52 protein-coding genes, 12 pseudogenes and 1 other annotated feature (2 of these 65 cut by a window edge) are annotated in these 57,671 nt (G+C 37.3%); of the genes and pseudogenes, 8 read left to right on the top strand and 56 right to left on the bottom strand.

The annotated features are described in order from the left end of the window. The 8 genes and pseudogenes from NSQ85_RS06750 to NSQ85_RS06715 all read right to left on the bottom strand — a co-directional run. Positions 1–584 carry the 5' portion of an SGNH/GDSL hydrolase family protein gene (locus NSQ85_RS06750; RefSeq protein WP_179973752.1) on the bottom strand. 37 nt of this gene lie to the left of the window's left edge, so only the first 584 of its 621 coding nucleotides appear in the window; the start codon lies at positions 582–584; its stop codon lies beyond the left edge, outside the window. Between the two features lie 3 nt (positions 585–587). Beyond that, entirely contained in the window at positions 588–2,165 is a 1,578-nt protein-coding gene (locus NSQ85_RS06745; protein ID WP_179973753.1) for an ABC1 kinase family protein, read from the bottom strand. Positions 2,166–2,182: 17 nt separating this feature from the next. Continuing rightward, positions 2,183–2,461 (bottom strand): phasin family protein, encoded by a 279-nt coding sequence (locus NSQ85_RS06740; RefSeq protein WP_002950837.1) that lies wholly within the window; start codon positions 2,459–2,461, stop codon positions 2,183–2,185. A gap of 254 nt (positions 2,462–2,715) precedes the next feature. Next, positions 2,716–4,084: pseudogene (locus NSQ85_RS06735) on the bottom strand (glycoside hydrolase family 1 protein); the annotation flags it as partial. Positions 4,085–4,229: 145 nt separating this feature from the next. Beyond that, positions 4,230–5,366 carry an AI-2E family transporter gene (locus NSQ85_RS06730; protein ID WP_179973755.1) on the bottom strand — a complete coding sequence of 379 codons (1,137 nt, stop codon included), beginning with the start codon at positions 5,364–5,366 and terminating at the stop codon, positions 4,230–4,232. Between the two features lie 78 nt (positions 5,367–5,444). After that, positions 5,445–6,037, bottom strand: a pseudogene (locus NSQ85_RS06725) (histidine phosphatase family protein). 17 nt (positions 6,038–6,054) lie between these two features. After that, complete coding sequence (locus NSQ85_RS06720; protein WP_232087307.1) at positions 6,055–6,222, bottom strand: hypothetical protein; 168 nt, start codon at positions 6,220–6,222, stop codon at positions 6,055–6,057. After that, a complete protein-coding gene (locus NSQ85_RS06715; RefSeq protein ID WP_232087308.1) occupies positions 6,219–6,398 on the bottom strand; it encodes a hypothetical protein in 180 nt (59 codons plus the stop codon). The genes NSQ85_RS06720 and NSQ85_RS06715 overlap by 4 nt, the downstream gene beginning before the upstream one ends. A 76-nt stretch (positions 6,399–6,474) precedes the next feature. On the opposite strand from NSQ85_RS06715, the pseudogene NSQ85_RS06710 reads away from it, so the two are divergent. The 3 genes and pseudogenes from NSQ85_RS06710 to NSQ85_RS06700 form a co-directional block, all read left to right on the top strand. Next, positions 6,475–6,615, top strand: a pseudogene (locus NSQ85_RS06710) (IS6 family transposase); the annotation flags it as partial. Positions 6,616–6,849: 234 nt separating this feature from the next. Next, positions 6,850–7,425 (top strand): VanZ family protein, encoded by a 576-nt coding sequence (locus NSQ85_RS06705; RefSeq protein ID WP_179973756.1) that lies wholly within the window; start codon positions 6,850–6,852, stop codon positions 7,423–7,425. A gap of 162 nt (positions 7,426–7,587) precedes the next feature. Next, positions 7,588–8,835, top strand: a pseudogene (locus tag NSQ85_RS06700) (ISL3 family transposase). 41 nt (positions 8,836–8,876) lie between these two features. On the opposite strand, the gene NSQ85_RS06695 reads toward NSQ85_RS06700, so the two are convergent. From NSQ85_RS06695 to pepV, 27 genes and pseudogenes are all read right to left on the bottom strand, one after another. Further along, positions 8,877–9,929: a galactofuranosyltransferase gene (locus NSQ85_RS06695; protein ID WP_179973757.1), complete on the bottom strand. Its 1,053-nt coding sequence runs from the start codon at positions 9,927–9,929 to the stop codon at positions 8,877–8,879. A gap of 10 nt (positions 9,930–9,939) precedes the next feature. Further along, a pseudogene (locus NSQ85_RS06690) lies at positions 9,940–10,873 on the bottom strand (capsular biosynthesis protein). A 67-nt stretch (positions 10,874–10,940) separates the two neighbouring features. After that, positions 10,941–12,041, bottom strand: coding sequence for a UDP-galactopyranose mutase (glf, locus tag NSQ85_RS06685; RefSeq protein ID WP_179973758.1), 1,101 nt, complete (start codon positions 12,039–12,041; stop codon positions 10,941–10,943). A gap of 10 nt (positions 12,042–12,051) precedes the next feature. Then, positions 12,052–13,467 carry a flippase gene (locus NSQ85_RS06680; RefSeq protein WP_179973759.1) on the bottom strand — a complete coding sequence of 472 codons (1,416 nt, stop codon included), beginning with the start codon at positions 13,465–13,467 and terminating at the stop codon, positions 12,052–12,054. Positions 13,468–13,516: 49 nt separating this feature from the next. Next, the gene (locus NSQ85_RS06675; RefSeq protein WP_179973760.1) at positions 13,517–14,683 is read right to left on the bottom strand and encodes a polymerase; all 1,167 of its coding nucleotides are present in this window, start codon (positions 14,681–14,683) and stop codon (positions 13,517–13,519) included. A gap of 28 nt (positions 14,684–14,711) precedes the next feature. Further along, a complete protein-coding gene (locus tag NSQ85_RS06670; protein ID WP_179973761.1) occupies positions 14,712–15,704 on the bottom strand; it encodes a glycosyltransferase family 2 protein in 993 nt (330 codons plus the stop codon). Positions 15,705–15,713: 9 nt separating this feature from the next. Further along, positions 15,714–16,694: a glycosyltransferase gene (locus NSQ85_RS06665; protein ID WP_179973762.1), complete on the bottom strand. Its 981-nt coding sequence runs from the start codon at positions 16,692–16,694 to the stop codon at positions 15,714–15,716. 24 nt (positions 16,695–16,718) lie between these two features. After that, positions 16,719–17,351: a DUF1919 domain-containing protein gene (locus tag NSQ85_RS06660; protein ID WP_232087309.1), complete on the bottom strand. Its 633-nt coding sequence runs from the start codon at positions 17,349–17,351 to the stop codon at positions 16,719–16,721. Positions 17,352–17,359: 8 nt separating this feature from the next. Continuing rightward, a complete protein-coding gene (locus tag NSQ85_RS06655) occupies positions 17,360–18,508 on the bottom strand; it encodes a glycosyltransferase family 4 protein (protein WP_179973763.1) in 1,149 nt (382 codons plus the stop codon). Between the two features lie 2 nt (positions 18,509–18,510). Continuing rightward, a complete protein-coding gene (cps2T, locus tag NSQ85_RS06650) occupies positions 18,511–19,683 on the bottom strand; it encodes a beta 1-4 rhamnosyltransferase Cps2T (RefSeq protein ID WP_064355935.1) in 1,173 nt (390 codons plus the stop codon). Between the two features lie 32 nt (positions 19,684–19,715). Further along, complete coding sequence (locus NSQ85_RS06645; protein ID WP_340781460.1) at positions 19,716–21,083, bottom strand: sugar transferase; 1,368 nt, start codon at positions 21,081–21,083, stop codon at positions 19,716–19,718. Between the two features lie 55 nt (positions 21,084–21,138). Beyond that, positions 21,139–21,879, bottom strand: a complete 741-nt coding sequence (locus NSQ85_RS06640; RefSeq protein ID WP_176243115.1) for a tyrosine-protein kinase — start codon at positions 21,877–21,879, stop codon at positions 21,139–21,141. Between the two features lie 9 nt (positions 21,880–21,888). Beyond that, complete coding sequence (locus NSQ85_RS06635) at positions 21,889–22,581, bottom strand: capsular polysaccharide biosynthesis protein (protein ID WP_179973765.1); 693 nt, start codon at positions 22,579–22,581, stop codon at positions 21,889–21,891. 8 nt (positions 22,582–22,589) lie between these two features. Then, entirely contained in the window at positions 22,590–23,321 is a 732-nt protein-coding gene (gene cps4B / locus NSQ85_RS06630; RefSeq protein ID WP_179973766.1) for a capsular polysaccharide biosynthesis protein Cps4B, read from the bottom strand. Next, complete coding sequence (cpsA, locus tag NSQ85_RS06625; protein ID WP_179973767.1) at positions 23,322–24,782, bottom strand: LCP family glycopolymer transferase CpsA; 1,461 nt, start codon at positions 24,780–24,782, stop codon at positions 23,322–23,324. Between the two features lie 340 nt (positions 24,783–25,122). After that, positions 25,123–25,833 carry a purine-nucleoside phosphorylase gene (gene deoD / locus NSQ85_RS06620; RefSeq protein WP_011227250.1) on the bottom strand — a complete coding sequence of 237 codons (711 nt, stop codon included), beginning with the start codon at positions 25,831–25,833 and terminating at the stop codon, positions 25,123–25,125. A 335-nt stretch (positions 25,834–26,168) separates the two neighbouring features. Beyond that, a pseudogene (locus NSQ85_RS06615) lies at positions 26,169–26,882 on the bottom strand (glutamine amidotransferase-related protein). 11 nt (positions 26,883–26,893) lie between these two features. Continuing rightward, a pseudogene (locus NSQ85_RS10725) lies at positions 26,894–28,124 on the bottom strand (chloride channel protein). Positions 28,125–28,127: 3 nt separating this feature from the next. Beyond that, on the bottom strand, positions 28,128–28,937 hold the full coding sequence (locus NSQ85_RS06600) for a purine-nucleoside phosphorylase (RefSeq protein ID WP_023909683.1): 810 nt from the start codon (positions 28,935–28,937) through the stop codon (positions 28,128–28,130). Positions 28,938–28,957: 20 nt separating this feature from the next. Continuing rightward, positions 28,958–29,500: pseudogene (locus NSQ85_RS06595) on the bottom strand (DUF1697 domain-containing protein). 1 nt (position 29,501) lies between these two features. Then, positions 29,502–30,713, bottom strand: coding sequence for a phosphopentomutase (locus tag NSQ85_RS06590; protein ID WP_340781452.1), 1,212 nt, complete (start codon positions 30,711–30,713; stop codon positions 29,502–29,504). A gap of 125 nt (positions 30,714–30,838) precedes the next feature. Beyond that, a complete protein-coding gene (gene rpiA / locus NSQ85_RS06585; protein WP_179973769.1) occupies positions 30,839–31,519 on the bottom strand; it encodes a ribose-5-phosphate isomerase RpiA in 681 nt (226 codons plus the stop codon). Positions 31,520–31,747: 228 nt separating this feature from the next. Continuing rightward, positions 31,748–31,955: pseudogene (locus NSQ85_RS10720) on the bottom strand (hypothetical protein); the annotation flags it as partial. A 190-nt stretch (positions 31,956–32,145) separates the two neighbouring features. Continuing rightward, positions 32,146–32,304: a hypothetical protein gene (locus NSQ85_RS06575; RefSeq protein ID WP_157795367.1), complete on the bottom strand. Its 159-nt coding sequence runs from the start codon at positions 32,302–32,304 to the stop codon at positions 32,146–32,148. 560 nt (positions 32,305–32,864) lie between these two features. Then, a complete protein-coding gene (locus NSQ85_RS06570; RefSeq protein ID WP_340781450.1) occupies positions 32,865–33,164 on the bottom strand; it encodes a YSIRK-type signal peptide-containing protein in 300 nt (99 codons plus the stop codon). A gap of 372 nt (positions 33,165–33,536) precedes the next feature. After that, entirely contained in the window at positions 33,537–34,121 is a 585-nt protein-coding gene (locus tag NSQ85_RS06565) for a uracil-DNA glycosylase family protein (protein WP_011681184.1), read from the bottom strand. 37 nt (positions 34,122–34,158) lie between these two features. Next, positions 34,159–35,565 carry a dipeptidase PepV gene (gene pepV, locus NSQ85_RS06560; RefSeq protein WP_340781449.1) on the bottom strand — a complete coding sequence of 469 codons (1,407 nt, stop codon included), beginning with the start codon at positions 35,563–35,565 and terminating at the stop codon, positions 34,159–34,161. Positions 35,566–35,794: 229 nt separating this feature from the next. On the opposite strand from pepV, the gene NSQ85_RS06555 reads away from it, so the two are divergent. Continuing rightward, positions 35,795–35,980, top strand: a complete 186-nt coding sequence (locus NSQ85_RS06555) for a 4-oxalocrotonate tautomerase (protein ID WP_002950885.1) — start codon at positions 35,795–35,797, stop codon at positions 35,978–35,980. Positions 35,981–36,055: 75 nt separating this feature from the next. Here NSQ85_RS06555 and NSQ85_RS06550 read toward each other — a convergent pair. The 6 genes and pseudogenes from NSQ85_RS06550 to NSQ85_RS06525 all read right to left on the bottom strand — a co-directional run bounded on the left by NSQ85_RS06550 (position 36,056) and on the right by NSQ85_RS06525 (position 39,241). Continuing rightward, positions 36,056–36,528: pseudogene (locus NSQ85_RS06550) on the bottom strand (GNAT family N-acetyltransferase). A 43-nt stretch (positions 36,529–36,571) separates the two neighbouring features. Next, entirely contained in the window at positions 36,572–36,931 is a 360-nt protein-coding gene (rplT, locus tag NSQ85_RS06545) for a 50S ribosomal protein L20 (RefSeq protein ID WP_179971917.1), read from the bottom strand. A 56-nt stretch (positions 36,932–36,987) separates the two neighbouring features. Continuing rightward, positions 36,988–37,188 carry a 50S ribosomal protein L35 gene (gene rpmI, locus NSQ85_RS06540; RefSeq protein WP_179971918.1) on the bottom strand — a complete coding sequence of 67 codons (201 nt, stop codon included), beginning with the start codon at positions 37,186–37,188 and terminating at the stop codon, positions 36,988–36,990. 38 nt (positions 37,189–37,226) lie between these two features. Further along, positions 37,227–37,757, bottom strand: a complete 531-nt coding sequence (gene infC, locus NSQ85_RS06535; protein ID WP_179971919.1) for a translation initiation factor IF-3 — start codon at positions 37,755–37,757, stop codon at positions 37,227–37,229. Between the two features lie 13 nt (positions 37,758–37,770). Next, positions 37,771–37,893: a sequence feature (ribosomal protein L20 leader region), on the bottom strand. 23 nt (positions 37,894–37,916) lie between these two features. Further along, positions 37,917–38,597 (bottom strand): (d)CMP kinase, encoded by a 681-nt coding sequence (gene cmk / locus NSQ85_RS06530; RefSeq protein WP_340781445.1) that lies wholly within the window; start codon positions 38,595–38,597, stop codon positions 37,917–37,919. Between the two features lie 20 nt (positions 38,598–38,617). Continuing rightward, complete coding sequence (locus tag NSQ85_RS06525) at positions 38,618–39,241, bottom strand: SAG1386/EF1546 family surface-associated protein (protein ID WP_340781443.1); 624 nt, start codon at positions 39,239–39,241, stop codon at positions 38,618–38,620. 45 nt (positions 39,242–39,286) lie between these two features. Between NSQ85_RS06525 and NSQ85_RS06520 the strand changes: the two genes are divergently transcribed. Then, a complete protein-coding gene (locus tag NSQ85_RS06520; protein WP_011681189.1) occupies positions 39,287–39,484 on the top strand; it encodes a ferredoxin in 198 nt (65 codons plus the stop codon). On the opposite strand, the gene NSQ85_RS06515 is transcribed toward NSQ85_RS06520, so the two are convergent. The 10 genes from NSQ85_RS06515 to queG all read right to left on the bottom strand — a co-directional run bounded on the left by NSQ85_RS06515 (position 39,468) and on the right by queG (position 49,151). After that, the gene (locus NSQ85_RS06515) at positions 39,468–39,968 is read right to left on the bottom strand and encodes an EbsA family protein (RefSeq protein ID WP_179971922.1); all 501 of its coding nucleotides are present in this window, start codon (positions 39,966–39,968) and stop codon (positions 39,468–39,470) included. The genes NSQ85_RS06520 and NSQ85_RS06515 overlap by 17 nt on opposite strands. Positions 39,969–40,024: 56 nt before the next feature. After that, positions 40,025–41,248 carry a peptidase T gene (pepT, locus tag NSQ85_RS06510; protein ID WP_340781442.1) on the bottom strand — a complete coding sequence of 408 codons (1,224 nt, stop codon included), beginning with the start codon at positions 41,246–41,248 and terminating at the stop codon, positions 40,025–40,027. 207 nt (positions 41,249–41,455) lie between these two features. Then, complete coding sequence (lepB, locus tag NSQ85_RS06505) at positions 41,456–42,013, bottom strand: signal peptidase I (protein WP_340781441.1); 558 nt, start codon at positions 42,011–42,013, stop codon at positions 41,456–41,458. 122 nt (positions 42,014–42,135) lie between these two features. Next, entirely contained in the window at positions 42,136–43,365 is a 1,230-nt protein-coding gene (locus NSQ85_RS06500) for a tetratricopeptide repeat protein (protein WP_179973773.1), read from the bottom strand. After that, positions 43,355–44,533 (bottom strand): AI-2E family transporter, encoded by a 1,179-nt coding sequence (locus tag NSQ85_RS06495; protein WP_101415631.1) that lies wholly within the window; start codon positions 44,531–44,533, stop codon positions 43,355–43,357. Before NSQ85_RS06495 ends, NSQ85_RS06500 begins: the two co-directional genes overlap by 11 nt. Positions 44,534–44,543: 10 nt before the next feature. Then, on the bottom strand, positions 44,544–45,026 hold the full coding sequence (locus NSQ85_RS06490) for an NUDIX hydrolase (RefSeq protein ID WP_101415632.1): 483 nt from the start codon (positions 45,024–45,026) through the stop codon (positions 44,544–44,546). Positions 45,027–45,179: 153 nt separating this feature from the next. Further along, positions 45,180–46,109, bottom strand: a complete 930-nt coding sequence (gene ftsX / locus NSQ85_RS06485; protein ID WP_011681194.1) for a permease-like cell division protein FtsX — start codon at positions 46,107–46,109, stop codon at positions 45,180–45,182. After that, the gene (gene ftsE, locus NSQ85_RS06480; protein WP_179973007.1) at positions 46,102–46,794 is read right to left on the bottom strand and encodes a cell division ATP-binding protein FtsE; all 693 of its coding nucleotides are present in this window, start codon (positions 46,792–46,794) and stop codon (positions 46,102–46,104) included. The genes ftsX and ftsE overlap by 8 nt, the downstream gene beginning before the upstream one ends. An 87-nt stretch (positions 46,795–46,881) precedes the next feature. After that, positions 46,882–47,980, bottom strand: a protein-coding gene (gene prfB / locus NSQ85_RS06475; protein WP_179971927.1) for a peptide chain release factor 2 whose coding sequence is annotated in 2 segments (ribosomal slippage) — positions 46,882–47,907 and positions 47,909–47,980 — 1,098 coding nt in all. Because the reading frame shifts where the segments join, the coding sequence is not laid out codon by codon here. Between the two features lie 52 nt (positions 47,981–48,032). Continuing rightward, the gene (gene queG, locus NSQ85_RS06470; RefSeq protein ID WP_179973775.1) at positions 48,033–49,151 is read right to left on the bottom strand and encodes a tRNA epoxyqueuosine(34) reductase QueG; all 1,119 of its coding nucleotides are present in this window, start codon (positions 49,149–49,151) and stop codon (positions 48,033–48,035) included. Positions 49,152–49,244: 93 nt separating this feature from the next. Between queG and NSQ85_RS06465 the strand changes: the two genes are divergently transcribed. Next, the gene (locus NSQ85_RS06465) at positions 49,245–50,102 is read left to right on the top strand and encodes a metallophosphoesterase (RefSeq protein ID WP_023909690.1); all 858 of its coding nucleotides are present in this window, start codon (positions 49,245–49,247) and stop codon (positions 50,100–50,102) included. 23 nt (positions 50,103–50,125) lie between these two features. Here the strand turns inward: NSQ85_RS06465 and NSQ85_RS06460 are convergent, their stop codons facing one another. From NSQ85_RS06460 to NSQ85_RS06445, 4 genes and pseudogenes are all read right to left on the bottom strand, one after another. After that, complete coding sequence (locus tag NSQ85_RS06460; RefSeq protein ID WP_179971929.1) at positions 50,126–50,872, bottom strand: NADPH-dependent oxidoreductase; 747 nt, start codon at positions 50,870–50,872, stop codon at positions 50,126–50,128. A 104-nt stretch (positions 50,873–50,976) separates the two neighbouring features. Beyond that, positions 50,977–53,661: a calcium-translocating P-type ATPase, PMCA-type gene (locus NSQ85_RS06455; RefSeq protein WP_179973776.1), complete on the bottom strand. Its 2,685-nt coding sequence runs from the start codon at positions 53,659–53,661 to the stop codon at positions 50,977–50,979. A gap of 291 nt (positions 53,662–53,952) precedes the next feature. Next, the gene (locus NSQ85_RS06450; protein WP_002953113.1) at positions 53,953–54,339 is read right to left on the bottom strand and encodes a DUF1934 domain-containing protein; all 387 of its coding nucleotides are present in this window, start codon (positions 54,337–54,339) and stop codon (positions 53,953–53,955) included. Positions 54,340–54,430: 91 nt separating this feature from the next. Beyond that, positions 54,431–55,295 (bottom strand): annotated as a pseudogene (locus NSQ85_RS06445) (GNAT family N-acetyltransferase). 207 nt (positions 55,296–55,502) lie between these two features. On the opposite strand from NSQ85_RS06445, the gene yidA reads away from it, so the two are divergent. Then, a complete protein-coding gene (gene yidA, locus NSQ85_RS06440) occupies positions 55,503–56,312 on the top strand; it encodes a sugar-phosphatase (RefSeq protein WP_179971931.1) in 810 nt (269 codons plus the stop codon). A gap of 1 nt (position 56,313) precedes the next feature. Continuing rightward, a complete protein-coding gene (locus NSQ85_RS06435) occupies positions 56,314–57,528 on the top strand; it encodes an aminoacyltransferase (RefSeq protein WP_179973777.1) in 1,215 nt (404 codons plus the stop codon). Between the two features lie 52 nt (positions 57,529–57,580). Here the strand turns inward: NSQ85_RS06435 and NSQ85_RS06430 are convergent. After that, positions 57,581–57,671, bottom strand: a pseudogene (locus tag NSQ85_RS06430) (YbaN family protein) (it continues 271 nt past the right edge of the window).

Below are 57,671 nucleotides of genomic sequence, written 5' to 3'. Positions count from 1 at the left end.
ACCTGATAAGCTTGTGGATTCAAGTGCAAACCATCAGTTGTGTAGTTGGCATTTAACTGTCCTTGAGCATCTGTAAGGTAATCAAACAAATCAACATAAGTCACACCAGGTAGGACTGCTAGTTGTTGATTAAGTTCACCTACAGTAGCATTGTTTCGAATTTTAACATTCGAGGCATGTTCCAATCTTTCACTGACAGGAAAGATACTTAGCAAATAGATTTCTGTATATAGAGATTCTTGTCGAATTGTCATGATAATATCGGAAATACGATTGACAACATCTTGAACGGGGTAACCTCGTCCAATGTCATTAATTCCAATCAAGATAACCAATTTACTGGGTTCCAAATCTAAAATTTGCTCTTTAAGGTGTTCTAAAAGCCAAACCGAGTCTATTCCTGCAACTCCGCGGTTAACCAAAGGAAAGTCTCGACCTAAGTACTTTTTCAATGCAAAAAACTCCGTGATGGAGTCCCCTACAAAAACAATTTGGCCCTTGTCTAACTTTTGATTTTCACTTACAAATTTAGCTAAACGCTCTTTTTGATAGGCCACAAGCTCAGGCCTAGTTGTTTCAATCATACCTTATCCTTTTTTATTAAATATTATACGACCTACAGTAACTAAAGCTAGGACAGTTCCAAGTCCAAGAAAAAGCCAAGCAAGATTTTGAAAATCTGATTTATTGGACAAAAGAGCACCAGACAGAAGAAATGCTAATGTCAGCAAGGCTAAAACCATGTTATTTAAAACTTTCTCAAAGACTTTAACCCTACCTGAAAAGTTAATAAAATCATGGTTAAGCACGATTCGTCCGTTTAAAATCTGCTCCAAAAGCTGATGAAGATGGCGTGGAATATTTTTCCCATTGCGAAGCAGGTAAAAGAGCTCAATCAAGATAGTCTCTTTATTTAAGGCCTGCTTAAGCATATCCGGCCCCATATTCTCTAGGAAGTAATCCTTGGCCAGGGTCATAAGATCAATATTTGGTGCAAATTCTCGAAAAATACCTTCAATTTCAAGCGAAGCCTTCTCCAAAATAGTGATTTGAGAAGGGGCTTTAAGATGATTCTTCTGGAAAACAGTCAGCAAATCTTCAAGCAAATCTGTCATCGACAAACTTCCTATGTCTACACCAGAATAACGGCCCAGCATCTGCTCCACATCCTGACTTAGAACTGCACTATTTAGACCATTATCAAACTGGGTGATTGATAGGATTGCCTTGGTCATGCCGTCAACATCTTGTGCGGTAAAACTATATAGGATATCATTTAAGGACGAACGCATCCCTACTTCCAACTCACCCATAATCCCAAAATCAATGAAATAAATCTTGCCATCACGTACAAACAGATTTCCAGGATGAGGATCGCCATGAAAATAACCATCTTTAAAGACTTGCTTGATAAACGACAGCATAAGCTTCTTGCCTACATCTTCTAAGTCATAACCAGCTTCAAGCAGTTGACTATAATGATTAAGCGGAATCCCATTGATGTACTCTTCGACTATGAGATGAGGTGTCGTGAATTCATCATAAACCTCTGGAACACCCAGACAAACCACTCTCTTATTGTTAGCCCTAAAACGTTTCATGGCCTCTGCTTCATTCCTGAAATCAAGTTCCTTGATTAGGGTTTCACGCAGATTTTCCAAGACCTCTTGAACATCGACCATGGAGATAAAATGCTTGGGTATATGCCGTGCAAGCTTAATAAGAAGCTGGATATCTTCCTTTACGATATCATCAATACCTGGTCTCTGAATTTTTATAATCACTTCCTGACCAGACAACAACCTTGCTCGATGGGTCTGAGCGACAGACCCAGAGGCCAGAGGCTCTTTAGAAAAATCGACGAAAACCTCAGAAAGATCAGTTGGCAATTCTTGCCTAATGGCAGTCATGACCTCCTCTTTATTCAATGGAGGAACACTACTTTGGAGTTTTGATAATTCTCGGATATAGGCCTCTGGCAAAAGATCCGAGCGTGTCGATAGAATTTGCCCAATTTTAACAAAACTTGGTCCCAATTGCTCGAAAGCTTGACGGAGCTTGACAGGTGTTGTTTGTTGGTCTTGAGGAAGGTGTTTTTCACGATAAAAAAGGAGACCAACTGACGAGAAAACCTTCAACACATGTCTCAATCGTTTACTTGCCATTTTAGTCCCCTTACATTTTATTTATTCTGACTGAGCAAAGCATCAAGTTTTTCTTCAAGACGTCTCACATCATCTTTAGTCGCATACTCAACTGAAGTTTTCTTGGCGTCAAGTTTAGCTAAAAATTCTTGAGACCCTTCTTTACTTTGACGTTTTAGCTCTTGTTCTAATTCCTTACCTTCTTCGACAGTCAAACGGCCCTTTTCAACCAATTCTTGGACAAAACTATCAGCCTTATCTACTGTCATAGCAGTCAAACCAATACCAGCTAAAAGAACTTTTTTCAAATTATTCATGAACATTACCTCCATCTGAATAGGAAAAGCAAAGAAATAGTCTAGCTACTTCTTCAGAAAATATAAGAACGTTTTCACACTTTTATTCTACCACTTTTTCAAAAAATGTGTAAGTTATAGTGAATTAATCCTCTTAAAAGTTATAGTATCCTAATACTATAACTTTATTCAAATAGTTGGGATCTTTATTAATAAACATTGTATCGAAATACTAAAGATGAGTTGCAGGTATGTGCGGGATTCATCACAATTTTCTATTTACAAAGGGCGGCACCATTACTTTCGATAACAGACTTATACCAAGAAAATGAATTTTTCTTATAACGTGCCAAGCTACCACTACCATCATCATTTCGATCAACGTAGATGAAACCATAACGTTTACTAAGTTCTGCAGTCGAGGCTGAAACCAAATCAATTGGTCCCCAAGTCGTGTAGCCCAAAAGTTCTACTCCATCTTGAAGAGCTTTACCAACTTGAATCAAGTGTTTTTGAAGGTAATCATACGATAATCATCCTCAACTGTCGGACCATCAGGACCATTTTCGACAATAAACAATGGCAATTGATAACGATCATAAAAGTCATCTAAAACCAAACGAAGTCCAATTGGATCAATAGCCCAGCCCCATTCAGATTTCTCAAGGTATGGATTTTCGACACCACCTAAGATGTTGCCTTTACCAACCTTATAGTCTTCTGGGTTGTGTGCTGTTGCTCCAGACATAGAGCATAAGAGAATGAAATAAAATTAACGGTATTCTTCAAGATTTCATCGTCACCAGGGAGAAATTGTATTTCAATACCATTATCTTTGAAGTACTATTTAATATAGTTCGGATATTTTCCACGTGCATGAATATCAGATAAGAGATAGTTTTGATTTTCAAACTCAGGAACCGCCAACTGGTCCAATGGAGTAGCTGTCATCCCGTACGCAGGCATGGCAAGAACTATACAACCAATTTTAAACTCAGTCTTAATTTCATGGCCAATCTTAGTTGCTGAAGCTGAACCAACCAACTCGTGGTAAACAGCTTGGTAGAGTTCTTGTTTAGATAGCCCTTCCATAGAAGTTGCAATACCACCTAACATAAACGGTGCATGTAGAACAGAGTTCACTTCATTAAAGGTCAACCAATATTTGACCTTATCTTTATAGCGTTTAAAGACTGTACGAACATAATTCTCATAAAATCCAATTATTTTACGATTAGTCCATCCGTTGTACTCACGTGCCAAGTTTAGTGGCATTTCATAGTGAGACAAGGTGACCAGAGGTTCGATATTATACTTAGCCAATTCGTTAAAAACCTTATTGTAGAAGGCTACCCTGCTTCATTTGGCTCAGCATCATCACCGTTCAGGAAAATACGAGACCAAGCAATCGACATGCGAAAGACTTTGAAGCCCAGCTCTGCAAATAGCGCAATATCCTCTTTATAGCGGTGATAGAAATCTATACCTTCAAGCTTTAGATTATCTGGTGTTGCTTCTTCAGTAGTCAAAGGCTTCAAAAGGGACACCACCTTTGGGAGTCACATCTTGCACAGACAAGCCTTTGCCATCTAAGTTATAAGCACATTCGAACTGGTTGGCAGCTGTTGCTCCCCCCCAGAGAAATTATTTCAGAAATGTATAAGTCATCTTTTGTAACTTTTATTGTTCAAGTTACTCATAGTATGACACTTAGAAATCGATTACACTTATACTATATTATTGAAATCCGATACTATAACACGAAAAAACAGACCGAAGTCTGTTTGAATTAATCACTATTTTCTAAAGAAGCAACTGCTTTGGCTTTTTCTCGTGTAACCACATTATCCTTAACAATCTGATAAAGGGTTGCGGCTATTGGAACGGAAACCAGCATACCCAGGATTCCCCCTAAGGCAGACCCTATGGTAATAGCCAAGATAACCCAAACGACTGGAAGTCCGGTAGAACCACCAACTACATAAGGATAGATGAGATTCCCTTCAAACTGTTGCAAAACAACCACGTAGGCAACAAATAAAAGTGCCAAGGTCACGGAATGAGTCATAATCAAAATGGTACCAATAGTAACACCAATATAGGCACCCAAAACTGGTATCATTGCTGAAAAGCCAATCAGAATAGAAATGGTCGCAGCGTAAGGAAAATTAAAGATACGCATCCCAATATAACATAAGGTTCCCAAAATGCAGGCTTCAATCGACTGATAGACAAAGAAATTGTGGAAACGATTATTGAGAATTGCAACCACATAGTGGAAAGTCTTACCATAACGACCCAAATAAACATCGACTAAGCGATTAACCTGACTACCAAGTTTCTCCTTCCCAGCCAAGACATAGCAAGAAAAGACAATACTGATAAAGAGATTAATCAAAGTTGACGGTAGGCTAGTCAAAGAAGTCAAGAAATTCGTCAAGCCATTCATAATTTGTTGAAGCAACTGTGCACTGTAGCTATTGATTAGCTCTCTAACCTGTGTCACACCACCCAGGTCTTGGATGATCTTCTGCAAAGATTTATTCTTTAGCAACCAATTAATCAAATTATTAATAGCTGAGCGATCTTGGCTAATCAAGGTATTAATACTGTCAATCAAATCAGGAAGGACAGTGAATACTACCCAAGTAAAGATCAAGCCGATAGTTGCAAAAGCCAAGAGCAGAGAAACGGGACGTTTAATTTTAGTGATAAAACCAAATGGTATAAACTTGATCAGTATTTTTTCATAAAAAGACATTAGGATATTGACCACAAAGGCAATTCCCGCTCCAAATAAGAAGGGCTGACTAGCAACAAATATCTTGTTACAAATCGAAACAGCTGTTTCCCAATAGGTATATATCAAGAAACAGCTGAAAAACAGCACAACCAACCAAATGAACTGATTCTTCGTAAACTTCATAGGCACTCCAAAATTTAAAATACCCTTCCATTATACACTAAGAAAGGATTTATTACTATCTTTGATCATAGAAAGACACTAAAACTCCATGAATTCTTGATCAGTTAAAGGATTTATTAGTTTGACAAAATGAAAATCCGATCCATCATAATCAAAAACTAAGATGGCACAATTACCTGGACAAGACTGAAAGGCACGCTCCGGCTCCACAGCATGAAGAAAAGTCATCAAAGCTCCTGCGTGACTGACAGCCAAAATAGACTGATCAGGATGTTTATCTAAATCTCCCTAGCACAATTTACCACTCGATCTACAAACTGGGCTTGACTTTCCCCGCTAAACTGAACATAATGGTTACCGAAATGGCCCTGAATTTGAGTTTTAGGATGAAGATACTCCGGTTGCCCCTCAAAGATACCGAAGTTAAACTCTTAAGACCCTTAACACGTTTATAATCAGTAGGCCCTGTAGCCAATTAAAGGGTATCAGAAGCCCTTTCAGTTGTCGTGCAGTAATAATGATCAAAAGTCATATGATATTTATCAAAATAAGCACGTACCTGACGAGCTTGGTCTCTCCCTTTTTCAGTCAAGGGCGAGTCACACCACCCTTGAATCCGATTAAGTGTGTCAAAAAAGTGTTTGACCATGTCGCATTAAATAGAATTTCATTACTTTACCACCCTTTTTTAATATAAACCTAAAATGAAGTCAATAGCCCCAAAACCGCTTGGAACAGCGACAAGATTACCATCAAAATCACGATTAAGGGCTTGCGAAACCTGATTAGGCTCTTCAGGACACAGCAACATGGTAATTTTGATGAAATCATCATCTAAATCCTCCAGCCCATTCAAACGTTAATGGATGCTTCCATAGCGGATTGCTCTTCTTCTATTATCATCTCTTTACCAAAATGTAGTTTCGTTCCTGATAGCATATAAGCAGATTTAGCACCATTAAATATAGTCGGTTTATCTAACAAATCATAATTAAAATATCTTAGTAATTTTTCAACATCATTTGATGCCATAAACTCCTGACACAGAAGCTTGCCATAGCTAACCACCTGACCACCATTTGTTTTCGGCTACAAAATGCAGGCGGTCAAAAGTCTCCGTACAGCCTCTTCCACGATTAAGGGCATGGAGACCCTTCGAGGAATATATAAAAAGAACCGAAGAAATGGAACGCTCTTTGATTTTTCGGTGTCTACTGAAATTAAGGTATTAATGGGAATAACAGCCTAAGATATTTGGAGTTCAGAGAAGGCACGTTTGATTTTCAAACTTCGCAACAGAACCATGTCATCTGATATCCTCCTTGATATCTTACCTGATTCATACGTTCATGATTTTATTATACGTCTTTTTCCAAAATTTTCAAAAAATTTATTGAACTTTATTTTAAATTCATAAAACCATGACAGTTTTAAAATATGTTAAAATAGGGTTAATCTCATCAAGAAAAGGAGTTAGAAACAGTTGCGAAAATATATGATCTACCTCAGCAGTTTATTGGTCACATTTATCCTGAGTTATGCGACGATTACTTGGCTGATTATGCCCGTTCTCACTCGCTATCAAAGCCTGACTAGGTTGATTAACCACTTTGACTATACCACATTAACTTTAATACTCTTATTAACGCTGATTATCTGGTTGTTTGGCATCCAGTATCACCTCAAACATTTTTCAGTTATTTATCTCTATCTTGCTTTCAGTGTGTATTTATTACTGTTATTCATGGTGCTTTTTACTAAAACAACTGATTTTCAGGCGATATCACTGAATCCTTTTGACTTTATAAAAGCGGATACCAGAACGATTCAAGAGGCAGTGCTAAATATTATCTACTTCATTCCTTTAGGTGGCCTTTACTGTATCAATACTGATTTCAAACAGTTTGTCATTGTCAGTTTGGTCACTCTTTTAGGAATTGAAACCATTCAATTTATCTTTTATTTGGGCACATTTGCCATTAGTGATATTATCTTGAATTTTTTGGGTTGTTTGATTGGGTATTATTGTTGTTGGGAGATTAAAAGGCGGTTGAATTGAGCTAACCCAAAAGTAGCATAAAAATAGACAGGAGATATATTGGCTCTATAATTTCTGTAGTGGGTAAAACCACTGTAGAGATTATAGAGCTTTTTGAATGCAGACAAAAAGTCCCATAAGAACTATAATGAAAAGCGACGAAACTACCATTAGGAAGAACTTATGAGACCTATTAAGAATACCACAGAATTAATCGGAATTAAAGACCAAAATATCATTATTTCACTTGTTTTTGAAACCGACACTCATATCGAGATTCAAGCAAAACTTGATTACCCTGCACCATCATGTCCTCACTGCCAAGGAAAGATAATCAAATATGACTTTCAAAAAAAATCTAAAATTCCTCTTCTCGAGCAAGCGGGAACGCCAACTCTACTACGTCTGAAAAAACGTCGTTTCCAGTGTAAAAATTGTAGGAGAGTCACGGTAGCTGAGACATCTATCGTTGAGAAAAACTGCCAAATCTCCAATCTAGTCCGACAAAAAGTTACACAACTCCTAACTGAGAAGGTGTTACTAACTGATATTGCAAGAAGACTTCGCATGTCGGCGTCCACTGGCTATCGTAAGCTTGATCAATTTACTTTCAAGGAACATTATGACAAACTCCCTGCTGTTATGTCCTGGGATGAGTTTGGGTTCAAGAAAGGGGAGTTGGCTTTTGTGGCTCAAAACTATGAGACAAACCAACTCATAACCATCCTTGATAATCGCCGCCAAACTACTATACGAAACTACTTTTGAAGTATCCATTGAAAGTCCGATAACAGGTACAGTTTATCACGATGGATAAGTCTGGAGCTTATATCCCACTAGCCCGCAGACTCTTTCCAAACGCAAAAATCGTTCTTGATTGTTTCCACATTATCCAGCACCTTGGTAGAGCATTTTTAAACACTAGAATTGCAATCATGAACCAGTTCGATAAGAAGCCACTACCCTATCGAGCCTTGAAAAATCATTGGCGACTCTTCCAAAAGGACAGCCGTAAACTATCTCTCAACTCTTTTTATTCTAAGACTTTCCGTCAAACTTTAGCACCACATGAAGTCGTTGCGAAGACACTAGTCTTTTCAAAAGAGCTTACTGACTACTATACACTTTATCAGCTTTTGCTTTTTCACTTTCAGGAGAAGAGAGTAGATGAGTTCTTTGACCTGATAGAGGAAAATAGGAGCAAAGTCAATCATTATTTTCAAACTGTCTTTAGGACTTTTCTTAGACACAAGCAATACATCAAAAACGCACTAGAAACGGACTATTCAAACGCAAAACTTGAAGCGACTAATAAGTTGATCAAAGACATCAAACGTTTGGGCTTCGGTTTTAGAAACTTTATCAACTTTAAGAAGCGTGTCTTCATCACTCTGAACATGCATAAAAAAGGACCTATCCGGTCCTCTCTAGATGTTAGCTTTTCGTCACCCACTACAGTTGACAAAGAGTCCTTATTTTAAATTGTTCAATGCAGTAAGTAGGTAGTGACCATCAAGAATACCTTTACCGACACGCTTGGTATTTTCAACCAAATCTTGGTAATCAGTATCTGAAAGATTGTCAATGGTAGCCTTCAAATCCTGAAGAGAATCTACTGCAATTCCACAGCCGTTCTCAAGCACAAAATGAGATAAGGCTGACTGTTTCCAAACGACAAGCGGGAATCCTGAGGCCAAGTAAAGTGACGCCTTGTGAGAGTTGTTATAGCGAAGGTACTCGCCGAAAACACCACTACATGTCTCAGCACTGTCGCCATCCCAGACAAGCCCAAAACCACCCTCAAGAGCTGCAGGAAGCTCATCAGGTAGGAAGGAACCAAAGTAGTTCTCATTCTCAAGAGCTCTGCTTTCGTCGAAGCCGACACCATAAAGGTTATAAGCAGGTTCTGCAGGAAGAGAGTAAAGATAACCAGCTTTTTCTTGTGCCAAGTTACCAGCTACAATAATTGGCTGATTCTTCGTGAAACCTGTCTTCTCTTGGAAATTTGGAATCAAATAGTCGAAAATGCCAAGGCTAACAATCTTATCTGCCGAAATTCCTTTATCTACCAATACAGATTTCATAATTGGATTGTGGGCAATGATACCATCAGCTGCACCAAGAAGACCTGATTCTTGAATTTGAATGCGAATCTTATGCTTCAAAGGGAGATTCTCAACATTGATATAACGAAGAGCTTCTAAATCGTGGATAATAAAATTAACTTTTACGCCTTTTTTCTGTGCTTTCTTTATATGATGTGTTGTGAAAAAACTATGATGAAGCATTGGGAACTGAATAAGTAACTCATCATCTTGCTTTAGTTGATTCAAGGCCTGACCAATAGCCTTAGATTTATGAAGCTGTTTTTTAAGTGTACCCATCTCGTACCAATTATCAACTGAAAGAACCAAGGATTGATAACCTTCTCTCTTTACAATTTCTTCAACATCATTACGAGCCTTATTACCGGCATTTTTAACATCGTTATCGTGTAAAAATTCTTCTTTTAAATAGTATTTCATCTCTTATTTCTCATTTTTCAAAAGCTGATTTTTCAGGATAGTATTCATTCAAGATTTCCTTTAAACGAATGATATTCTCCTCTTTAAAGTCAACATCATCATTCACACAAAGTAGTTTTTTACGTCTATCTTTAAAGATAGATTCCAGCTTATCCACCTGATTCAAACCGATTGTCTCTCCGAAACTTTTAGACATAGGGTAAAACTGGTTACTTTCAATTTGCCAATGCTGACAGATGTATTGATTAACATCTACTCCATAGTCTCTAATTGGATTTCGCGATGTTTTATCTAAAATTTCACCTTCAATTTCCCATAAATGTGCCAAGGTACTCTTCTTCATCGGAACAGGTAAATGCTGGTTCACGTATCTCGTAGGACCCCAAGGCAAGAGTAACAAGTTTTTCAAAACCAAGGGACCATAACGGAAATTAAAGAATTTCCATGGCGAAGACTTCAAAGCCTTCTTATTAGGAAAATGGCGATAAATTAATTCAACATTATTGTGATAAGTATTAGTAAATTGGTGACCAAGGAACTAAGGCATCATAAACAGCTAAAAGCTTAAGCTGACCATTTTTATAAAAATCTGAAGGTTGACTGTCTCTAATCAAGTACGTATCATCATTGAAATACAAGTAGTTCTCCGACAACCCTTCAATACGATGAAGATTAAGCTCAATAGCTGCTGAATTATAGGTCGGTAGGTATTCTTTAGGCATAAATTCCCTATGAGTTACCAATTTGAGTTTTGGATGTTCCAAATTCAACCAGTCTGGCTTTTGCCCATTGGTGACTAAGTAAACATGATTTACCCAAGGAGCATGCTTTTCAATCATTAGGAACCAGTAATTAAAAATACCATAATCACGATAACGTTGCTCACCATCAATTTCTTGGTTCAAATCAGAAACATTCTCAGTAACTGCTTGTTTCTCACGGATAAACTCTGGGGTACTTCCATCTACCTAAAGAACAACGATATTAATTTTTTCTTGTGTCATTCTTGTGTCATATAGTAAATTCTTTCTCAACGACTTCTAGAGCACGCTCAATGACCACGTGCATGTCGTAGTATTTATAATCTGCAAGACGTCCACAGAAGATAACCTTGTCATTTTTCTCAGCTTCTTCTTGGTACTTAGCAAACATGGCATTGTTCTTTTCATCATTGATTGGGTAGTATGGTTCATCTCCACGTTTCCAATCAGCTGGGTATTCACGTGTGATAACTGTCTTAGGTTGTGTACCATACTCGAAGTGCTTGTGCTCAATGATACGAGTATAAGGAATCTCACGCTCTGTGTAGTTGACCACGGCATTTCCTTGATGATTTTCTTCATCCAAGACTTCGTGTTCAAAACGAAGACTGCGATACTCCAACTCACCATGTTTATAATCAAAGTACTGGTCAATCATTCCTGTAAAGACAACTTTTTCAGCTGAAGCTTCAAGCTCTTCACGATTGGCAAAGAAGTCAACTCCAAGCTCTACTTCTACATTTCCAAGCATATTTTCAATGATGACATTGTAACCACCAATCGGAATTCCTTGGTAACGGTCATTAAAATAGTTGTTATCAAAAGTCAGACGAACCGGAAGACGCTTGATGATGAAAGGAGGCAGGTCTGTGGCAGAACGTCCCCATTGTTTTTCAGTGTATCCCTTGATCAACTTTTCGTAGATATCTGGTCCAATCAACTTGATAGCTTGTTCTTCCAAGTTTTTAGGCTCAACATCTTTCATATCAGCCGTTTGCTCAGCAATCTTGTCCTTAACTTCTTGAGGAGTCTTAGTGCCCCACATAGCATAAAATGTATTCATGTTAAATGGAAGGTTATAAAGACTGCCCTTGTAGTTAGCAATTGGTGAGTTGATATAGTTATTAAATTCAGCAAATTGGTTGACATAATCCCAAACTTTTTTATTTGAGGTATGGAAAATGTGAGCACCATACTTGTGAACGTTAATACCTTCAACATCTTCACAGTAGATATTGCCACCAATGTGATCACGCTTGTCAATCACTTTTACTTTTTTGCCACGTTTTGTAGCTTCATGTGCGAAGATTGCTCCGGACAAACCAGCACCAACGATAAGATAATCGTACATATTTTTCTCCTTAGTTTTTCATTAACTGTTGCTTCAAGTCTTTCATATCAACGACACGTAAGACAATAATCAAGACAATATAAATGATAGCACCGACAAGACCATCTACTGCTACATTTAGCATTGGTTTCAATTGCACAAACATCTTAAAGACAAAGAGTCCAAGATACATGACAACTGATGCTAAGATAATTTTTGACATAGCTGGAAGGATTGACACATCTTTGATGAATATCCTTGAAAAATTCAATTGAATAACCCATACCAAAGCCTCTGTTAAAACTGATACAATTGAGGTACCAACAAAGCCAAATGGAGGAATTAACAAGAGATTAAGTCCAATACTGACAACAGCCGGAATAGTCGTAGAGAGCATAAACTCACGATGTTTATTGTGTGGAATCAAAATCTGGATTCCCATAATATTTGTCCAACCGATAAAGAACATCCTAAAGACCATAATAGCAATGGCAAGATAAGCCTCTTGGAAATCTTTCCCTAGGAAGAAACTAACAAAATCCTTATTAACAATCAAGAGACCTGCTATTATCGGAAAAATCACAAGATTATAAATCAAGAAAGACAACTCATGCATCTTGTTAACGGCCTTATGATCTCCGTTAGATAAAAGACCAGATACCCTTGGAAGCATTACACTTCCCAATGAAGTCACCAACGTCAACAAAATATTAATTATTTTCAAAGCCTGATCATAAATCCCTACATCATTTGTCGATGACAAGGCACCCAACATTGTACGATCCAAAGTCACGTATAGTGAAATGGCAACCTGAGGGAGAAACAGCAAAATAACAGGTTTAAGATGTTTCTTAGCATAGGATAAATCAAATTGTGGTTCTCCAATGTAAGGTCTCGCTGGTAACCACATACTTAATTGCCCAAGCAATTCAAAGAAGGTCAATAGGAAAACATAGAGATACAAATCACCAGGTGTTTTCACAAATAGGAAGATAGAAGTAACTCCTAAAACCTTTACCGTTGTATTCCTTGCGGTAATACGACGAAAATCCTCCAAACCTTGGAATAACCAAGAAATATCCATTCCTTTCGATATCAAGCTTAATCCTAAGATATAAGCCACCATATTTTGCATACCAGGAAAGAACAAACATAATGATGTATACAAGACAAGAGACAAAATAGTCGCAATCAATTGGAGGGTATAAATACCCCAGAAATTTTTACGAATATCCTTTCGATGTCCTGAAATCTCTTTAGTACCATAGTTTGCAACACCTAAAGTTGCCAAAAGAATAAAGTAGGTCACAATCGAATTAAAGTAACCATAAGTACCTAAATCCTTTGAACTAAAAATCCTAGTAACATAAGGTGTCGTAATGATTGGTAAAACAATGACCAGTAATTGATAGGAAAGATTGTAGGCATAATTTTTTAAAACTTTCATATGTATATGACTCTGTTTAGACTTTCTTGATGATATACCTCTGTTTCAATTACAAAAAATCTTTATCAGTCTTCATCACAAAGAGTCGACTAATCAATAAGATAAGAGGTGAGTAACGAAGAACAAGCATTTGCGGATCAAACATGCCATGAATAATCATAACACCTAAGCAAGCAAGGACAATATCTTTTCGATTAGTCACAAAATAATTCATGACACGTGTTAAAGCAAATAACATAAATGCACTAACAGCCAATCCATCAATTATGAGTAACTGCACAAATGAGCTATCAATAAAGTTATAGTTGCTTGAAAAATTACCGAAGATGTCCATGGTTGTAAATGAAATTGGTCGACCTAATAATGAAACACCAAAATTTCTGAACCCTTGAACACTCAGTCTTAGACGGTTATGGGTAAGCTGATCGACAAGGTGAAATAAATCACCAGTTGAATAGAAACATAAATAGAGAGTAATTGCTAATGCAAGAATGAAAGCATATTTGGCTATACTTGTCGTTATAACATTACTGTTTATGAAATCAAATTTAAATAGCTTAAGACTAAATAAAGCATAAGTCAATATTAAGAGACTAAGATAAAGAGGGTTTGTGGTCGAGGTCTGTTGATACATATAAATGGTAGACATCAATAAAACTAACAATTCAAGGTAAGAAATCTTCTTCCCTCTAAACATAAGATAACTACATAATGCAAAGAACATACGTTGAGAAGCAAAGGAAACATAGCTAAATCCTAAACTATAACGATATCCACTATCAGCACTCATCAACATATTAGAAATAATACCCATCTTACTAGCTAGAATAGTTACAAACAGCACTAAAAAGGTGGCGAAGGAGAAAGTCCCTAATAACTTTTTGAACTCTATATCCCTAGCTGAAAAAACCAACAGTAAAACGTTAATATCAGGAAGACCATCTCGATTTTTTGACACAATTAACATGGTCAAGGTAAATAATAGGAAAATTATTAATTCCTTCAAGTGATATCTAAAATAATTTATGGTATCAGGAAGATTAATGAGTTCCTTTATCGTAATCATAACTATTGTAAAATATAGCAAGATACGATAGAGGGACAAAAAACCACCCACCCTTACAAAATAAGTTGTAGTTACCAGAGATGCAAATAATACCCAAATAAAAAGAGTAAATAAATAGATTTTCTCTGAGATAAAGCGACTGCTATTCACAAGTACTTTCCATACCTTTCAATTATTCTTATAAATGTTGTAATAACATCTGTATTTTTTTAAGATAAATCAGAACAATATATATTCGACATTTCAATAACAGTTTTATGAGTGGATTCAATGCAGAAGAATCATTCTTTATAAAATCCTCTATCTCTTGTCTTTCACATGTATCTTTAACGAGCTTAACTTTATTTGTAACTGGTAATTTTTGCTTAGAAATATTGTAAATATTGCTCATCAATATTCTTGCCTTTACAGTATTATCAAGATTTGAACTATCTATATGCCAATCCTTTAATAAGCTATCAACCAACTTTAACTCTTGAAGCTGATACTGAAGACGCTTAGGGTTATATCCCGACATAGCAGAACCCTTCCTTCCAATGACATAAACATAGTAGGAATCTTGAGAAAGATAAATCTTGTTGACTTCACGATAAACATCAAGATTAAAGCGGACATCCTCACCTAACTCATACTGCTCAAAAGAAAAGTTATTTTCAAGAAGAAATTCTCTCCGATAAAACTTATTCCACACAGTATAAAGCATATCCGATAAGAGTAAGTCTGTAAATATCTTGATAAAATCATTTTTATCATATATCCCACTATGAGGAAGACTTTTTTTTGTACGATTCCTCTCAGTCATTTCCTGTTCAAAAGAATTATAGTAGCTAAATACAAGTAAATCTAAATCAGGCGCAAGCTTATCTTCAAACTCAGCAAAGAGATTACCAATAAGATAATCATCACTATCAACGAAGTAGATAAACTCTCCCCTGGCTTTGGACAAGCCAAAATTACGTGCCGAACCAACACCGTGGTTCTCAATATGATAGACTGAGATATTTGAATGCTCGTTAGCATAAGTATCGCAAATACTGCCACTACTATCCGTAGATCCATTGTCTACTACTATAATTTCCAAGTCATCATAGTTCTGAGAAATAATACTTTTTAAACAACGATCAATATATTTCTCAACATTATAAACTGGAATAATAACAGAGTATTTCAAATTAGACTCCTACTTTTTCAATATACGTTGTAGTTGAAATGCACCATTTAATAGACCCAATCGATACAAAAAATATTTTGTTCGATTAGGTAATTTAAGCTTCTGCTGAAATTTAAGTTTATTTATTTTTAATTCTTTCTTAACACATTTTGTTAGTTTAGGATAAGTTTTGTATAGGTTAGACTTAAATAAACTAGCCAAAATATGGGTCATACCATTGACAAAATATATCTTAGCAATTGCCAATTCACTAGAATCAAGTTTTGAGCGAACAGTATCCGAATAATATAATTCTTTATAGAAGCTAATCATATTTTCTAATTTTTGCTCATTCCATGATTTGGTAATTGCATCTGGATTATCGATTAGATAATGGTAGTACTTTTGATTCGTCGCGTAGACCTTCTTAGCAGAAAGAAAGAGTTTGTAATTGGTACCAAGGTCCTCATAATACTTGCCAACTGGAAACTGGATAGTATTCTTAGTGAACAATGCTTTTCGATATATCTTATCAGTGGCAAAACCAGTAATAAATCCATAAGAAAACATATCTATAAGAGCTTCTTTTCCAGTTAATCGTTTAGTCCGTTTTGAATCGGATTTTATAATATCATGTTCACTCTTTACAAATTCTTGATTGAAAGAAATAATATCATACTGATCTGATTCAATAACCTCAGCTAAATCACTAAAGGTATTCGGTTCAATCCAATCATCTGAATCTAGGAAATAAACATATTCTCCCTCAGCATTAGAAATACCTGTGTTACGAGCTTCAGAAAGCCCTCCATTTTCTTTATGAATTACTGAGATAAAGTCATAAGCTTTAACGTAATCATCACAGATTTGAGGAGAACTATCAGTACTTCCATCATCTACAAGTAAAATATCATAATTATTCCACTCTTGGACAAGAACGCTTTCTACACAACGTTTTAAATACTTTTCGACATTATAAACTGGAATTACAACAGTTAAAAGTGGTTTCATGGATTCTTCACCTAAATTTTTATTTTATGTTAAATCTTCCCCGCCCTTATTCAACCAAGTTACAGCATTAAAATAACGGTGGTAAGTTTTCAAATCAATTCCAACATGTCCTTGCTTCTCAGCTGATTTAAAGTGGACCAATGAAGGTAGACCACTGTAATTCTTCGAAGAGAAAATCACCTTACTCTTGTATGGATGCTCTTCAAACTCTTTCATCAACTCATACGTGCAGGCATCATTATCATTGAACTTGAAATATAGATCATCCCAATGCATTCTCTTCAATCGGCGTTCCCATTTTTGAGTAGCTTCTTCTTCATCTGCATAATGCAAAAAATGAAGTGCAATATCGTCAAGAAGTGCAAGTGGATAAGCATTATCAAAGTCTTTAATGTATTTCGATTTTTTAACAAATTTCAAGGGGATATTTCCACTCAAATAGTGTTTTAAATTCTTGAGCATCTTGATGTAATCAGGAGAGAAAACAAACATCCCTACAAATGGCGTTTGATAAGATAAGCCCAATTCCTGATAGACTTTTCCAGCCCAACAATTATCACAAATGATAGTAAAATTTTTATTCTTAAGTCTTCTTCTAGGAATAAAGTTAATAATTGGATAAACAATTAGTTTTAATTTATTCTTAATTTTTTTCAATATTCATCTTAGTATTTCTTATATAACTCTGAAAAATTACGAATATAACTTTGTAATGAGAAAAGTTCATTTTGACGTTTGACCGATGCCTTGCCAAATTGCTCTCTCTTCTCAGTCTTCTCAACTAATTCTTGAATGGCCTTCGATAATTCTGCAGGCTGATTTGGTGTGGCAAGAAGGCCGTTTTCGCCTTCTTTCACCATTTCACAGACACCACCATGACGGTAGCCGACTACAGGTTTGCCACAAGCCATTGATTCGAGAACTACAGTTGGTAGAGGATCTGGATTGGTACTTGGCAAGACAAAGATATCAAACATATTATAGAGCTCTGTTGTCTTACTATAATAATCGATACGCTTGATTTGTCCAGCTACTGGTGAGTCTGATATAGCCTTTTCCAACTCATCAACTCGCCATTCTTCACCTTCAAAAGCACTACCTGCCAGAAAGGCTACTGCTTTTGGATTAGCTTTTAAGATTGGAGTCACGGCTTCTAAGAAGTCGCCTTGACCTTTCCATGCATTCACTCGACCAACCATTCCGATAACCAAGGCATCCTGTGCTATAGCAAACTGGTCACGAACTGCACTAGCATCCATTTCATGATAGATGGCATTGTCAACACCATTATAGATGACTTGAACTTGGTCATTTTTTACAAAGCGAGACTGCTTGACGTGGTTGGCTACAGCATTTGATACCGTCACAATCGTATCAGCATAACACCCCATCAAAAAGTTGATGAAATCAGAGATTGCTTTTGGTTTGACGATAATCTCGTGAACATGCCAAATCAAAGGAAGTTTCAACTTACGTTTGAGATAAATTCCCTCAAGTACCGCAGTCGTATTATTGTGAATAAGAGTAATGCCATTATCCTTAGCATATTTAGCAATTTGCTTTGAATAACGATTATAAGAGCCAAAATACTCAAGAATTCCCTTAGGATTAAAATACTTCCGGCGCAATATTGGATAATTGATAACTTTTACCTTAGCACCAACCTTTTCCAATGCACCCACTAAGACGCCATCGTTGGGCAAGATGACATGAGCCTCAAAGGCTTCTTTATCCAGTCCTTTAATAAGCTCCAACAAAACCTTATCAGCACCATACATTTCGGCACCAGCGTGAAGATATAGAATTTTCTGCATTTCTACCCTTTAAATACTTTCTCGTAGTCTGTAACAATTTTTTCCCAAGTAAAGGCTTCTTCGATACGTTTACTTGATTTTTGATTGAGGTCTGCAATAGCTTGTTCATCCAATTGTTCAGCTTGATTAATGACACTTGCCAATTGGTCTTTTTTCCAATAGAGAGCACCATCTTCACCGACTTCACGGTTAAAGCCAACATCCAACAAGAGATTGAGCTTAGTTGACTCAAGTGCCTCAAGAAGTGATGGATTGGTTCCACCAACCTCATGACCATGGAAATAAGCAAAGGCATTCTCACGAATGTACTTGAGCAATTCTTGGTCATAAACAGTTCCGACAAACTTCACACGAGGATCCTTGTCAAAACCAGTTTCCTGACGCAACTTGTCGTAGAACTTATTTTCTTCAACATTAGTAACGAGAACAAAGTCCTTGTCAGAGTTAGACGCCATAAAGCCACGAATCATAGCCTCATAGTTATTTTCAGGCACGAAGCGTCCTACAACAAGGTAATAATTGTTTTCAATGACCCCCTTTTCAAAATACCATGTGCGTACCTTATCATCAACCTTAGTCAATCGAGATTTAGTTGTATCAGTTCCATAGGCGATATAGGTTGTTTGAGGTCGATATTTCGCATAATCATTTTGAATATAAGATTCAATGTTTTTACTATCACAAATCAAGAGATCTGCATGTTTAACCATGAGTTGCTCTGAAATTTTCCAATACTTACGAACCGGAAGACTCCACTTTGCACGAAGCCATTCATGACCATCCGGGTTAACCATAAGGGTACCACCGATAGCCTTAATTTTCTTTTTAATACCTGAGATAAATGGACCAATTCGGCAGGCCAAAACATAAAAGATCGGTGCTTGGTCATTATTTTCCTTAGCAATCTCAATGGCCTTATTAATAGCTGCGATATCATAAGCGATGGCACGTGCAGGCCCGATATTTGGGACATCAATATTGTAGCATTTAGCACCGTTATGTTCGAAAGTATCTGCTCTAATTCCTGATTTTGCAGAGTTTTCTCGCATACAAGCTACATAATACTGAATATCTTTGTCTTGTTGGAACTCTGTCAACTTCTCAACAAAGGTTTCAAATCCCCCATATTTTGCTGGAATTCCCTTAGAACCAACGATATAAACTGTTTTTGTCATTAAATCACCATCAAAAGAAATGGAGAAAGCCATCACTTTGCTCCATCCTTCATTACTACTACTTTAATTGTCTTCAATAAGATTCTGATATCGCGCAAGATTGTCCAACCGTCCATATATGCAACATCTAGTTTGACAACTTCATCAAAATCAGAAATATCACTACGGCCGCTTACTTGCCAAAGACCAGTAATACCTGGTTTAAAGCTAAGACGGCGCTTTTGTTCTGGCGTATAAGATTCGTATTCGTCCACTGTTGGAGGGCGTGTTCCAACTAAACTCATATCGCCTTTTAGAACATTCCAAAATTGTGGAAGTTCATCAAGACTCGTTTTACGAATGAAATGTCCGATTTTGGTAATCCGTGGATCATTGTCCATCTTAAACATACCGCCAGACATCTGATTTTGCGACATCAAATTCTTCTTAATTTCTTCAGCATCTACACGCATCGAACGAAATTTATAAAACTTGAAGATCCGTCCATTTTCACCTACGCGATCTTGAACAAAAATTGCTGGACCACCATCCCTACGGATAAGAGGGTAAAGAAAGATTCCAACTAAACCACATAGGAACAAACCAACTAAGGCCCCACAGATATCGAGAAAACGTTTAGCTAGAATATCACCGTAACTATAAAACTGCGTTGAAAATGTAACAACTTTAAAAGGACCTAACTGTTGGATACGTTTTTTACCTTGACTCATAAATTCTAGTGCATTTAAATTAATGGATACTGGAATTCCCATAAGCTCAAAAGGTGAGGCATAGTCCCAAATTTTGTACTGTTCACTTGGTAGATTTATGAACACTTGGTCTACTACTGAGTGTGTAGCATATTCGACAAGGTTTTCAGGTTTCACACTCTTAATAAAAGGATTTGTGAAATAAGGATTATCCAAAACACAGACCGCAGTAATCTTACCATCCATATTGTCCTTCATACGAGTCAAGACATTTTCCAGACGTGCTTGATCGGAAATTAAGAGGATATTTTTATTCCCTTTACGGCGTGTATAAATAGATGAGCGAAAATACTTAAGAACAGTATTTGTAACGTATAAGAGAACACCTGAAATCATGGTGACGTAAAGAAGTCCGCGACGTGAGATTGAAAAACTTCCATCTGCAAAAAACGAGAGAAATGTTGCAATTAGAGCAAATATAAAACCATACTTAACTGTTGCAATAAGCTCATCTAAATAGCCCCTATATTTAAGATTTTCATAATAACTACTGATATAGTATGTGACAACATGGACCACACCTAGAATGACCATACTTCCTTTCGTTATCTCAGTGTAAGGTAATTTACTAGCTAACCAGGCTGCAAACAAAACCACAACTAACTGTATGATTGCAATTTCAATGCGACGAATTTCTTGTTTTTCTTTCACTCGCAACTCCTCTTAAAATATTAATGTATAAGGAACCGCATCATCCCCATTAATGCTATCCTTTTCTACGACGATGTGCTCTTGAATGACCTTCTTTTTGTTCTGCTTTTTTTCCATACTCACCATATGATCCATACGAGCCGTATGACCCATATTTATCTACTGTCATATCAACTTTATTAAGAACAACACCTAAAAATTGAGAACTAGTTTGTTCCAATTGTTCAACAGCCTTGGCAACGAAGCGACGTTTAATTCTTCCAGCTGCTGTAACTAAGAGACTTGCATCGGCCTGATGGGCAATAATAACAGCATCAATTACCAAACCAATTGGTGGGGTATCAATGATGACGTAATCATAACGACTTCGAGCAACATCCATCAAATGTCTAAAATTGTCATTTTGCAAAAGACTTGTTGGATTAGGTGGAACTGGACCAGATGTAATGACGTCCAAACCAGAAACGTTAGTTTGACAAATAGTTTCATTTAAATCAGCATTTCCTGAAAGGAAATTTGAAAGACCTTTATAAGGCTCATTTGATTTAAATGTACCCGACAAAACAGAATTACGCGTATCAGCATCAATAAGAAGTGTTCGGAGCCCAACACTAGCAAATGAAATCGCCAAGTTAACAGATGTCGTTGATTTTCCTTCACCAGCTTCAACAGAGCTAATCGCAATCACTTTCATCTGAGCACCAGAAAATTGAATATTTGTGCGAATAGCGTTATAATACTCTTCCGTCTTTTTAGCAAAGTCTACTTTTGATTTAACTAACTTTAATAAAGGCATTTCTTCTCCTTAAATTTTATCTGTATCAGGAATAATTCCAAGAAGTGTTATTCCAAGCACATCTTCAACATCTTCAGGGCGACGAATACGATCATCTAAAACTTCACGAACCAACACAGCCACAATTGCTACAAAACCACCCAGAATAGCACCGAGTAACACGTTCCGTTTAATATTTGGTGAAGATGGTGACTCTGGTAATTTAGCTTCTTCGAGCGTTGTGACATCTTCAACTTTTGTCACCTTCTTGATTTTTTCTGAAGAAACTTCACGAACCTTATTGGCAAGTGTTTGCGCATCTTGACCAGTTTTAGCATTGACAGAAATTGAAATAAGACGAGTATCAGTAGGAATATTAACTGAAATCATTTTAGCAAGTTCTGCCTCACTCAAATTCAACTTTTCATCTTTAATAACTTCTGATAATACATCATTTGATGTAATAATCTCTTTATAGTCATTTACCAAATAGGTACCAGCTTGCAAATCTTGAGCAGAAAGATTATTATTATCTGTTGCCTGATTAACAACATAGATACGCGTTGTTGATGTATATGTTGGTTGGATAAAGAAATAAGTACCTAAGAAACTGAAAGCAGCAAAATAAAAAGCTGTGAAAAGAATCAAAAGCTTCTTCGTCCAAAGTTTATGTAGCAATGCTAGTACGTCGATTTCAACACTTTTAGTGTTATCTTGATTCATAATATCTCCTATAAATATTGATTTTCTAGTAATGTTTTGGGATTTTCAATAAAAAGATTCTTAGCACGTTTGAGGCCGTAGTTCTTTTTAACAATTTCATAAGCATCTTTCATAAATGGTGGTCTCGGCCCAAGATTATGCATGTCGCTAGCAACCATATGAACTAAATTTTTCTCCAAGAAAAAGCGAACACGTTTCTTTCTTACTTTATCTTTATCTCCAAAAAGCTTTGGTTTGAGGACATGTGAGCTATTGACTTGAGTATAGCAGCCCATATTGATGATTTCTCTAACACGATCAGCATTTTCTTCGAGGGCATCATAGCGCTCAATATGAGCAACAATAGGCGTTACCCCCGCTCTCAAAACATTACTAAGCCCACTATGAATTTCTTTCCAAGATGTGCGAGCACTAAACTCAATCAAAGCAAATTGAGTGTTGTGCATGCGCGGAATAAGATTCTTTTCAAGTTTCTCCACAATGTCTAAGGTGTAATAAAGTTCACCTCCATAATAAATAGTTAAGTCTGGATAAAGTGCTTCTGCTTCTGCTTTTACCTTAGAAAAGTTGGCAAAAATTTTATCCTCTGGAGTCTCAAACATTCCCTTACGACGATGGGATGTTGAAACAATCTTACGTACCCCCTGGGCGTAACTTTCACCAATGAGGTCTAAACTTTCTTCTAAAGTTTTAGGACCATCATCAACATCAAAAACAATATGTGAGTGAACGTCAATCACTTATTTTTCCTCCATCAATTTTTTGATAGCTTGAGAGGCACTTTCCACACTCGAATTATCTAGTTTCATCATGTAAAGACTAGAATTTGGCATCGCATAAGAAATCAATTGTCCGGTTGAACCTGTACCTGTTACTGCTTGAGAAGTCACCGTAAATTTAGAACCTGAATCAAGTTGTGTATTAGCCAAAGCATTAATGGTATCCAAAGAAATATTTGTCTGAACAGAGTCTTGGAGATTATTAACGATTGAAGTAAAGTTTGATACAGACTTTAGAGAAGTCAACTTGTTTACAATCGCAGAAATGACTTTTTCCTGGTTTTTACCACGATCATTATCTCCGCCATCTAAACTATAGCGTTCACGAACAAATCCAAGTGCTTGCTCTGAATTCATTTGGATATCTCCAACTGGGAAATCAAACTTCCCATGAAGACTTGTGAAAGCTTGATCATTATGGACTGTCACACCACCAAGTTGGTCAATCAACTTAAGGAAAGATGTGAAGTTAATTCGTGCATAGTAATCAATCTTAGTACCATATAGATCTTCCAGAGTTTGTTCAGATGTTTCAACGCCATAAATACCTGCGTGGGTTAATTTATCATACTGGTTTGCCCCACCACCAGGAATCTTAACGTATGCATCACGTGGAGTAGTCGTCAAGAGAATCTTATGTGTATTCATGTTTACTGTCATAATAATATTGACATCTGAACGTGACACTGTTGAAATCGAACCGTAGGTATCAATACCACTAATATAAATATTGAAGACTTTTGAATCTACTTGTTTTGCAGAGTTGTTATTCTTCTTTTTAATTTTATAAGTATAAATTGTTTTTAGATTTGAAGCATAGTTACTATCGACAGACTCTAATAGGCTTGCATAAGAGCCACTCAAGACCATAGCTTTAGATTTGCCAGACTTAAGATTATCATAAGCTTCTTGATATGAGGCAACATCATCAACTTTAACATCAACTTTTTTATCTTTTTTGAGAGCTGACATCAAGATCTCGATATTGTTCTTATCAACCTTAGTAGGTGCCTGTACGCTAGTAAGCTGGCTCACATCTTTGATGTCACTTTCCTTAGGAACCACGATGCTCATTTCTACTTCAGAAAATGCTGCCGTCTGATTCATACGGTTAGTGATGTCAATCATTTGTTTAAAACCAAAAATACCAACCAGAGAAACTAGCGAGAAGATAACCAATACAACCGTTGTCACTAGTGGTGATTTCTTAGTCTTCTGAAGGAAGATGCTAATAGCAAGAACTACCAACAAACCAATGGTGATAATGATGTTCAAAAACCTAAAGGATAGGAAATTATAATTGAACATGGTGAATAATAAGACCAATGCTAAAATAGCATACAGAATGGTCAATCCAACGTTGACCATCCCCCACGATCTATTACCCGTACGTTTTTGCTTACGATTCGTACGCGAACTCATATAAATTGCTCCTAAAAATTAAAATTAGGTATTTCCCATTATTATTATAACATTAATACAACTTCATTTCAATTGTCATTTTTTTCAAAAAAATTAAGAAAACGTTTTCATTATGATATCAATCATTTAATTTATATCATTTCCCATTATATTGTGAACTATCTTTCACATTTTTAGTAGTTAAACTTTAAATTGTCGGATATTTACCTATTTATTACAAGTCTTCTTCTTCCAAATATTTTTATTTTTTCTAGTAGTTTGAAAAATTTTAACTTATTATCACTTCGAACAGATATTAGCTACAACACAAAAGGACGACCAAATGGCGTCCTTTTACAAACTAGTCTGCAATTAGTGTTTCAAGACCAACTTTCATCATATCAGTGAAAGTATTTTGACGTTCCTCAGCTGTTGTGTCCTCATCTGGATTTACCAAACTATCAGAAATAGTCATAATAGCCAGAGCATCTACTTGGTGTTGGGCTGCAAGGTAGTAAAGTGCTGCTGCTTCCATTTCGACAGCCTTCACGCCCCATTTCCCAAGCTCAATATTTTTTTCAAAATAATTTGAGTAGAAAACATCAGAAGATAGAACATTACCAACATGTGTTGTCATACCAAAATTTTTGGCGATGTGATAAGCCTTATCCAAGAGATTGAAACTTGCAATTTGTGGGAAATCGTATTGTGGCCAATCGTTACGAATAATGTTAGAGTTTGTCGCTGCCGCTTGTGCTAGAACTAACTCACGAACGTGAACATTCTCATTCAAAGAACCGGCAGTTCCTACGCGAATTAATTTTTTGACACCGTAGTCAACAATGAGCTCACGTGCATAGATAGAGATAGATGGCATCCCCATCCCAGTCCCCATTACTGAGATACGTTCACCCTTGTATGTTCCTGTGTAACCAAACATGTTACGTACTTCGTTGAAACACACAGCATCTTCAAGGAAATTTTCAGCAATAAATTTTGCACGTAAAGGATCCCCAGGAAGAAGAATCTTATCAGCAATATCTCCTTGTTTGGCAGAAATATGAATTGACATAATTAATCTATAAAGGGCGACAGAGACGAAGTAAAAATAAAAAACTTACGAAGATTGCCAATGCTATCCAGTTTATCTTTTTCACTCTTCTCCGCCCGTATTCAGTTCATTGAATACGGTTAACCCATCCTTTCTATTTATTTATAAAGGTTAAAGAGCAACTGGAAAGTAACTGAAAATAAGGAAGCTGACATAACGCTACGCGTCTAAGCAGGTTAGCTATTTTCCAAACTCTCCACTCATTTTCAAATATAAATACCTGCTCCACAATCCTTAAGTTATATTTTTTAAAGTTTTCTACTATTATATAAATAGTATATGAGCTACTTAAATGTTTAGATCTGGGTTAGTGAATCTAGAAAAGCAAATAATTTTTTATTCATTTGAGAATAATCATGATTACGCAATTGTTCAGGTGTTTGAACAAAATCTAACTGTTTATTTTGCTGGTACAAATGCTCTTCACCATCAGCAGCTATCAGTAAATCAATCGCTTCAAGGTCAAACTCTAAATGTGCTTGGAAGGCATAATGTTTAGGGCTAAAGCGAATTATTTGGCGTGGACAGCCCTTGCTAGTCGCAAGAACAACTGCCTTGTCGCTCAAACCAGGCATATCACCATGCCAGTGACCCGTGTTTAAAGTAGAACCAAAATCTTTAATGTGCTCATCAGCTAATCCTTCATCAGCTAAGGTCAAAGGGAGAACGCCAATTTCACGTTCTGGACTATATTCATATTTTCCACCATAAGCTACAGATAAAAGTTGAGCCCCTAAGCATACCCCGACAATATAGATATCAGCATCAATGGCTTTTTGAATTAATGCAATTTCAGCCTTTGGATAATAGTATGGAAAGACTTGACGATCTTCATCAGGTGACTGAGGTCCGCCCATTACTATAAGGAAATCAATATCATCAACAGTTTCTGGAAGTTCTTCTTCCTCATAAACCTTTGTTTACGAAATATGATGTCCACGCTTTTGAGCCCATTTCAAATAAGCTCCTGGAACCTCACATTTTTCGTGTAAGATAAAATGAATACTCATGATCTTTCTTTTCATTTATTGTTTATTATCCTTGATAGGATACTTGCTAGTATAAGTGGGAATACGATAACTCCTCCTGTACCTGTAAAATCAACAACCAAGGCTATTCCTGTTAGGGGGGATCAAGCGTTGTCCCTAAAAATACGGTTACCCCTAGTAACATTCCTAAACTAAGACTATGAGAAAATCCAAAATTTCCAAGAAGCACCGTTATCAGATAACCCGTACCTACACCTGAAGCAAACGATGGCGTCAGAGTTTCACCATAAGCACCACCTCTTAAAAGTAGACAAACCAATAGACATTTGATGACGAGAATGACAGGAAGATATGCTGAAGAGTTCCCAGAAAAAATCCATTGAGCTAAAACCTGTCCGTTTCCCATAAAAATTGGAGGTAAGCTGACAGTCCACCAAGAATCATAAAGGTATAGGGCAACGTCCAAAGAATTTCTTTACCTGTAATACGATGTTTACTGGCCTTCTTAGCAAAATATTCAAATATTATGGCAAGTGGTGTTACAAATAATGCTAAGATGATTGCCTGTATAAAACTGGAAGAATCAATAGTCACTTTATCGACTATATATAAAGCGTGTCCACCAACAATTGGTTTGGCACAATAAGCAGATACATAAGTGGTCGCAAGAATAATAATGATATTCTTTAGTTTCCAACAGACTCCTAAGGTTTCCAAAACAAACAAAGCACTAGCAAAAGGCACTTGGTAAACAGATGCTAGCCCTTCACCAGCACCACAAGCAATTAATAATTGTCTATCAGAAATGAATAAATGCAATCCTTTAGAAAGACTCCCACCAAGAGAGCACCCAATTCTCGAGGTGCTCCTTCTTTGCCTTTTGAGGCTCCAGCAGCAACGATTGCCATCTGGACTAATGCATGTAGAGACTGACCTAGAGGAAATTTAGGTTCCTTTTACCAACGAGTTTCTTAGCTTTGTAATGGAAAGTAAAGTGACACGTCGTTGAAGAAAATACCAAAATAAACTAGATAAGATCCTAATAACAAGTAAGACTGAGAGTCTTCGAAAAGCACTCACTGATTGAAACTATAACTAGAGGTTCCCTTTATCTTTACCAAACGCAATAACTTGTATAAATTCTAGAAGGTAGTGGCAAAAAATTCCAATAGGACCTGAAGCAATCCCAGTTCCAATATCGGCTAAACTCAGCTTAAGGGATTTTGGTAACACCCTTAAATGATTCCTTACCTGAGAAATCATTTCTTAGAGTTTCGACAAAATTGCTTTAAGCAATCCTTTGAAGTCTCCCTTAATGCGTTCAGTCACTTCTACAACTTCTTCGTGGTTCAATTCTTCTTGCAAACCAGCTGCAAAGTTAGAGATACATGAAATGCCCAGAACTTTCAAGTCAGAATGTGCTGCGACGATAACCTCAGGAACTGTTGACATACCAACAGCATCTGCCCCCAATGACTTGAAGGCACGAATTTCAGCAGGAGTTTCATAAGTTGGACCAGTTACTCCAAGATAAACCCCTTCTTCCAACTTGATTCCAAGTTTATCAGCCACTTTATGAGCAATTTCGCGGTAGGCTGGAGTGTAAGCTTTAGACATATCTGGGAAACGTGGGCCAAAGTCATCCAAGTTTTTACCGATCAATGGGTTCTGACCAGTCATATTGATATGGTCAGTAATAGCCATCAAAGTACCAGGACCGAAGCTAATACCACCAGCAGCATTAGTTACAATAACACCTTCACAACCAAGAGCTTTCATAACACGTACAGGGAAAGTTACCACTTCAAGAGGATTTCCTTCATAAAAATGGAAACGTCCTTGAAGAGCCAATACCTTACGTCCAGACAAAGTACCATATACAAGTTTACCTGCATGACCGACTACTGTTGATTGCCCCCAGTTTGGAATATCTGCGTAATCGATTACAATAGCATCTTGGATCTCATCAGCCAATTCTCCAAGTCCAGAACCCAAAATCAAACCAAACTCAGGTTTTTCAATTCCTTTGCTTTCCAAAAAGGTTTGCGTAACTCTAATTTTTTCAAGTAGTGACATTCTAAATCTCCTTTAGTTCCTTATTTTTTCAAACAATGACCAATGTTTGAAAAAGTTCTTGCATTTCGAATCGTAATATAAGAATAAAATGATGACTTTAATAGGTTTTTATGATATACCGTTTGATTGTAGCTTGTCTTATCATGTTTCCCCCAGTAAACTCCTAATTCCCCAAAATAAAGAGTCTCATCTGCCAAATCAAAAGAATTTATTACTCTCTTCAATTCATCCTTGTCTAATTGAACTCTATAAAAGAGGATATCTTTTCTGTACAAATCATTTTCCCACCATTTCGGTAGATATTTACACTCATTTTGGTATTCCTCTAGTGTAAAAAGGGAAAAGACAGTAATAAAGGCGTAAGACTTATTCAGAAATTATTCTATGGCTAAAAGTAATTCTTCTTTCATCATGGGTGAATCAAAGAAAAAATTTCCACTATTAATAAAGGAAGAAACATTCTTAAAACCTGGTTTCTCAAGGTCATGGCAGAATTTTTCCATCACTACCTTATTACGACCGCCGACATTTATGCCACGAACCAGAAAAGTACAACGTTTTATTTTAGACAAGTTTATCCAAGAAACTTTCACCAATCATGGCTTTCTCAACACCGAAGTTATCCGCAATTGTTGCTGAGATATCAGCGAAATGACCAACTGGAATCAAGCCACTAGATTTGAAGGAAGGGCTGTAAGCCAAGAATGGGATGTATTCACGAGTATGGTCTGTACCAGCATAAGTTGGGTCATTACCATGGTCTGCAGTGATCATCAAGAGATCATCTTCTTTCATAGCAGCGATAATTTCAGGCAAGCGCTCGTCAAATTCATGCAAGCAATCGCGGTAGCCCTGTGGATTACGACGATGTCCGTAAAGGGCATCAAAGTCTACCAAGTTTGTGAAAGAGAAACCATGTTTAAAGTCTTCTGATGTCATAGCCTTAATCAAATTGTCCACACCGTGGTTATTTGATTTGTTATGACCCATATCGTGGTTGATACCTTCACCATTGAAGATATCACTAATCTTACCAACTGAGTAAGTGTCAATTCCTGCTTCGTTCAATTTGTCCAAAACAGTTGGAGCAAATGGTGAAACAGCCAAGTCACGACGGTTAGATGTACGAGTAAAGTTCCCAGGCTCACCAACGTAAGGACGAGCAATGATACGACCAAGAAGAGCTGGACGTTCCAAAGTGATAGAACGAGCAAATTCACAAATACGATACAATTCTTCAACAGGGATAATATCTTCGTGAGCTGCGATTTGAAGAACTGGGTCAGCTGATGTATAAATAATCAACTCACCAGTTTCCATTTGGCGTGGTCCGAAGTCATCGATAACTGCTGTACCAGAATAAGGTTTATTGGCTTCACGAATAACCTTACGTCCTGAGAATTCTTCAATTTGAGTAAGAATTTCCTCTGGGAATCCATTCCAGAAAGTATCAAAAGGTTCTGTAATATTAAGTCCCATGATTTCCCAGTGACCTGTCATAGTATCTTTTCCAAGAGAGACTTCTTCTAACTTAGTTGCGTAACCAGTTGGATTGCTTTCAGCTGGAACAGTTTTCAAGGGTTGTTCGCGAGGAATGTTTCCAAGACCAAGTTTAGCCATGTTTGGCACATTCAAACCAACAGTTTTAGAAATATGTCCAAGGGTATCTGAAGCTCCGTCAGGAACACCAGAATTGACAAAATTATTAGCATCTGGAGCTGCACCAATACCTACTGAATCAAGAACGATTAAATGCATTCGATTAAATTTGGACATAACAACACCACAAAGAGCTAAAATCTTTCGAAATTACCTCTTTCCTTTCTATATAATAATCTAGTGATAACATCACTATTAGGTTACTTTATTCATTTACAATTTAAAAGAAAAATTAAACAGGACTAATCCTTAACCTCAACAATCTTAACACCATCTTTTCCAGCGACGATAACCGTATTGACCATTCCATTGAATAAGCCATGTTCAACAACACCAGTCATAGCTTTTAGTTCGTTACCTAAAGCAACTGGGTTATTAATTTTGCCGAGATCCAAATCAATAATAAAGTTCTTCATATCTGTAACAAAGCGATCACCTTGTTCAGTTACTCGGAATGATGGCTTATAGCCCTTAGATTCAAGGTCGAGATACAAACGATCAGCGCCATATTGAACAACTTCGACTGGTAATTTAAAAGCACCAAGTTGATCAACCATCTTAGACTCATCAACTACCCAGATATACTTTTTCGTAGGTGTGGCAACGATTTTTTCCATCAAGAGGGCACCACCGCCACCTTTAATGCCGTTGAGTTGAGGATCTACTTCGTCGGCGCCATCAACGGTAACATCAATACTATCAATATCATCCACTGATTTCAAAGGAATACCTAGACCTTCAGCTTGCTTCGTTGTTTGACTAGACGTCGTTACACCTACTACACTGAGACCTTCCTCCTTTATTCGACGACCAATCTCCTCTACAAAGAAATAAGCTGTTGAGCCAGTACCTAGTCCAACAACCATGCCATCTTCAACAAATCCAGCAGCGCTTACACCGGCGAGCTTTTTTAATTCATCCATGCAGATTTCCTTACATCTTTCTATATAGTCACTCAAAATAATTATAACATGAGTGTTCTTTAAATTGCAACGATAATTATGAAAAGGCTATCAAAAACTTCAAAACAATAAAACTAGACCCTAAAATTAGAATCTAATTTGAAGGTAGAAATAATATAGTAGCATCACTTAGTCTTCTTTACGATGCTTGAAGAATACTACGAAAGCTGAAAAAATCATCGAAATAAATCAAAGTAATTCTGCATTTCTTGTGTGCTCACCAGTTTGTGGCAACTCAGCTTGAGGAACTTCAGTATCTGGAGTCGGTGGTGTAGGTGGTAAAAAATGATACCCTCTCAATAACATAATTCTTATGCCATACAACAGTTAGTTTTTCTGGTGTTTTTGGTTCAACCGGTCTAGCTGGAACTTCAACCACTTTTGGTGTTGGAGTAGTTAGGTCCGTACCTACTGCAACAACCCATTTGCCATCATTTGATGAAAGGCTCAAAATCTCATAACAGTTAATCACATGCTTAATTAAATGCATATCCGTATATTCACGCATGCTTGACTGATTCAAATTACATAGGTGACAACAAATTTGTCACCTATGTAATTTGAAAGAATTCAGTCTCATTATTAGACTAAAGACTGGTTGCTACAATATCAGAAGCCCCACCTTCACGTTGAAAGGTCAAATTTTGAACAGTTTCTACATCTTTTAGATCTTGGAAACCATTATCATTCATGTACTTATCATAAGCTTCTTTAGCGTATTGCTCTAGGTCTATATTGTATTTCATAAGATAAACTTCATACTGAGCTTTAGCATCGTCTTCTTCATCCTTAATATCAAAAGCTTGTCATAGGCTACTTTATCTTTATCATACTGTACTTTCTTAGCTTAGTTTTATTGTAAATCTTTATCGTATTGCACTCTAGATATATTATAAACAGATATTTCTGCATAATACTTACCTTTAGTTTCAGCCGTCGTCTTATCTGCTGATGCTTTTTCGAATACTTTAGAACCATAAGTCAATATTTGATTATTACATTCTTACAATACTGCATCATAAGTTTTTTTATCAGCTTGATATTTAGCTATATCTTTTTCATAGTAGCTTAATCAGTATCATACTATGCTTTAGAAGCAGAGTTTACTGTATCCGCTGCTGCTTTTCAGCCACTTTAGCATCATACTTAGCCTTTGCTTTATCATACTCAGCTAAATCTTTTTTGTGCTCTTCTTTTACTTTCTGTTAATCATAACCAACTGTATTAATCTCTTTTGATTGTGCATGATTGTCAGCAATAGCACTCTCTAAAAATGTAAGTGATTGAAATGTAGTTTCTTCGACTTCTACCTTTTTTTTATCGCAGAGGCTTTAGCATCTTCAAAAATATCAGTTGTAACAACACTTGTTGGGAAAGTGATATTTCCGTCTTCTTTGACAGAAACAACTTGCTTCTCTGAATGATTAACAGTTGATGAATTGACAGCGGTATATGTTAGCACAGAAACACTGAGTGGCGTATCAGTGACAGCTGAAGTTGAAACCTTAAAATGCTGTACACCAACCGCTTCCATCACAAGAATGGTTGTACCCAAAAGAACATAGGCATCTCCAAAGCTATACTTTCTGATTGAAAAACATTGCAAATCTCTTCTTCCCATATCACAAATTTTCTTAACAACTAAAGCCTAACACCGTTAAATTTTCTGCCAATAGTAATTGTATTAATGTTTTCGAAATTTTTCATTTGTCATCTTGTTTCTAATCATAGTATAATAATTTATTTAGTCTAAAAATAGCTATTTTAATTTTATATGTTACCCCTCTTAAAATTAGAAATAGATTGCAATGAATAAGTTTAGACTTAAGATATTGTTAATTGTATTTTTCAAAAGATTTTGTTATAACATCAAAAAAGCCCCAAAGGGCAAAAATCTTAACAATATTCGAGTATCCCCATGGTTCCTCATTGACCTATTACGAATCACTAGTGACTATTCAAGGTCAAATATCTGAATTCATTGACTCAAGATTTTTTGAACCAATTCTTTTAAATCTGGAAGCACTTCTTTCATAAACCATGGATTTTTCGCTTGCCAGATATTATTTCGTGGTGACGGATGCACTAAAGGAAAATAGTCTGGAAGATAATCTCTGTAATGTTTAACTGTATCTGTTAATTTAGTTGATGATTTTTGATGCAAATAGTAATGCTGAGCATAGTTTCCCACAAGTATAGTTAATTGAATATTTGGAGCTAAATCTAGAACTCTCTCATGCCATTTATCAGCAAAACCTTTGCGGGGCCCTAAATCTCCAGATTTTCCCTGCCCCGGGAAATAAAAATCCATTGGTACAATGGCAAACAGACCTGATTCATAAAATTCTTCTCGCGACACACCCATCCAATCCCGTAGATTATCTCCACTAGGGTCATTCCAGTAAAGTCCAGACTCTTGAGCTCGGATACCAGGAGCTTGTCCTACGATATTAATCCTCGCAGTTTTTGGAATACTAAACAAGGGTTTGATACCTTGTTCAGTATACGTTTTATTTTGTTCGTCAGCCATAATAGCTTGTGTCAATTCTTCAAGTGTTTCCATATTTTTCTCCAAAAAAAGAGACAAAATGTCTCTTTTTTTATTTGATCAACTCATAGATAGCTTCTGCATAAATGGCAGCTGCACGGTATAAGTCCTCAACTTCAGTAAATTCATTTGCTTGGTGCATGGTATTGACATAACCAGGGAACATAGCACCATAAGCAACACCACGTTTAAGGAGACGTCCAAAGGTCCCACCACCAATGATTTGTTCATGACCTTTAAGACCTGTCTGTTTCTCATAAACCGAAAGAAGTGTCTGTACCATAGGATCACTAACTGGTACGTAATGCGGCACATGGCCATGTTCTGAAAGACTGACCGCCTTAGGTCCTTCAAGTTTTTCAAGGCCAGCCTTAATACCATCTACATTAACCCCTTGAGGGTAGCGGAAGTTCAAAGCAATGGTATTATCTTCAGATTCCTTGTTAAAGGTAAAGACACCTGCATTCATAGTTAACTCACCCATTTTAGAATCTGTATAGGCAAGACCTGTCTTTTCAGAAAAGAAATCTTGATGAAGTGTTTCAGCAACTAAATCCAAATAAGTCTTAGCATTAGCTTTGAAGTCAAATTGGCTAAGGAAGAGTGCTAAGTATGTTGCCCCATTGATACCATTTTGAGGCATCATACCATGAGCTGATTTACCATGAATAGTCACATGGAAAACACCTGCTTCTTCAGTCACTTGACCGGTTACTGCTTGATCAGCAACAAAGTCATTAAGTTTAGACTCAAGTTCCTGTAAAGTGATAGGTGCCGTAAACTCTGCACTTGCAGATTCAGGGACCATATTTTCACGCAAGCCACCATTAAAGCTTACGAGGCTAAAGTCACCATCGTTTTGTCCTTCAAAATGAAGATAGGCAGTAATATTTCCTTTTTCCCCATTGATAATTGGAAATTCTGCATCAGGAGAAAAGCCAAAATCAGGATCTTTCAATCCATTATGAGCGAAGTAATAATCCATATCACCCCAACCAGATTCTTCATCTGTACCAACAATAAAGCGAACACGCTTAGATACTGGAAGCTCAAGCTCTTTGATAATTTTCAAAGCATAATAACAAGCTATTGTTGGCCCTTTATCATCTGATGAACCACGAGCATAAAGCTTTCCTTCTTTGATTACTGGTTCATAAGGATCAGTGTCCCATCCGCTACCCGCTGGAACCACATCCAAGTGTGCAAAAATACCCAAGACTTCATCACCTTGACCAAATTCAAAGTCACCAGCGTAATTATCAATATTACGAGTCTTATAACCATCACGTTCAGCTAAAGCAAGAAAATGTTCTAGAGCTTTCACTGGACCAGGACCAAATGGGTGCTTTTCATCAGCCTTACTATCATCACGTTCTGAATTAATACGCAAAAGACCAAAAAGGTCCTCCATCAAAGCTTCTTTACGTTTATCAACTTCGGCGTCAAAATCAATTGTCATAGTTTACTCCTTACTGTCTCTAGTTAGCACTATTTTAGCATTTTTAGTAAGGGTTTTCAACTCTTTGAATATGCTAAATTTAAAATGCAAACAGGTTTTTAAGATCATAAGGCACCTACTACTTTCAAATTAATTCATAGTCTAGCATTATTTCGAGAATTTCCAAAAACTTTAGAATCTTCTCTTAATTAGTGCTATAATAGGAGTATCAAAACTAAGGAGATGCATTATGCCATTTGTAAAAATTGATCTCTTTGAAGGTCGTTCAGAAGAACAAAAAATTGAACTTGCTCGCGAAGTTACTGAAGTTGTATCACGTGTTGCAAAAGCTCCCAAGGAAGCTATCCATGTTTTCATTAACGATATGCCAGAAGGGACTTACTACCCACATGGTGAAATGAAAAAGAAAAACTAATCATCAAGAAGCAGTCACATCTGTGGGCTGCTTTTTGATATAAAAAATAAGTTGAATTCATCTCGTGAAAAACTACTATTTTAGGATAGTTTTCATTTCTGTATATCTCGGTTTCGCTCCCAAATGCTCATAAAAATCTAGAGCACCTTGGTTATCATTCCATATGTGAAGTGTTGCATTATAACATTCTTGCTCCGTAGCATAGTCCAAAGCAAATTGATAAAGCTTCTCTCCTAATTTTTGTCCACGAGCTTTTTCTTCAACACAAAGATCATCAATGAAGAGAGTTTAATAGGTTTTTGAGGACCATCATTTTCAGATACTTCTTTAATTATCAAGAAGAGATGACACAAGATCGTTCCAGCCTCATCTTCATAGACAAATACAGGTTTATTTGCATCCCCTATTACTCCTTCTAACTCTTTATCCGTAAACTTACTACCTTTTGCTTTAAAGACATCAGGACGAGCTTGATGATGAACGATTAGGATTTGCTCCAAAAGTTCCTGTAATCTTGGAATATCTTCTACCTTTGCCAAACGGATCATATTTGCCTCCCTAAAAAAAGATGGGTAAAACCCATCTTAATCACTATTTACCAAGTTTTGCTTTAGCTGCATCTGCAAGAGCTGTGAAAGCTGCTGCATCGTTAACTGCCAAATCAGCAAGCATTTTACGGTTAACTTCAATTTCAGCCAATTTCAAACCGTGCATCAATTGCGAGTATGACAAACCGTTCAAATGAGCTGCCGCATTGATACGTGTGATCCAAAGTTTACGGAAATCACGTTTCTTTTGACGACGGTCACGGTATGCATAGTAGTAAGAGTTCATTACTTGTTCTTTTGCAGTACGGAACAGGATGTGTTTTGCACCATAGTAACCTTTAGCAAGTTTCAATACACGTTTACGACGTTTGCGTGATACAACGCCACCTTTAACACGAGCCATTTATATATTCCTCCGAATTAGTTCTAGTTTAGTTAATTTGAAATGCTTGTAGCGGATTAACGCATTTGTGAAAGCATTGATTTAATACGTTTAAAGTCACTTGGATGTACCATTGACGCTTTACGAAGATGACGACGTTGTTTTTTAGTTTTACCATGGAAACGGTGAGATGTGAAGGCATGGAAGCGTTTCAATCCACCTGAACCTGTACGTTTGAAACGTTTAGCTGATGCACGGTGTGTTTTTTGTTTTGGCATTTTAAAATTCTCCTCTTAAAATAGTGTTAATTTGACAATTATTTTTTGTCAGGAATTGGTGCAAGTTGCATGAACATTTGACGTCCATCCATCTTAGCTCTTTGCTCAATAATCGCAATATCTTGTGTTTTTTCAGCAAATTCCGCCAATACCTTAGCTCCGATTTCTTTATGAGTAATCATACGACCTTTGAATCGAATAGAAACTTTAATCTTGTTTCCTTTTTCAAGGAATTTACGGCCGTTACGAAGTTTTGTTTCAAAGTCACCTTTATCGATAACTGGGCTCAAACGAACTTCCTTAACAGTAACAACGCTTTGTTTCTTACGTTGTTCTTTTTGTTTCTTTTGATACTCAAATTTGAACTTACCATAGTTCATAATCTTCGCAACAGGTGGCGTAGCTTGTGGTTGGATAAGAACCAGGTCAACATTTGCATCATCTGCAATAGCTTGTGCTTCTGACAATGGTTTAATGCCCAATTGTTCACCATCAAGACCAACAAGACGAACTTCACGAACGCGAATTTCATCATTAATAAATAGATCTTTCTTAGCTATGATCTTCACCTCTTTATTTTTTTAGAGAAAAACAAAGCGGACTTGATATACAAGCCCGCACACATAATATCCCTTTAAGGATTTGACATGTTGGGCCAGACAACCTAAGTCGCAAGGCGAGAAGTTCTCACTTCTGCTTTTCTCATTGTTATTAGTATAACAAGTGAGTCATCCTTTGTCAATAATTTTTTTTGCTTTTTCTTGAATAAATTCCACAACACCATCAATAGACACACCTGTAGTATCAAAAGTGATGGCATCTTCAGCTGGTCTAAGAGGTGATACCTCACGGTGACTATCTTTATAGTCACGTTCAGCAATTTCTTTTTTAAGTGTCTCGAGATCAGTAGGAATACCTTTTTCAATATTTTCCTTATAACGACGTTCTGCACGTTCATCAACAGAAGCAATCATGAAAATCTTGAGTTCTGCATCAGGTAAAACCACTGTACCAATATCACGACCATCCATGATGATACCACCTTCCTGAGCAATACGCTGTTGTTGTGAAACGAGTTCTTGACGTACTTCTGGAATAGCCGCTACCCAAGAGACGTTATTTGTAACTTGGGTATCACGAATTGGATGTGTAATATCAACATCACCAACATAAACTTTTGGACTACCATCTGCTGCTTTCCCAAATGAAATAGAGTGTTGTGAGAGTTGATCTAAAATTTCTGGTACATTTTTCTCAGTCAAACCATTCTGCAAAGCTAGATAAGTTGCAGAACGATACATCGCGCCTGTATCAAGATAAGTATAGCCAAGATTTTTTGCGATAATCTTGGCTACTGTACTTTTTCCACTTGACGCAGGACCATCAATAGCAATTCTAATATCTTTCATGATGTTCCTTTGCTTTTAAATTATTGAATTTTAACAACATCTCCTGGGTTAGCAAACCAGTAACCATTTGTCATGTGGTCTGGGTTCAGACGTTGCAACTCATCTACAGAGATACCTGCACGAGCTGCGATAGAAGCTGCACCTTCGCCAGGTTGAACAACGATTGATGAACCGTCAGTTGCTGATGTAGCACTTGATGGTGTTGTTGCAGCTGAGTCAGTTGTATAGTCTTTTTCAACAGGTTTAGAAGAACTGGATGCTTTCGTTGATGATGATTTCTCTTTAGTTGACTTCTCACTATCTTCACCCATACTTGAATCTTTTTTGCTTGATGAAGATTTAACGACTTTGCTAGTTGAAGAGAAACCTGAAGATTCCTTAGACGCCGCAGTTTTACTTCCTCCAATATTTGATGTATAGAAAACAAAGAATAAAATACATACAACAATAATAAAGAACAAGCCAAGCAAGACTGTCAAGAATGACGAATTAATGAAGCCACTTTTTTCTTGATCCTCATCTGAAGGAGTGTTTTTCTCTTCTTCAGAATCCTCAAACTCATCTTCATCATTTAGAAAATCAGCATCAACTACTTCTTCCGAATCTTCTTCAGAAACCTTATCTTCCCATGGTTTTTTACTCATGATTTTCTCCTTGTAAAAATAATAAATCTATTTTAAAATAATACTATGAAAGTATCATTAATTCCAGAAAAATGTATCGCTTGTGGTTTGTGCCAAACCTACTCTCCCGTTTTTGATTATGATGACGAAGGAATCGTTAGGTTTAAAGATAGCGACCAACTTAGTAGGACGATTGAAAATAGCCCCGAGACTTTGACAGCTGTCAAATCATGTCCTACTAAAGCCCTTATTTGCGAAGTTTAATCTTAAGGGCTTTTTTTGATTCCTCATAAAATGCAAAATAATCAAAATTAGTCATATAATCCATTAGTTCTACCTCACCTTTGAAATTAGGATGAAGCGCTAAAGCATCTAAGAAATATTTCTTAGGCCACTTTCTCATATAAAACTTACGTTTCTTTCCATTTTTAAAAATGAGGCACAAGCCGGTTTTAATAACCTCCACTTTTTCAATATCACTAATCTGTACCTTACGCGGTTTAAAAATATTGAAAGAAACAATACGCAATATTCCATTATCTTCAATAATAAAGTAACGATGAAACCCTAGACCAAATAAAGCGACAAAAATAGTGAAAAGCATCAAAATATGTGAGGGCACCGAGTACAACTCGAACAGAAGGGCCCCTGCAATAAAGATTGGCGTGATGGCTAAAGACCAATAAATAATAAGCCAAGATAATTCGGGTTGCCAATGGTAACGATACTTGCCGAAAATTTTAATCATCTCAGCACCTCCATTACTTCTAATTTTACCATAAAATCAGTTTTTAGCAAACACAATTAAGGTTTACTGACAATTCCAAGAATAACATCTACAGCTTTTTCCATTGTCTGCAAAGAAACGTACTCATAACGACCATGCATATTTTCACCACCTGCAAAAAGGTTTGGCGTTGGAATGCCCATGAAGGATATCTTTGAACCATCTGTTCCACCACGTATTGGCTCAATCACTGGAACAATTCCTAGGTCCTCCATAACATCCTTAACCAACTCAACAGGCATCATATCTTTTTCAATGACTTGACGCATGTTATAGTATTGATCCTTGATCGCCAAATCAACTCGCGTTTGACCGTAGACTTGATTCATTTTATCGGCAATTTCTTCGAAAGTGGCTTTTCGATTTTCAAAAGACTCTGTCTCAAAATCACGAATGATATATGATGAAATTGCTTCTTCAACAGTACCTGTCATTGTTTGAAGATGGTTGAAACCTTGATAACCATCCGTCAACTCTGGACGATCTTCTGCTGGTAACTGATTATGAAAATCAATTGCTAATTGCAAAGCATTGACCATCTGACCTTTTGCTGTTCCAGGGTGAACATTACGGCCATGAAATATCAGCTCTGCAACCGCTGCAGAGAAGGTTTCATATTGCAATTCACCCAATGGACCACCGTCAACAGTGTAGGCAAAATCGACATCAAAATCATCAACATCAAATTTATCTGCGCCAATTCCAATTTCTTCATCAGGACCAAAGCCTACACGAATTTCACAATGTTTGATTTCAGGATTTGCCTTCAAATGAGCCAATGCTGTCATAATCTCAGCAATACCGGCTTTATCATCAGCTCCAAGAAGAGTGGTGCCATCTGTCGTAATAAGTGTCTGACCGATGTAATTCTGGAGATTAGGGAAATCAGCTGGATCTAGGTTATAACCTGATGTTCCAAGAGGAATAATATCCCCATCATAGGATTCAATAACTTGGGGTGATACTCCTTCTGCGTTAAAATCTGCAGTATCCATATGAGAAATGAAACCAATCTTACGTGTTAATCGGTCATCGTTAGCCGGCAGTGTTGCCACTAGGTAACCATTATTTTCCAAATAATGGATATTACTTAACCCTAGTTCTTCTAATTCTGGTTTTAGAATATTCAAAGCAAAATCTACCTGGCTTTGTGTTGTTGGCGTCCTTATTGCATTTTCATCACTACGTGTATTAATTTTGACATAGCGTAGAAAACGCTCTAAGAGTCGATCGTAGGCCATAAGCGCTCCTTTTATTGTATTTACTATTTACCTCAATTATAGCATAAAAACCCATCATATTGATGGGTTAACCGTATAACTTAAACTTTATATTCTTTTTCGTAGTAAGCCTTAATTCCTTCCACAATGGCATTCACTAAAACCAATATCACTAAAAAAGCTGGAAACTTATCAAAAGTCTCCAGCTTTTTTAGTGGTATTGAAATATTAATCCACATCAACAAAACCGAAGCGAGATAGAGGGTACAATCTGAAAGAGATAACTCCCTTGATTTGGTCTTTTTCAATAAGACCAAACTTACGACTATCTTCAGTATCACGACGATTATCGTTCAATACAAGGTACTGTCCCTTCTTGATTTTAGTTTGCTTATTATCAGTCAATGTTTCAATTGAAAAATCATCTGTGAAAAAATTCCCAGGTGAAACGGTTGCTAAATAAGCTGACTTATCTTTGCTGATATAGGTTTCATTAACTGGTTTATCATTAACATAAAGAAAATCATCCATAGCTGTTACACTCTTACCTTCATCTGCAATGATACGGCCGATATATTCCTTACCATTAACCGTATACAGGATAAAGTCCTTATTATGCGGTTCAACCTTTTTATTGAAAGTAACATAATCACCTGCATGAATATAGTCATTCGCCTGACCTTCGGTTACACGGTGTGTTGATAACACAAAAACTCTTAACAATAAAATCACTACAATGGCAAGAACTGCTATGATAATATTTCGAATTAAATCTCTCTTAACCATATTTACTCCTTATGGGTCCCAATAAAATTATAACATAAATAAACAAATAAAAAAAGAGGGAGTTCAGTAAGATTCGCACTCCCCTTTTTCTCTATAAACCACTAATTATAGCATTTTAAAGTTTAATAATCTTCAAGAAACGTTTGCATATTGACATCGTCTGGCACCAAGGCAAGGTATTTTTCTGCTGTTACACGCGCCTGGTCTCTGTAACCAAATTCTCTTAGAATATATGCATAATCCTGTAAGAATTCAGGATTATCAGCCAAATCTTTAGACAAATCTTGATAGATTTGAAAGGCTTTTTCTTCATCATCAAGTGCTTGATAAGCCTTGGCGATATTCCAACGAGCCAAAACAGAATCAACCTCGTAATCAGCTAAAGCTACAAGATCATCGAAACGTTCTTCTTCCAAATAAAGAGCACTTAAACGTAAGACGATTTCATCATTATCTTCCGCTAGTGGTAAAGCCTGCTTCAAATAGGATTCAGCCGACTGAGTGTCATGTAATTCATAGGATAACTGTGATGCTAACAAAAGTAATTGAACATCAAAAGCATTCTTCGAAATGCCTTGCTGCGTCATACGTAAAGCTTCTTCTGTTCGATGTTCAGCGTGAAGCGATAAAGCGTAATTATACTCATAACCCTCAAAATCGGAAGACATAGTTTCTATCTGCTTAAAGTAGAAATTAGCTTTTTGATACTCTTCTTGATCATATAGTAGAGTGGCTAATTCAAAAGCAATAGTGTCATTGTATTCAATTTCAATGGCTTTTTCCAAAAATTCACGAGCAGCTTCAAATTTACCAAGACTGGCATAAGACTTACCGATACGCTCATAAGTAGAAACGCCAGTTGTTGTAAGAAGATCACGATTATCCAGTTTGGCATAGTATTGAATGGCTTGCTCAAAATTTCCGAGTTCAAACTCCATCTCAGCCAAACCAAAAATAATCAATGAGTCATCTGATAGTTGACTTGCTTCCAACAACTTGTCACGGGCTACATCCGTTAAGCCCTCCATTTGGTAGAGGTCTGCCTTTACAATCAACGCAGACAAATAGTCCTCAGACTCCTCAGGAATAGCATCTAAATAGAGAAACGCTTCTTCAATATTACCATCTTCGGCTACAATTTGTGCTAAGTTAACATTGACCTCTGGAAAATCAAAACGAACTTTTTCATAAATTTCCTGTGCCTGTGGTAAAAAGCCAATAGACTCTAAATATTCGGCTAACTCAACAAGAACCTCTGCTGGATCCTCATTTAAAGCTTTTTTAAAATATTTATCCGCATGGTGTAAATCTTGCTTCTCAATAGAGGCAACCATTTTTTCACTATTTAACATCGTATTTTTGTCCTTTAATTTTAATGTCATCTTGGTAAAGATTACTTACAGAACGGTACCAATCAAAAATCTCCTTAACAACAACCTTAATAGAAGCGTAAATTGGAATACCCAACAATACTCCCCAAACACCGTAAAGAGAACCTGCTGTCAAAAGAATAAACATAATGGTAATAGGGTGAATACTTAGTTTATTTCCCAGAACAAGTGGAGAAACAAAACGTCCTTCAATAGTTTGCTCGATAACAAAAATGATGAGAACCTTGATTAGCATAGCAGGGCCTTGAACCAATCCCATAATAACAACCGGTACCATAGCTATAAAACTTCCAAGATAAGGAATCATGTTTAGAAATCCTGCTAAAATACCAAAAGTCATGCCATAACGAAGCCCAACAATCTTGAACATGATACAGAACATAATTGCTATGACAATCGCGACTGTCACTTGACCTCGAACATAACCTTCAAGCTGATTATTGATATCTGAAAGCATACGGACAGTCGTTTCCCGAAAGCGCGTCGGTAAAGCTGAGACAAAGTTATGTTTCATCTTTTGACTATCTCTTAAGAGATAAAAAAGAATGAATGGTGTCAAAATGATAGCAACTGTTACTCTTGCAACTGTGCTAGCAAAGGTCCCAATCCAACTAAGAGCTGAAGTAGAAAAGTTCTCGGCATAATTGACCATTCTCACTGAAAAATCGCTAAGCATGGCCTCTAAATCTCCATGAAAATTGGAAAGAATAGGAAGTTTCAACCAACGTTCCGTTTCACTGTTCGCACGAGAAATGTATGATGGGGCATTTTTAAGCAAAATCAAAATTTGATCTTGTAAGTTAGGAATAGCTGTCGAAATTCCCCAAACTAAGAGCAAGGCAAGAATAGCATAGATAACCAAGATAGACATGGTTCGGTTTAAACCAGTTCTTTCGACTAACAGCACCAAAGGTTTTATCAAATAATAAAGAAGCATGGAAATGACCAGAGGCAACATAATAATGGTCAGAAATTGAATAACTGGTGAAAAAATTGGACTAATTTTGGTAAAAATCAAGACCGTCAAACCAATCAAGAATAAGATTAGAAAGGACACTACCGCCTGATTATTCAAAATCCACTTAAAAAACCATGTTTCTGAAAATTTTTCTGTCTTTTTACGGCTCATAGTTCCTCCTTTATTTATCATAGAATGTTACAGTTTTATCTATCAAGTTTTGGTTACGATCGTAGCTAAATTTTGCAGAGAAGAAAGGTTTATCTTCTAGAATCCACTTAAAAATCTCATAGTCACCTTCCCAGGTTTGTTTAGTTAAAACCTGATCATATGGTACCCATTCAAGTGTCCCTTCACGAGATTCCTCATCAGAAATGAGTTTCCCTTCAAAATCAGTCACCTTAAAGACATAAGTATACCAATCGTGGCCCGGAGTAAATTCTGGGAAGGTAATCATACCTTTGAAGTCCATCTCCTTCACTGTCAAATGAGTTTCCTCGAAAATTTCACGACGAGCACATTCGTCAGGCGTTTCTCCCGCTTCTAGTTTTCCCCCGACAGAAATCCACTTTCCTTCATGAACATCATTAGGCTTTTTATTACGATGTAGGAGCAAAAGCTCCTTCCCATTGTCAATATAACAAATGGTAGCTAACTTTGTCATAATATATCTCTTTTCCAATGTTTTTAAACATTATACCAAATCTAGGATTGATTTTGGGCTTTGAGCCATGATTTTGAGATAAAGCTAGAACTTATGCATTAGAAAGCTTCTATACCGAAAAAAGAGAACCAAAACGGTTCTCTTTTAATTGCATTAATATTTCAAATAACGGCGCATGGCCATACGTGACCCAATCGAACCGATAATAATACCGACTGCGAAGAGGGTACCAATGACTGCATAGACAAACCAATCTGCATCATACATAGAAATACCACCTTTAACAAAATCAGGGTTTAAGGTTGAGTAAACCATGTGATACAAAACATAAATAAGGACAGAAGGAATGATGGCACCAAGTGCTCCAATCCAAGCTCCCTCCATCAAGTAAGGACGACGAATGTATGAGTTTTTCGCACCTACCAAACGCATGATTTGAATTTCAGTCGCACGTGACATAATGGTAATACGGATGGTATTTGAAATCAATAGGACAGCTACAATAGTTAAGAGAGCTGTAGCAATGATTCCCCAAAATTGAACACGTTTCATAGTAGCCATCAAAATTTCGGTATCTGATCCACCAAAGTTAGCATTATCAACGCCCTGAATAGCTTTTGCTTCCTTGGCAACACGACTAACATCATCTGGTGATTTAGTTTGAACGATGTAGACATCTGACAGAGGGTTGGCATCGCCAGTAGCAGTCTCGAAACTTGACCCCATTGTTTCAATGAGTTGTTTCTTTTGTTCTTCTTTGCTAGAAAAAGTAACCTTATCTACACCTTTGATTTTAGTCAAAGCATTATAAATTTTATGGTAGTCCTTATTGGCAACGATTTGTCCAGAAAGTTCCTTGACTGTTTCTGAAGCATCTGTTGAATCTGGATCCAAGTAAACATTGACCTGAATATTCTTTTCAATATCTGAAGCCAATTTTTGCGTGTTAAGAATAACAGAACCAAATACACCTAAAAGCGAAAGGACAATCATAACCGAAAATACTGCCGTAAGTGTCGACAATAAATTACGTTTGAGGTTCTTAATAGATTCTCCTAAGTGACGGAAAAAGCGTCTAATCATGGTAACCGTACTCTCCTTCCTCTTCATCACGAACAATACGACCTTCTTCAATCTCTACGACACGATGTCGAAGATTATTAACGATAGTTGAGTTATGGGTTGCCATTATAATGGTAGTCCCTTGTAAGTTAATACGTTCAAGGACCTGCACAATTTCCCAAGAAATCTCTGGGTCCAAGTTTCCTGTTGGCTCATCTGCAATCAAAACCTTGGGATTATTAACAATGGCACGCGCAATAGCGACACGTTGTTGCTCACCACCAGACAATTGATTTGGGAATGAACGCATCTTGTGTTTGAGACCAACCAACTCGAGAACTTCTGTCACACGTTTCTTGATATGACGAGGTTTCTCACCAATAACTTCCATGGCATAGGCAACATTTTCAAAAGCTGTTTTCTTTGGAAGAAGTTTATAATCTTGGAAAACAACTCCAATAGAACGTCGCAAGAGTGGTACATCTTTCTTACGAAGACGAGTTAAATCAAACTCCCCAACCTTCATAGAACCACTCGTCAATTTTTCTTCTTGGTAGAACAAGCGAATTAGACTTGATTTACCTGCACCAGAAGGACCGACCAAGTAAACAAACTCCCCTGAGTTGATAGATAAATCAATATGCCTGAGGGCTGTTGTTGACTTATCATACTTCTTAGTAACGTCTTTTAATTCAATAAGAGCCATAATATCAGTATTCAACTACTAAAATAGCTGAAAGTCTTCCTTTCATTGAGATAGAGTATCTTAATACTTTAAAACAGTATATCTTTACTATTCTTCCATACGCCACTTGAGGTAGGCATCGATGAAACCTTCAATATCCCCATCCATTATTTTATCAACCTGGGCAACTTCATAGCCTGTACGGTGATCTTTAACCATGGTATATGGGGTGAAAACATATGAACGAATTTGGCTTCCCCAAGTGATTTCTTTCTTATCACCTTTCAAGACATTCACTTCTTCTGCTTTCTTTTCTTGCTCCATTTGATAGAGCTTAGCTTGAAGCATCTTCATAGCACGATCTCGGTTTCCGTATTGTGTACGGTCAACCGTAGAAGCTACAACAATACCTGTTGGAATGTGAGTCAAACGCACACCGGTAGAAACCTTATTGACGTTCTGACCGCCTGCACCACCTGATCGGAAAGTATCCATCTTGATATCGTCATCACGAATTTCAACTTCAATGGTATCATCCAATTCAGGCATGACTTCCACTGATGTAAATGAAGTGTGACGACGCTTAGCAGAGTCAAATGGTGAGATACGAACCAAACGGTGAACACCCATTTCTGACTTGAGGAATCCATATGCATTAGGTCCCTCAAAAGCAAGAGTTACAGATTTGATTCCAGCCTCATCACCAGCCTGATAATCCAAAATTTCAACTTTGAAACCTTTGGCATTTCCATAACGCTGGTACATACGGAGTAACATTTCTGCCCAGTCCTGAGCTTCAGTTCCACCAGATCCTGGATGAATTTCAAGAATGGCATTGTTATGGTCATATGGCTCAGACAAGAGCAACGTCATCTCGTAACTTGTCATAATCTTATCAAGTTTTTCGAGCGTTTCTTCGAGTTCCTCTTGAACGCTATCATCTTCTTCCAACATTTCCAAATAAAGCTCTGTCTCGTCAGAGAGCTCTTTCATGTTATTGAAAGTTTCATATTTCATTTTGAGCTCATTTAACTCTTGAGAGGTCTTTTGAGCCGCAATATTATCATTCCAAAAATCTGGCTCAGTCATTCGGTTTTCAAGGAGCGCAATGTCCTCTTCCAAACGATTTAAGTCAAAGAGACCTCCCGAAGCTCACGAGCTTCTCTTGATTTTCAGAGATTTTTTGGCGAATTTCTGCCACTTCCATGGATAGGTTTCCTCCAATTTATAGTATTATGCTTAATTCTAGCATAAATCACTTAAATTTGCCATTTTGCACACACAAGCTCCCACTCTGCTTGGGAGTGCTCATCCTTTGGTGAGAGTCCTCTCATATAGTCTAACATAGCCTCATCGGGCTTCTTAACAATCTCACCGAGAGCCCAAATAGCCGTTGCTGTATGAATAGGATTATTATTCTTATCAATTATCTCCATCAGTTTGACAATAGCATTGCGATCATGTAGGTTAGCCAAGGCAATAATGGCATTACGTTGAAGAATACTCTTCCCTCGCCAGGAACCGGCAATCATTCCAAATGTCTCCTTAAAGGACGTATTAGTCAGCTCTAGAAATGGGAGTAATTCAGGCATGGCAAGCTCAGGATCAATGTCTGAAACCAAGGGATTGTCGATACCCCTGTTATATGGACAGGAAATCTGACAGATGTCACAACCATAGATAACAGTCTTTATCTTCTTTCGAAACTCCATATCCATCATCCCCTTATCTTGGGTTTGAAAGGATAGGCAACGACGAGCATTCATCGTACCATCACCAATGAGACAAGATGTCGGACAGGCATCCAGACAACGACGGCAATCCCCACAACCATAGTCAACTTCTTGGTCTGGTTCAATCTCTAGATTAGTGATAAGCTCGCCAAGATACATGTAAGACCCGTATTCTTTCGAGATAACGAGTCCATTCTTTCCGATAAAGCCTATTCCAGCTCGCTTAGCCACTGCTGTATCAACCAAGGCTCCAGTGTCCACCATACCTTTATATTCGAAGTTTTCCGTTAGTTTTTCAATACCTTCTGCCAGGCATTTCAGTTTATCCTGCAAAACATAGTGATAATCTAGGCCCCATGAATTTGGAGTGATTTTGCCACGCTTAAATTCTGTTTTTTGGGGTTGTTGCGGCAACTTATGCGGATAGGCCACAGCAATAGATATGATGGTTTTAGCTGATTCCAAGCTCAATTTGGGGTAAATACGCTCTTCAATATTTTTATGTTCAAATCCTGTTGTTCGCCCTTCTTCGACACCAAGACGAAGGGATTTTTCCAGATAGTCGAAATCATCAGCGGTTGTAAAACCAATTTTTGAAATGCCAATTTCCTTGGCCATCTTTTGTATTTCTAACTTGATATTCATATTCTTATCATAATGAAAACAGAGCACAAGGGCAAGTATTTTTTATCATCTTCGTCTAAGGACAAGGTACGACCTTTTTGTTACAATGTTTCTATGACAAGACTTGCAGTAATGAGTGATTTACATATTGATTTAAATCATTTTGAGACATATGAAATTGATACTCTTATAAAGTGTCTAAAAGATCAAAAGGTCACCCACCTACATATCGCTGGTGATATTTCTAACCATTATTTTATCGACACGAAACCTTTTCTACACAAACTTTCTAAGGAGGTCAAGGTTACCTCTAATTTAGGCAATCATGATATGCTTGATTTAGAGGATGACCTTATTGATAATCTGGATTTTCAGGTAATTGATTTAGGAAGTATGACATTATTGGCCTTTCATGGATGGTATGATTATTCCTATTCTGGTGAAAAGTTGGATAAGATTCTCAAACGTAAGAAGCAACTCTGGTTTGACAGACGCCTCAAGCGATTGGGTAACGATCCAGAAATCTGTCACAATGGTCTCAAGAGGCTAGACGATATTCTAAATGATTTGGACACTAGCAAACTTATAGTTGCCATGCATTTTGTTCCTCACAATCGTTTCACCATGACTCACGAGCGTTTTAAACCTTTTAACGCTTTTTTAGGATCTGAACAATTCCATAAGATTTTCGTCAAGCACAGCGTTAAAGATGTTGTTTTCGGTCATGCCCACCGAAGTTATGGGACGGTAACGATTGACGGTGTAACCTATCACTCGCGTCCTCTTGGATACCGACGTGAATGGGATTTAACCATTGACTTTGTTTCCAATCACCCTGAACTCAATCCTACTGGAACATGGAACCTCTCCAAACGTTACAACCTAGTCAAGAAACGGCCAGAGTTTTTAGATTACGAAAAAAAGGAGCTAGCAAATGAGTTCCTTTCATCTATGACATTATTCGATTTATAGAACGACTCTTTGAGAGTCGTTTTTTAGTCGATGAAAAATCCCTGCTTTTGTAGATCCTTCAAGGTGTTAGCACGATTGGCAACGGATTTGTCCATGGTCTTGGCAATTTGAGTCGTAAATTCATCAACTCTGTTATTGAGATCGCGAAGATCATAATACTCATGGACTTCAGCGTCGTAGTCTTTTAGCTCCGCCAAGGGATTTTCCAAATCTTTATAGTAATTTTCCATATGGATGACATGACGTGGCAAACGAGGTTTAAGCTGCGGTTTCTGGTCTGGCCAACCAACTGCTAAACCAACTGCTGGATAGACATACTTTGGAAGTTTGAGGAGCTCTGAAAGTTTAGCATTATCATTTAAGATACTGCCCAAATAAACAGTTCCCATACCTAAACTCTCAGCAGCTACCACCATATTTTGCGCAGCAATCATAGCATCTGAAAAAGCTGAAATAAAGCGTTCAGGACTACCTTGTACCAAAGCCTTGGCTCCCTTAGCTTCTGCAATCAAGGTATTACGTCTTTGGTCCACAACAAATACAAAGAGGTGCCCAGTATTAGGAATATAGGGTTGGTTGGCAATTTCTGCAATTTGTTCCTTCAATTTTTCATCAGTAATACTGATAATCGAATAAGCCTGTCTAAAATTACTTGTTGGTGCATGTCTGGCAACATCAACCAGGAGGTTAACCTCTTCTTGTGCCAAAGCCACAGGTTTAAACTGACGAATACTGCGGTGATTGAGTTGTGTCTTAATAGTTTCGTTCATGACCTTCTCCTTAACTTATAGTTCCTTTCATTATAAACAAGACAGCTAATGAATTCAAGATGTGATAAGAAAAAGCCAAAGACCATTGTCTCTGACTTTATATCTTAAATAGCGTCTTTATCCTTACCAAAGGCACGTTGAATAGCTTTGACTATTTCAACCAAAACCACAATCAAGAATGAACCTACAATAACCGCAAGCCATTGTGTAAAACTTAGATGTGACACATGGAAGAGATTATTCAACCCAGGAACCACGATAGTTGCCATCAAGAGGATGAAGGCAACTGGAATTGCCCAGTTAAATGTCTTGTTTCTAAAGAGACCAACTTTAAAGACTGATTGATAAACAGACTTAACGTTAAAGGCATGAAGCAACTGAATCAATCCAAGTGTTGCATAGGCCATTGTAAGGGCATCTGCATGAATTTCTGCTTGTGTATGATGTTCTGGGAAAACAAGACCCCAACCATATACTGCAAGAACCAGGATAGTTTGGAAAACACCTTGATACATGATAGCACCAAAGACCCCACCATCAAAGAAGTTTGATTGACGTCCACGAGGTTTGTGAGTCATAATACCTGGTTCAGCTGGCTCAACACCAAGAGCGATGGCTGGAAGGGTATCTGTTACTAAGTTAATCCAGAGAAGGTGCACTGGTTGAAGCACATCCCATCCAAATAATGTAGCAAAGAAGATAATAAAGACTTCGGCCATGTTAGCTGACAAGAGGTACTGGATTGATTTTTGAATATTGGAGAAGATCTTTCGACCTTCTTCTACAGCAACGATAATTGTCGCAAAGTTATCATCGGCAAGAACAATATCAGAAGCTCCCTTAGAAACCTCTGTACCTGTAATCCCCATACCGATACCAATATCAGCTGTCTTAAGTGCTGGCGCATCATTGACCCCGTCACCTGTCATAGCAACAACCTTGCCCTCATTTTGCCAAGCCTTAACAATACGAACCTTGTGTTCAGGAGACACACGCGCATAAACTGAGTACTGTTTGAAGACTTTCTGGAATTCCTCATCAGAAAGCTCATTAAGCTCAGCCCCAGTAATGACACGATCTCCCGTATCATTTGGATCAATGATACCGAGACGCTTAGCGATTGCTTCCGCTGTATCTTGGTGGTCACCTGTAATCATAATTGGACGGATTCCCGCCCCTTTAGCGACACGGACAGCTTCTGCTGCTTCAGGACGTTCTGGGTCAATCATCCCAACCAAACCAGAGAAAATCAAATCAGACTCAACAACTTCAGATTCCAAAGTAGGAATTTCACTTGTTGTCTTATAAGCCATCATCAAGACACGAAGGGCTTGTTTTGCTAAGTCTTTGTTGACAGCAAGGATAGCTTGTTTGTCTTCATCCGTAATTGGGCGAACTTCTCCATTGATTTCAATTCGAGTAACACGCTTGATCAATTGGTCAGGCGCACCCTTGACGGCTACAAAGTAAGAACCATCTGGTTCCTTATGGATAGTAGACATGAGCTTACGGTCAGAGTCAAATGGCAACTCTGCCACACGAGGCTCTGATTTCAAGACTTCACGAACATCAAAATTGTGATCTAAACCAAACTGTACAAGTGCTGTTTCTGTTGGGTCTCCGATTAATTTACCATCTGGATCCACCTTTGTATCATTAGCAAAGGTCATAATACGAAGGGTCGTATTGTCAGCACCAAGTTCTGTATCAGCATTTTGCAATTGACCGTTTGTATAGACTTTTTCAACAGTCATCTGGTTCATCGTTAAGGTACCAGTCTTATCAGATGCGATAATTTCAGTTGAACCCAGGGTTTCAACTGCTTGCAATTTACGAACAATCGCATTGCGTTTGGCAAGAGTCGTTGTTCCAAGTGACAAGAGAATCGTTACAATGGCAGGCAATCCTTCAGGAATAGCTGCAACGGCAAGAGCAACTGCAACCATCAAACCTTCAAGGGGCTGTTCGCCACGAATAAATACACTAACCAAGAATGTCACCAAGGCAATAGCAATAATAAGGTAAGTCAAAGTCTTAGACAATTGCTCCAAGCTTTGCTTCAACGGCGTTTGTAATTCGTCCGCATTAGCTAGCATATCAGCAATCTTACCAACTTCAGTATACATACCAGTATTGGTTACTACACCAGTACCACGACCGTAAGTAACGTTTGAGTTTTGGTAACACATATTCACACGGTCACCAATTCCGGCTTCTGCTTCAACCGTCTCGGTAATATCTTTTTCAACTGGAACAGATTCACCAGTAAGGGCAGCTTCTTCAATCTTAAGTGAGGCAGCTTCGATCAAACGCATATCTGCCGGAACAACATCACCTGCTTCAAGCAAAACAATGTCTCCTGGAACCAATTCACGTGAATCAATTTCAACCACATTGCCATCACGACGCACACGAGCCATTGGACTTGACATGTTTTTAAGAGCTTCAATAGCCGCTTCTGCTTGCCACTCTTGATAAACACCAAAGGCTGCATTCAAAACAACAACGGCTAAAATAATACAGGCATCCGTCAAACCATGCCTGCCTTCTGTAATGATAGAAAGGGCAGCAGCGACAAGCAAGATGATGATCATCAAATCTTTAAACTGGTCGATGAATTTTGATAAAAGGCTACGTTTTTCACCTTCATCCAACTCGTTATAGCCATAAGCATCTAAACGTTCCTTGGCTTGTGCAGTAGACAAACCATCAACGGAAGTGTCCAAGCTTTTTAGGACTTCTTCAACTCCTTGCGTGTAAAATAAGGCTTTACTTTGTTCTTTCGACAAAATAGTCTCCTCCTTCTAAATAGGGAAATATGGATAACAAGACTCTTTTTATATAAAAAATCATACTAAAAGAGACCTGTTTAATTAAAAACAAGTCTCGCGGTTTAAGAATATGCCGGAAATGTAAAATTTCGTAATGACGACATAATCGCAACCTTTAATCAAATCTCATGATTAAAGTCGCCTGCTACTCCCTTGATTTTCCCTTCACATTCTAACATAATTCAACATTATTTCAAGCAAAATGATTCTATTTTTAAACAAATCAAAATGATTCTATTTTTAAACAAATTAAAACCATGAAACTTCTAATTCATAATCAGCAAAAACATCTTCTGTTTCTGGATGCTTCAATTGATAATGAACATCAACTGTTTGTCCATTTGGGTCATGAGCAAATAGACTAGTATCTGTCAGAAAATGCTGGACACCAAGTGGTGTCGGAATTTGGAGCAAGGTAGGTGCTTTAGCAGAAAAACGCATAATGGATTTTGGATTAGAAAAGCGTGTCATCACCAGCTCTTCCTTGTTCAACTTAATAACCACTTTTTCTTTCTCCGAGTTGTGGTGAACAAGATAGGTATAATCTCCTTTTTCCATAACTTCACAAGTGTGGATTTCTTCTATAATTTCCGTTTGATCGCCTACTTTAATTTTATTTTTGATTTTTATTTCCATTTATTACTCCTTTTGTTACTATATCTATTTTGACAACTCTAATGCGATACTGACAGCAAGCACATTTTCAAATTCTTCTAATAACATTTAGTCATACTTTCTGTTTTAAGTAAACCACCTGGGTCTGTTTGACAAAGCCAATCTTTTCATACAAATGTTTTGCTCCAACATTGTCATCTTCGACTGCAATTTGGAAGGGCTTGTTATTTCGCTCAATGAGTTGATTTACGACTGATTTAGCCAGATAGCTACCATATCCTTTGCCACGATAGACTTCTGCTACAGCAAGTCGTATAAGTAGTTGCTATTCCCAGATACATCGACAGTACAAACTCCAATGATCTTACCATCTTTGAGCAGGATGTAAAGCAAGCTATCGGAATCTTTCAAGGCCTCAGCGATATATCTGTGGGTCACCTTAAGAGTTACTTCCGCATCAAAAAAGGCTTGGTGGTGAAGTTGAGTAATTTCTTCAAGATAAGAGGGTTCTGTTAAGAGCACCTTAACATCTAAACGGGAATCCAGAGCATATGGTAATCTACCTCTCCTTAGCCAAGTTTCCGTCTCTTCATCCTCAATCACACCCCAATGGCTTGCCAGACTAGGATGATGATTTAGAAAAACATGCTCTGTCTGAAAAATCACTGATTGAATAGGATAAGATGCCGTTTCTTCTTCAAAACTCTTAAACAAGGCACGCGCAATATCCTGACGACGATTATCGAGATGAACTAGGATACTTAGTTCAACACCTTCATTATCCGCATAAACCGTTAATAAACCAAGCAACCTCCATTTTGATAATAAAGGAAAAAGGATGGCGTGTTGGGATCGAAATTAAGCATATTGGAGAGATAAGGATCTCGATAGGTTCGGTCATAGGCTTGGCAGCTGAGAATCAATATTTTTGCATCCTTCCGTTCTTTTTTTATCAATTGATTGGTTGCTCGAATCATTTTAGCTTTCCTTTATTTGTCTGACCTTATTTTACCAATTAAAAATCATTTAAGCAATTCTTAGTTAAGGTGGTTTTTCTTTAAGATTGAGCTTTGCTCTGTTACTGCTGACTCTCACTATTATTTTTCTCAGGAAGAACTATGACAAAGCGGCTAAATTTTAGTAAAATAGAAGGTAAACTAATTAAACGGAACAGGAACTTTATTATGTCTATTAAACTAATTGCAGTTGATATTGATGGAACGCTTTTGAATAGCCAACGTCAAGTTACACCTGAAGTCTTTCAAGCGATTCAAGATGCCAAGGCTGCTGGGGTAAAGGTCGTTATTGCGACTGGCCGTCCTATTCCTGGCGTACTTCCACTTCTTGAGGAACTTAATCTTAACCAAGATGGCGACTATGTCATCACCTTTAACGGAGGGCTCGTTCAAGAGACTTCTACTGGTAATGAATTGATTCGCGAGACGCTTTCATACGAAGACTACCTTGATATTGAGGTTTTGGCTAACAAGCTTGGCGTTCATTCTCATGCTATTACTAAAGATGGTATCTACACAAGTAATCGAAACATTGGTCGCTACACCGTTCATGAGTCTACCCTTGTTCATATGCCGATTTACTATCGTACACCTGAAGAAGTGGCTGACAAGGAGTTTGTTAAGGCCATGTATATTGACGAACCTGAAATTCTTGATGCAGCCATTGCCAAACTTCCACAGGAATTTTATGATCGCTTTACAATCGTAAAATCAACGCCATTTTACCTAGAAATTCTCAAGAAAACAGCCAACAAAGGGATCGCGGTTACACACCTTGCTGAAAAACTTGGTCTTACTAAAGAAGAAACAATGGCTATTGGAGACGAAGAAAATGACCGTGCCATGCTGGAGGTCGTCGGATCTCCTGTCGTTATGGAAAATGGAAATCCAGAAATCAAGAAAATTGCTAAATACATCACAAAATCAAATGATGAATCCGGTGTCGCTTACGCTATTAGAAAGTGGGTTCTAAACTAATATGTTTACCTATAAAATTGGACTCAGCACTTCTGAGCATGACCGCTTTGTTATTGATAGTCCTCAAACCAACTTATTACAAAGTAGCTCATGGGCAAAAATCAAGGATGGTTGGGGCAATGATCGTCTAGGTTTCTATCGAGATGAGAAACTTGTTGCCGTCGCTAGTGTTCTTATTCAACCACTACCTCTTGGATTCTCTATGATTTACATTCCACGCGGTCCTATCATGGACTACCAGGATAAAGAGTTGTTATCTTTTGTCATAACTTCACTTAAAAAATATGCCAAAACAAAACGTGCTCTCTTTGTTAAATTTGATCCAAGTCTCTTTGTCACTAAAAATTTGATTTCTCAAGAAGTTAACATCAATGAAGATACTTTGGCAATTGCCAAAGATATCCAAGCTCTGGGCGTTGAATGGACTGGTCTCACCGAAGATATGGCTGAAAATATTCAACCACGCTTCCAGGCAAATATTTATAAGGAAGATTTTACTGAGGAACAGCTATCTAAAAGTACTAAGCAAGCTATTCGCACTGCTCGAAACAAAGGCATTTCAGTTCAATTTGGTGGCACTGAGCTGCTAGACCAATTTGCAGATCTAATGAAAAAAACAGAGGCTCGTAAGAACATTCATCTTCGTGGGATTGATTACTATGAAAAGTTGTTGACTACTTACCCAGAATCTTCTTACATTACACTCTCAACACTAGATTTGCCAGCTCGCCTCAAAGATCTTAATAAACAACTTGAAAAGAATATTGCCGACGCTGCCAAGTTTACAGAAAAAACCAAACCTGGAAAAATTGAGAACAATAAAGAAGAGTACAAGAGACTTTCAGAAGAAATCGCCTTCCTTCAAGAAAAGGTTGATGTTGGTAACAAAATTGTTCCACTCTCAGGTACCTTAGTTCTGGAATTTGGAAATACATCTGAGAATATATATGCGGGAATGGACGAAGACTATCGTCGTTACCAACCTGCCATTTTGACATGGTTTGAAACTGCGAATCACGCTTTCGAACGCGGTGCCGAGTGGCAAAACATGGGAGGAATTGAAAATTCTCTAGATGGTGGCTTGTACAAATTCAAGTCAAAATTTAACCCACGCATTGAACAATTCATTGGGGAATTCAACCTTCCTGTTAGCCCATTCTATGGCCTAGCCAACTTTGCCTATAAAGTCCGTAAAAAATTACGTAGCAAACATTAATGGATAATAGTTAAAATGAGACTTCCTTTCGGAAACCTCATTTTTTTATCTTTTATTCGTCTTTATCAGGAATAACCTTAAACAAGTAATAAGTGATAAAGAGCGTCAGGCAAAAGAGCGCAATTTTCACCCAAATAATAGGC

The organism is Streptococcus sp. FSL L8-0526 (genome assembly GCF_038007145.1).
GTDB lineage: Bacteria > Bacillota > Bacilli > Lactobacillales > Streptococcaceae > Streptococcus > Streptococcus thermophilus.
This window is presented reverse-complemented; position numbering and strand designations above follow the sequence as displayed.

Excerpts from the sequence above, each read along its gene's own strand:
- NSQ85_RS06745 (WP_179973753.1), bottom strand. The coding sequence starts at position 2,165 with ATGGCAAGTAAACGATTGAGACATGTGTTGAAGGTTTTCTCGTCAGTT.
- NSQ85_RS06740 (WP_002950837.1), bottom strand. The coding sequence starts at position 2,461 with ATGAATAATTTGAAAAAAGTTCTTTTAGCTGGTATTGGTTTGACTGCT.
- NSQ85_RS06730 (WP_179973755.1), bottom strand. The coding sequence starts at position 5,366 with ATGAAGTTTACGAAGAATCAGTTCATTTGGTTGGTTGTGCTGTTTTTC.
- NSQ85_RS06715 (WP_232087308.1), bottom strand. The coding sequence starts at position 6,398 with ATGGCATCAAATGATGTTGAAAAATTACTAAGATATTTTAATTATGAT.
- NSQ85_RS06695 (WP_179973757.1), bottom strand. The coding sequence starts at position 9,929 with ATGAAATACTATTTAAAAGAAGAATTTTTACACGATAACGATGTTAAA.
- glf (WP_179973758.1), bottom strand. The coding sequence starts at position 12,041 with ATGTACGATTATCTTATCGTTGGTGCTGGTTTGTCCGGAGCAATCTTC.
- NSQ85_RS06680 (WP_179973759.1), bottom strand. The coding sequence starts at position 13,467 with ATGAAAGTTTTAAAAAATTATGCCTACAATCTTTCCTATCAATTACTG.
- NSQ85_RS06665 (WP_179973762.1), bottom strand. The coding sequence starts at position 16,694 with ATGAAACCACTTTTAACTGTTGTAATTCCAGTTTATAATGTCGAAAAG.
- NSQ85_RS06655 (WP_179973763.1), bottom strand. The coding sequence starts at position 18,508 with ATGCAGAAAATTCTATATCTTCACGCTGGTGCCGAAATGTATGGTGCT.
- cps2T (WP_064355935.1), bottom strand. The coding sequence starts at position 19,683 with ATGACAAAAACAGTTTATATCGTTGGTTCTAAGGGAATTCCAGCAAAA.
- NSQ85_RS06640 (WP_176243115.1), bottom strand. The coding sequence starts at position 21,879 with ATGCCTTTATTAAAGTTAGTTAAATCAAAAGTAGACTTTGCTAAAAAG.
- NSQ85_RS06635 (WP_179973765.1), bottom strand. The coding sequence starts at position 22,581 with ATGAATCAAGATAACACTAAAAGTGTTGAAATCGACGTACTAGCATTG.
- cpsA (WP_179973767.1), bottom strand. The coding sequence starts at position 24,782 with ATGAGTTCGCGTACGAATCGTAAGCAAAAACGTACGGGTAATAGATCG.
- deoD (WP_011227250.1), bottom strand. The coding sequence starts at position 25,833 with ATGTCAATTCATATTTCTGCCAAACAAGGAGATATTGCTGATAAGATT.
- NSQ85_RS06600 (WP_023909683.1), bottom strand. The coding sequence starts at position 28,937 with ATGTCACTACTTGAAAAAATTAGAGTTACGCAAACCTTTTTGGAAAGC.
- NSQ85_RS06590 (WP_340781452.1), bottom strand. The coding sequence starts at position 30,713 with ATGTCCAAATTTAATCGAATGCATTTAATCGTTCTTGATTCAGTAGGT.
- rpiA (WP_179973769.1), bottom strand. The coding sequence starts at position 31,519 with ATGGATGAATTAAAAAAGCTCGCCGGTGTAAGCGCTGCTGGATTTGTT.
- NSQ85_RS06575 (WP_157795367.1), bottom strand. The coding sequence starts at position 32,304 with ATGAAATACAATATAGACCTAGAGCAATACGCTAAAGAAGCTTATGAT.
- NSQ85_RS06565 (WP_011681184.1), bottom strand. The coding sequence starts at position 34,121 with ATGGAAACACTTGAAGAATTGACACAAGCTATTATGGCTGACGAACAA.
- pepV (WP_340781449.1), bottom strand. The coding sequence starts at position 35,565 with ATGACAATTGATTTTGACGCCGAAGTTGATAAACGTAAAGAAGCTTTG.
- NSQ85_RS06555 (WP_002950885.1), top strand. The coding sequence starts at position 35,795 with ATGCCATTTGTAAAAATTGATCTCTTTGAAGGTCGTTCAGAAGAACAA.
- rplT (WP_179971917.1), bottom strand. The coding sequence starts at position 36,931 with ATGGCTCGTGTTAAAGGTGGCGTTGTATCACGCAAACGTCGTAAACGT.
- rpmI (WP_179971918.1), bottom strand. The coding sequence starts at position 37,188 with ATGCCAAAACAAAAAACACACCGTGCATCAGCTAAACGTTTCAAACGT.
- cmk (WP_340781445.1), bottom strand. The coding sequence starts at position 38,597 with ATGAAAGATATTAGAATTGCTATTGATGGTCCTGCGTCAAGTGGAAAA.
- NSQ85_RS06525 (WP_340781443.1), bottom strand. The coding sequence starts at position 39,241 with ATGAGTAAAAAACCATGGGAAGATAAGGTTTCTGAAGAAGATTCGGAA.
- NSQ85_RS06520 (WP_011681189.1), top strand. The coding sequence starts at position 39,287 with ATGAAAGTATCATTAATTCCAGAAAAATGTATCGCTTGTGGTTTGTGC.
- NSQ85_RS06515 (WP_179971922.1), bottom strand. The coding sequence starts at position 39,968 with ATGATTAAAATTTTCGGCAAGTATCGTTACCATTGGCAACCCGAATTA.
- pepT (WP_340781442.1), bottom strand. The coding sequence starts at position 41,248 with ATGGCCTACGATCGACTCTTAGAGCGTTTTCTACGCTATGTCAAAATT.
- lepB (WP_340781441.1), bottom strand. The coding sequence starts at position 42,013 with ATGGTTAAGAGAGATTTAATTCGAAATATTATCATAGCAGTTCTTGCC.
- NSQ85_RS06500 (WP_179973773.1), bottom strand. The coding sequence starts at position 43,365 with ATGTTAAATAGTGAAAAAATGGTTGCCTCTATTGAGAAGCAAGATTTA.
- NSQ85_RS06495 (WP_101415631.1), bottom strand. The coding sequence starts at position 44,533 with ATGAGCCGTAAAAAGACAGAAAAATTTTCAGAAACATGGTTTTTTAAG.
- NSQ85_RS06490 (WP_101415632.1), bottom strand. The coding sequence starts at position 45,026 with ATGACAAAGTTAGCTACCATTTGTTATATTGACAATGGGAAGGAGCTT.
- ftsX (WP_011681194.1), bottom strand. The coding sequence starts at position 46,109 with ATGATTAGACGCTTTTTCCGTCACTTAGGAGAATCTATTAAGAACCTC.
- ftsE (WP_179973007.1), bottom strand. The coding sequence starts at position 46,794 with ATGGCTCTTATTGAATTAAAAGACGTTACTAAGAAGTATGATAAGTCA.
- queG (WP_179973775.1), bottom strand. The coding sequence starts at position 49,151 with ATGAATATCAAGTTAGAAATACAAAAGATGGCCAAGGAAATTGGCATT.
- NSQ85_RS06465 (WP_023909690.1), top strand. The coding sequence starts at position 49,245 with ATGACAAGACTTGCAGTAATGAGTGATTTACATATTGATTTAAATCAT.
- NSQ85_RS06460 (WP_179971929.1), bottom strand. The coding sequence starts at position 50,872 with ATGAACGAAACTATTAAGACACAACTCAATCACCGCAGTATTCGTCAG.
- NSQ85_RS06450 (WP_002953113.1), bottom strand. The coding sequence starts at position 54,339 with ATGGAAATAAAAATCAAAAATAAAATTAAAGTAGGCGATCAAACGGAA.
- yidA (WP_179971931.1), top strand. The coding sequence starts at position 55,503 with ATGTCTATTAAACTAATTGCAGTTGATATTGATGGAACGCTTTTGAAT.
- NSQ85_RS06435 (WP_179973777.1), top strand. The coding sequence starts at position 56,314 with ATGTTTACCTATAAAATTGGACTCAGCACTTCTGAGCATGACCGCTTT.